Below are 54,948 nucleotides of genomic sequence, written 5' to 3'. Positions count from 1 at the left end.
TAGGCCTTGCACGTTGTTTCTCCGGTTCGACGGTGACTCGACGGTTGCTTGCGCGGCACGGTGCCACGACGTCCCGCAAGGCTACGTGCGTTGCGCGAGCGCTTCAATTCACCTAATCTCACCCGGATTGAATCGAATTCAACCCGGCCGGACCCGGCCCGCGAGGCCCCGTGTTCTCGAAAATTCCCCTGACCGCATTGCGTGTATTCGAGTCGTCGGCACGGCTCGGCTCGTTCAAGGCTGCGGCGGACGAGTTGTCCGTGACGCCCGCGGCCGTGTCGCATCAGATCAAGTCGCTCGAAAGCCGGATCGGCGTGCTGCTGTTCGAACGTGGCGCGAGCGGCGTGCGGCTCACGGAGGAGGGCGAGCGCCTGTTTCGCGCGAGTCACGATGCACTGCTTGCGCTGAGCCGCGGGCTCGACGCGGTGAGGCCCGAAGCGGCCGATGAGCGCACGCTCGTGCTGACGACTACGCCGGCGTTTGCAGCGATGTGGCTGATTCCGCGCCTCGGCCGGTTTCGGCAGGTCGATCCGCAATTGAACATCAAGGTCGAGACCGGCAACACGCTCGCCGATCTCGAACGCGACGCGCGAATCGATCTCGCGATTCGCGCGACGTCGCGCACGTTTCCGGCACTGCACGAGATTGCGCTGATCGACGAGTATTTTGGCGCGTATGCGGCTACCGGGTTCGATGCGCATCGTTCGGATGAGCGCCTCGATTTGATCGAGACCGTGTGGGATACGCCGCTGCCGGTGTCGATCGATTGGGCCTCGTGGTGTCGTGCGGCGGGCCGGGGCGTGTGGCTCGAACGCGCGGTGTTCCGTCACTACGACGACGAGCATTACGCGTTGCAGGCGGTATTGCACGGGCAGGGTGTCGGGCTGCTCAGTTCCGTGCTGGTTGCCGAGCACGTCGAGCGCGGGGCGTTGATGCCGATCGAGCCGTCGGTGCGGCTCGCCGGCGCACGCTTCGTCGCGCTATGCCGGCCCGGGCGGGAACGCGAGCCGCAGGTCAGGCGGTTTCTCGAGTGGCTCGAAGCGGAGATCGCGCGCACGCGTGGGGCGGTGGCCCGAATCGCGCCGCGAATGTGAAGCAACGGTCCGGCGCCTGCATTCCGCTGTGAGGCGTTCGGGTCCTTCGTTACCCGAAACGCACGCAATACACCGGCGGCAAATGCGCGGAGACCTGTCGCCAGTTTTCACCGCCGTCGCCGGACGTCCATAACCCTCCCGTCGTCGACGCCATCGCGAGACGCGTGCCGGAGTCGTCCACCGCAAGCCCGTGCCGATACACGAGGTCGTAGGCCGGCGCGGGCGGCAGCCCGTTCGACAGGCTCTCGAAGCTGCGGCCGCCGTCGCGCGTGCGCGTGACGACGAACCGGCCGTTCACCGGAATCCGGCACGCATCCTTCACCGCCGGTACGAACCATGCGGTGTCGGGATCTGCCGGATGCACGGCGACCGCGAAGCCGAAGCTCGACGGCTGCGCTTCGATCCGCTGCCAGTGCGCTGCGCCGTCGGTCGAGCGGAAGATCGCGCAGTGATGCTGAGTCCACAGCACATCGGGAGCGGCCGCGCACTGGACGACACGGTGCGGATCCTGCACGTTGGGTTCGCCGCGCCGCTCGGGCGGCATGTAGTCGGCCTCCATGCCGTCGGCGCTGACGCGCCAGGTCGCGCCGCCGTCGAAGGTCTGCCAGACGCCGCCGCACGAAATCCCGATCGTCACGTGCCGGCTGTCGCGCGGATCGACCATCACCGAATGAATGCCGGCTGCATCGTAGCCACCGCCGAACCACTCGGCACGCTCCGGGCGGTTCCATAGCGCGTGGTTGAGCACCCACGAATCGCCGCCGTCGTCGGAGCGGAACAGTCCGCCCGGTATCGTGCCTGCCCACAATACGCCCGGCTCGTCGGCGCCGCCTGCTTCGAGCGACCAGATCTGCTGAAGCGTCCAGGGTGGGCGCGGCGGGGCAGGCGCTTCGTCATCCGAATCGCCGGCGCCTGTGTGTGTGTCGGCGTTAACGCGAGGCGCGTCGGCGGGCTGCGGTGGATAGACGGGGACTGCACATTCTTCCCAGGCGGCGGCACCGGTGCGCCGGCGATGCAGCTTGACGCCAAAATGGCCGAGATTGAGCGCCGCATACAGCGTGCCGTCGCGCGGGTCGGCCAGCGCCATGCTGACGAGTTCGCCGATGAAGTGCGGCTCGCCGAGCGACCAGCCGCCTTTGCCGTCGGGGTGCAGCACGAACAGGCCCTTGCGGGTCGCGACGAGCAGTCGATCGTTCATGTCGGGTGTCTCCAGGAAGTCCGACCGGGCGCTTGTTTCGATGGAGATGCGTCCCTTTATCCGCCGGACAGCGCCTGCACGACATAGACGCGGCTGGCATCGCCGAGCGCATCGGACAAGTGTTGCCGGTCGCGTACCGGCTGGCCGTCGATGAACACCGACAGGTGCTTTCGCAGCGCACCCTGGTCGTCGACGATATAGCCGCGCAGCCGGGGTTGCTCGCCGAAGACGGTTTCAAGCGCTTCGCCGAGCGTCCGTGCGTCGATGTCGCGCTCGGGCGTCTCGATATGGCGCTGGATCGACGCCGCGAAGAAGAGGTGGGCCATGGCAGTGGCTGGCAGGAGCCGCGCGGGGGGACGGTCTGTAGTGTAGGCGATCGATCGGGCCAGCAGCGACATTTGCCGTACGGCCGGCGGCGCGACGACGTTGCTGCGTCGCGCCATGATCCGGCTATGCATATTTGTCGCCGACGGTACTTCGCACCGGATGCGTGTCGTAGATGATGACCATGCGCTCGATGCGCGCGTCGTCGTCGAATTCGAAGACGTCGACGCACTCGAACCGCACCTCGGAGCCGTCCTTCAGTCCCCAGTCGTAGACGAAATAGCCGGTGGCCCGACGTGCGCCCGTCGTGCTGACGCAGATGTCGAGCGGCGTGATCCGGCTTTGTCCGGATGCCGCCGCGACTTTTTCGAAGAAGGGCTGCGGCGCCATCCAGCCGAGAAACGGCGAGAATATCCGTGCATCCGGCGCGAACAGCGCGCAGATCTCGGCGACGTCGCCGCGTTCGAGTGCTTTCAGGTAGGTATCGACCTGCCGCGTGTATAGTGCGTCGGACGACGAGACCATGGTATTTCTCCGCTGATTGTTGACGAGCCTGCCGCGACAGCCGCCGCGAACCGGTTCAACCACGATAGCGATGCCGCGATGACCGAACAAACGAATAATCCGCAACCCGGGTATGTCGCCCGCGCATATCCGCTGGCGGATCTGACGCGTGCGCTGCCGCCGCTGACGGCGTTCCAGGCGTTCGTCGCCGCCGCCGAACTCGGCAGTTTCAACCGGGCCGCCGAGCATCTGTGCCGGACCCAGGGTGCGGTGAGCCGTCAGGTGCAGCAACTGGAAGCGCACTACCGATGTGCGTTGTTCGTCCGTCATCCGTCGGGATTGACGCTGACCGCGGAAGGCGGCGCGTTGCTGACGGTGGCCGTCAACGTGCTCGCGCAACTGGCGCAACACGCGCATGCCCATGCGGATTCCGCGTCGACCCTGACGTTGCGCTTGCCTTCCACGTTCGCGATCCGGTGGCTGCTGCCGCGGCTCTCGGCCCTCAATCACGCGTTGCCGCGAACCGAATTGCGTATTCACACGTCGGCAGACGACACACCGGATTTCACCGACGCCGATTTCGATGCCATCGTCGTGCGCGGTACCGGAAACTGGCCGGGAATGGTGGTCGTGCCTTTATTCGACGAGTGCCTTACGCCGATGTGCACGCGCGACGCAGGCACGTCGTTGAAGTCGTTCGCCGATCTCGCGCATGCGACGCTGCTGCATCCCGCGCGCAATCGCGACGAATGGCGATGCTGGCTCGACGCCGTCGGCGCAACGCAGATCGACCCGGGCACCGGGCTCGTATTCGATACGCTCGAACTGACGTTGACGGCCGCGGCTCACGCGCACGGCGTCGCGATCGGCGATCCGCGCATGGCGGCGGATCGGCTGGCTGCCGGCGCGCTGGTCACGCCGTTTCCGGACGTGGTGCGCAACGGTCTGGGTTACTACCTCGTCTACCCGGCGCAGCGCGCCGCGCAACCCGCGATTCAAGCGCTCGCGGAGGTTCTGACGCGTCTCGCGCGCGAGGATTGACCGCGAAGGGCGTGCGCCGTGCGGTTCGCTAAATCGGAATCGACCGCCCGCGAATCCTGATCCCGAGCCGCACGACGCCGATCACCGCATTCGACACCCACGTGAGCAAGCGCGGCATGCCACGCCGTCGGATATCGAGCAGCAGCACGATCCGCACTTCATCGCTGTCGTTCCATACCTCGTGCACGAACGTGTCGTCCCACAGAAGGAAACGGCCTTCCTCGAGCCGATATTCATGACCGTCGACCTTCAGCACCGCGGCCGGCGTGCCGTCGGCGCGCTTCGGCATCGACAGCACGAGATAGCCGCGCAGGATGCCGCGAAACGGCCCGCGATGCGGCGGGATGTGTTTGCCGGGCGCGAGGAACGACAGCGACACGGACAACACGTCCGGCGACGCCGCGACGATCGACGCGACGGTCGGGCAGCGCGACAGGTTGCGCGGGAACGGCTGGCCGTAAGCCTGCATGATGAACATCCGCCAGTCGCGCGCATCGTTGGCCGAGATGTCGTGCTGCTCGCGCATGATCTCGTGGAAACGCGGGATGCGCGGCAGGTCGCGCGCGACGGCCAGCGCTTCCGCGCGAATGGCCGGCCACGCGCGGACGAATCGCTCGGCGTCGGGGAACATGGCCGAGTCGAGCACGGCACCGCTGTCGATATGACGGTCGAACAGTGCGCGAAGCAGGCCGGCTGCATAGTCGTAAGCGACGGACATGATCGAGGCGCGATCCACAAGGTGTCGTCAGTCTGCCCCACGCGCGGTGGGGCTTGCGTTACGTCAGGTTACGCCGGCTGACGAAAGAATGACAGTTCGATGAACGTCCGGCACAAGCGGTTCGCCATTCCGGGAATAAACGGACACCCAGCGTCGTCATACGGGTGTAGCACGTCGTCTCGTTGACTTCTCAAGGAGTGGAACATGAACACGCATTGGCTGGTGGCCGCCGCCGTGGCGGCGATTTCTCTCGCGGGTATCGCGCCGCAAGCGTCGGCACAGGCACTGACGCGCGCGCAGGTCAGGCAGCAACTGATCGACGCCGAAAACAACGGGCTGCGCTTCGTGACCGATACGTCGTATCCGGACGTGAGCCCGCTGTTCCAGCAGCAAGCCGAACAGATGCCTCGGCATCAGGCCGAAACGGCGGTCGGCAGCGATCCGGCCGCGACTTCGGATGCGGGAAGGCCGACGGTACTGCCGTCGCGTCCGCGTTCGGCCGCGTGCGTGGGCCCCGAGAGCTTCTGCACGCCGTATTTCGGAAGCTGACGTAGCGGACTGCCGCGGCCGGCCCGAAATCCACGAAGGTTGATCGCCGCGCAAGATTGAAGGAGTTGATGATGAAAACATGTATCGCACTACTGATGATGATCGGCGTGATATCTGGTCAAGCTGCATTCGCGCAATCGAATGCGCCGCTCACACGCGCCCAGGTTCGCGAGGAACTGATTCGTCTGGAAGCGGCGGGCTACGATCCGTCGAAGGGGGACGACGGCGAATATCCCGCGGACATTCAGGCCGCGCTGGCGAAGCTCGCCGAGCAGGATCGGGCGAGGATGGCGGCTTTGCCCGCCGCGCCGGCGCCGGCTTCCGTCATGCCGGTGCAGACCGACAACTAGGTGTCGACATGTACGTGTGTGTCTTCAGGCCGACGTGTTCGCGGTACGGCGATACGCATGTCGTTCGCGGCACGCGGCCTGGCCGAATTGCACGGACGGCGAGGCCGTCGATCGCGCGCCGCTTCGCGCGGCGCCGCGATCAGCTCGTTGCCCGATTCCGATGGGCGCGCAGGTGGATTGCAGGATGAGCCGCGATGCAGGCGAGCGCGCGATCGGCCATTGCGGGGTATCTGCCCGTGACGGTGCGCAAGGGGGGGCGGCGGCGAAATTACCAGGGCATCATCCGTTGCATGACCCTGTCGCGCAGGACGAAACGATGCGCGACCGCGGCCGAGACGTGAAGGCAGATGCCGCCGAACAGTGCCCACGCGAGGATGCCGTGCACATCGCCCATCGCGTGCCCGAATCCCGAGCCGGCCGCCGACAGCGCCGGCAACGGGACGACGCCGAACAGCGTCACGGCCCATGCGCGCGACGACGCATTGATCCAGCCGAGCAACGGCACCGCGATCAGCAGTGCATAGAGCCCGAAGTGCGTCGCGCCGGACACCGCGCGCATCGCGGGCGACAGTTCGTCGGCGGGTGGGCGATGCGTCACGCGCCAGAGCACGCGGCAAGCCATTGCGGCAAGCAGCGCGGTGCCCACGATCAGGTGCGCGGCGATCAGGCCGACCGGTTGAGTATCGCGATGCACGTCGGGCATCGTCCAGCCGATTGCATACTGCGCGACGACCAACGCCACGATCAGCCAGTGAAGAAGGCGTGCGACTGCGTCGTATCGGGCGGTTGTAGACATAAAAGCTCCTGGCAAGCGGATGAGGACCGTATCTTCCGGCGGATTTTACGGCCGAATCCTTAACGAAACGTTAAGCGTGCTGCCGCGCAGCGGCTTCGCCCGCTAACGCCTGCGTGCCATCGATCCGAGCGGATTCAGCCGACGGCAACGCGATCGTGACGCCGAGGCCGCGGCCGCCGATGCCGGGCCCGAACTGCACGGTTCCGCCGAAGTATTGCGCGATGCGCTGGACGATCGACAGCCCGAGTCCGCTGCCGGGCAACTGCGTGCCGACGCCGCGATAGAAACGATCACCGAGCCGCTCGTGCTCGCCCGGGGCGACGCCGGGCCCGTCGTCGCGCACGACGATGCGCTGCGCAGCGCCGTCGTCGTGTACGTCGATCTCGATGCGGCCACCTTGCCGGCCGTACTTGACCGCGTTGTCGAGCAGATTGTCGAGCAGGATCCCGAGCAGGATCGGATCGGCCTGGATCGCTCGTCCGGGCGTGCCGGTGGCGACGATGTCGATGAAGTGATCCGACGCCTTCGCGAGATGCCGCTCGATGGCCGCGTCGACCAGTTCGCGGACGACGACGGCGCGCACCGGAATGCGTTCGTATTCGTCGAGTCGCGCGAGCAGCAGCAACTGTTCGGCGAGACGCGCGCTGCGATCGACGCCTTGCACCACGCGCTGCATGGCGAGCTGCTTGCGCACCGGATCGTCGGTCGCGAGCGCCACCTGGGCCTGCACCTTGATCGCGGCCAGCGGCGTCTTGAGTTCGTGCGCCGCGTCGGACGTGAATGCCCGCTCGCGCACGATGGATTGCCGCAGTCTGGCGAGCAGGCGGTCGATCGCGTCGACCAGCGTGCGGACTTCTTCCGGGACGGTCGTGATGGCGAGCGGTTCGAGCGAGCGCGCATCGCGCGCGCCGATCTGCGTCGACAGCGTTTTCAGTGGTGCGAGACTGCGCCCGATCAGGTACCAGAGCAGCAACGCCAGCACCGGGAGCGCGAGGATCAGCGGCCAGACGATGCCGCGCGCGATGCCCGTCGCGAGATCGCTGTGCGTGTTGGCCGGCTCCATCACCCGTATCCATCGCCCCGACACGTCGTTGCGCAGCGTGTGCGTGCGCCATTGCGTGCCGCGCACGACGATCGTTGAAGGGGTGTCGCTTCGGCCCGCTGCATCGGGCCGGCCGGGGGCGTCGACCGGAAGGCTCGACGCAACGACGTTGCCCCGAGCGTCCCGGACTTCGAACAGCACGTCGCGCGGCAGACGATCGCCGTCGTTGTCTCGGGTCGCGGCCGACGTGCCGTGCGCCAGTTCGATGCGCGCGTCGGGCGGGAAGCGGGCGAGGCGCTCGAGGTCGGCCGGTGCAAGATCGACGAGCAGCGACGCATATTCGACGAGACGGGCGTCTTCCCATTCGCCGATCTCGCGTGTCGCGTGCCGGAAGCTGCCGAACACGGCGACGATCCACACGACGGTCACGCAGCCGAGCGCCATCGACGAAACGCGGCGTCGTATCGAGCGCGAGGTCATGGTTTGTCGACGACGTAGCCGATGCCCCGCACCGTCCGGATCAGTTCCGCGCCGAGCTTCTTGCGCAGGTTCGAGATGTGAACCTCGATCGCATTGCTTTCGATGCCTTCCTGCCATCCATACAGGCCGTCCTCGAGACGCGCCCGCGACTGGGGCATGCCCGCACGACTGACGAGCTGAACGAGGATGGTCCATTCGCGTGACGTCAGCGCGATGCGCGCGGCATCGCGTGTCACCGTCTGGGTGGTCAGGTCGATCGTGATGTCGCGCCACACGATCTCGTCGCCGGCGCGGCCCTGCGAGCGCCGCACGAGCGCGCGACAGCGGGCGAGCACCTCGGATAGCTCGAACGGTTTGGCGAGATAGTCGTCGGCGCCATCGTCGAGGCCGCGGACCCGATCGGCCACGGTGCCGCGCGCGGTCAGGACGAGCACCGGCGTGGTATCGCCCGCGTCCCGCATCGCACGCAGCAGTTCCGTTCCCGATTTGCCGGGCAAGCCGAGATCGAGGACGACGAGCGCGAAGCGCGTCGTCGCGAGCGCGGCGGCGGCGGCATGACCGTCGCGCAGCCAGTCGACCTGGTAACCGGCCTGACTCAGGCTGATTTCGAGGCCGCTGCCGATCAGGTCGTCGTCTTCGACAAGGAGGAGTCGCATGGTCGATTCGTGTGCAGATACGTGCAATTGTACGAGCCCGACTGTGCGCGCCGTGCAACGGATTGTAATTGCGTTCCCTCAAATATCGCCCGATTCTGAAGAACGCTTAAGGTTCGGCACCGACATTCCCGCTACCATCGCCCACAACATTTCTCGGGACGATCTCCGCTTCCCCTGATCCCGAACCGGGTTCGGCGCGTCCGGCACGCGCTTGCCCGTCCACCCGCGACCATGTCGATCGACGCACGATCGATGCGGGCCGTCCGCACGGGAGGTTCATTCCTGATGGCACCCTCGACGATCGAGCGATGGCGCGCCTACCTGTTGATCGCCGCGCTCGCCGGTATGTTCATTCAGTGTTTCGTGCTGGTTTCGTTGTTTGCGCTGCGCGTACCCGAAGCGTTTTTCACGACGATGACATTCCGCATCTGGACCGTCGTCGCGGTCGCGACCGCGATCCTGTCAGCCCGTAAGGTGGCCGACGCGGCGTTCAGGGCCGCTGACGTGTGCGGCCATGTGCGCGTGTCCGGAATCGATCGCCGCACGGTAGTCGTGTCATCTGATTGCGCGTACCGTTGGTTGATCGTCCTGCATATCCGGCTCAACGGGAATCGATACGGCGGCGTGTAAGGGTGAGCGCGCGTTCGCGCGTTCCGGCCCCGGGCGTCGCGGTCACTGGGCCACCACTGGGGAGAAGCATGGTATTGCTGCATGTGCTGTACGCGCTGGCCGGCGCGATGTCGATCGCCTGCGGGTTGGGCGTGTTGCTCGGCATTGCCTACACTGTCACGGCCAGCGTGCTCGTCGGCCGGTTCTTTTCGCGCGCGCGGGCGATGCCGCGCGATTATCCGGGCGTCACCGTCGCGAAACCGCTGCACGGCGACGAATGGAATCTCGTACAGCATCTTGAAAGCTTCTTCGTCCAGGATTATCCGGGGCCGGTACAGCATCTGTTCGGGGTGCACGATGCGGGCGACGCGGCGCTCGCGGCCGTCGAGACGCTGCGCGCGCGCTATCCGGACGCGAACATCAAGGTCGTCGCCGATGCGCGGTTGTACGGGCCGAACCGCAAGATCGCGAATCTCGTCAACATGCTCGAACATGCGGAGCATTCGGTGCTGTGTCTCGCCGACAGCGATGTGCTGGTCGAGCGCGATTATCTGCGTGCCGTCGTCGGCGCGCTACAGCAGCCGGAAGTCGGCATCGTGACGAGCGTGTATCGCGGCATCGCGTCGCCGGGCTTCTGGCCCGGTGTCGCCGTCGCGATGACGAACTACCATTTCCTGCCGGGCGTCATTACCGGGCTTTTCATCGGGCGCGCCCGTCCGTGCTTTGGCCAGACGATTGCGATCACGCGCGCAACGCTCGAACGCATCGGCGGGCTCGCGCGTTTCGCGCATCACCTGGCCGAGGATCACGCGCTCGGCGAAGCGGTGCGGCAGGTCGGCGCGCAGGTCGTCGTCCCGTCGTTCGTCGTCGGACATGCCTGTGTCGAAGAGACCTTCGCCAGCCTGTACGCGCACGAATTGCGCTGGAGCTGCACGATTCGCGCGGCGGACCGGCTCGGTCACGCCGGGTCGGTGCTGATGCACCCGGTGCCGCTCGCGCTGCTGGCCGTGCTGTTCTCCGGCGGCACGCGCGCCGCCTGCTGGCTGACGGTCGCGGCGCTCGCCGCGCGGGCGCTGCTGATGCTGAAAACGAGCCGTGCGACCGGTGCCGGGCTGCGCGGCGCCCTCTGGCTGCCGTTCGTCGATCTGCTGCAGTTCCTGGTGTTCGTGTCGAGCTTCTTCTCGTCGCACGTCGTCTGGCGCGGCACGCGCTTTCGCGTCGATCGCGAGGGCTTGCTGTCGCCGGCAGGGAAATCATGATGCACGACACGCATTTCGATGTCGAAGGCGCGGACCGGCGGTCCGCGCGTCGCGACGCACGGTTGCGGCATGCGGGGCGCGCGGCGGCGCTGGCCGGGCTGGTGCTCGCGGTATGGCTGATCTGGCGCGAGCATCCGCTGGAGATCCTGCACCGGTTGCGGATCGCCGGCGCCGGTTTGCTGATCGCCGCGCTGGCCCACATCCTGCCGATGCTCGCGAATGCGTGGGACTGGCGGATGCTGATCCGTGGCCCGCGCCGGCCGTCGTTCGCGACGATGCTCAAGCTCGTGTGGATCCGCGAATCGATCAACGGGCTGTTGCCGGTCGCGCGGATCGGCGGCGAGATCGTGTCGTTCAGCCTGCTGCGGCAGGCGGGCGTGCGCCCGGCGACCGCCGTGGCGAGCCTCGTCGCGGACATGCAGCTGACGCTGATCAGCCAGCTGGTGTTCGCGCTGGTCGCGATCGGCTACGTGCTCGAACACGTGTCGTCCGACGCCGCGCAGGTGGCCGCGCGCCTCGCCATCGGCATGGCGGCGCTCGTGCCGGTGCTGCTGCTGTTCGCGCTGGTTCAGCACGCGCGGCCGTTCGAGCGCGCGATGCGCGTGGTCAACCGCGTCACGAGCGGCAAGGTGGTGGCGCTGGTCGGCGAATCGGCACGCACCGATCAGTCGATCCGGATGATCTGGAGAAAGACGGGTATCGTCGTCCGCTATCTGGCGATCTGGCAGACGCTGCAATTTGTCGGCTATGCGCTGGAAATCTGGCTCGCGCTGCGTTTCCTCGGCGCCGATCCTACATTCGCGCAGGCGCTCGCGATCGAAGCGCTGATCCAGCTCCTGAGCAGCATCGCGTTCCTGATGCCCGGCGGGTTGGGCGTGCAGGAGGGCGGGTTCGTGCTGATCGGCGGGCTGCTCGGGTTCGACGCGACGACTTGCCTGGCGCTCGCCGGCGCGCGGCGCGTGCGCGACTTGCTGTTCTATCTGCCGGGCTTGCTGGCATGGCAGCATGCGGCCGGCGCGGCGCGCTCGCCGTACGAGGCGAAGCGCGCATCGATGCCCGTCGGGGAGTCCGCCGGGCCGCGCTGATGCGGCCCGACGTTGCCTGCCAGCCGGGCGGGAAGCGGCTCGCCGACGCGGCCGCGTGCCCCGCCGGGCGGCGCGGCCATCAACGCCGCTCGTCGGCGATGTAGCTGCGGATCACGTCCGCGAACGACGTGTCGCCCTTCAGTCCGAGCGCTTCGGCGCGCGCCGTGTCCCAGCGGCCCGGCCAGCTGCCGACGATCTTCTCGATGCGTTCGTCCGGCGCATGGCGAATCAGCTTCACGACGTCGTCGCCCGCGACTTCGCGCAGCGCCGCAATCATTTCGTCGACCGATACCGACAGGCCGGGCAGGTTGATCACGCGCTTGTTGCCGAGCTTCTCGCTGTCGATTTCGCAACCCGCGACGAGCGCGTCGATCGCGCAGCGCGGCGACAGCAGCCACAGCCGCGTCGAACCGGGCACCGGGCATACGCTTTCCTCGCCGTTCAGCGGTTCGCGGATGATACCGCTCGCGAACGACGACGCGGCCGCGTTCGGGCGACCCGGCCGCACGCTGATGGTCGGCAGCCGCAGCACGCGGCCGTCGACGAAGCCGCGCCGTGCGTAGTCGCACAGCAACAGTTCGGCGATCGCCTTTTCCGCGCCGTACGACGATTGCGGATTCAGCGCGGTGTCGTCCTGCACGACGTCGGGCAACACGCCGCCGTAGACGGCCACCGAGCTCGTGAACACGACGCGCGGACGATGGCCACGCGCGCGGCACACTTCGAGCAGCGTGCGCGACGCGTCGAGATTGATCCGCATGCCGAGATCGAAATCGGCTTCGGCCTGCCCGCTGACGATTGCCGCGAGATGGAAGATCGCGCCCGTCTGCGCGTCGATCGCGCTTTCGAGCACCGTGCGATCGGCGATGTCGCCGACGATCGACGTCACGCGGGCGTCGCCGAAATCGCTGCCCTTCACGACGTCGAGCAGCACCAGCTCGTCGATCTTGCCGGTCCGGCCGTCGGGGCCGGTCAGTTCGCCGCGCTCGAGCAGCTTGCGCGCGAGACGCTGGCCGAGAAAGCCGGCGCCGCCGGTGATCAGTACTTTCATGTTGTGAGCCCTCTTCGAAATGCCTGGATTACAGATAAGGCTTGAGCCAGCCAAGCCCTTCGGACGTGCCGGCCTTCGGGCGATACTCGCAGCCGATCCAGCCGTCGTAGCCGAGCGCGTCGATCAGCGCGAACAGATACGGGTAGTTGAGTTCGCCGATGTCCGGCTCGTGACGCTCGGGCACGCCGGCGATCTGGATGTGGCCGATGCCCGCGAAATCGCGCTTGAGCTTCATCGCAAGGTCGCCCTCGACGATCTGGCAGTGATAGCAGTCGAACTGCACCTTCAGGTTCGGCGCGCCGACTTCCGCGCGGATGTCATGCGCATCGTCCTGGCGGCTCAGGAAATAGCCGGGCATGTCGCGCTGGTTGATCGGCTCGATCAGAATCGTCATGCCATGCGCGCCCGCCGCCTGCGCCGCATGCCGCAGGTTTGCCACGTAGGTATCGCGATGGCGCGCGCGGTCGGCGCCCGGCGCGACCATCCCGGCCATCACGTGCAGCTTCTTGTTGCCGAGTACGCGCGCATAGTCGAGCGCCTGGTCGATGCCGCGCCGGAACTCGTCCTCGCGGCCCGGCAGCGACGCGATCCCGCGTTCGCCGGCGGCCCAGTCGCCGGGCGGCGCGTTGAACAGCGCCTGCTCGAGGTTGTGCGCGTCGAGGCGTGCGCGGATGTCCTCGGCGGCGAAGTCGTACGGGAACAGGTACTCGACGGCCTTGAAGCCGTCGTACGAGGCAGCGGCGAAGCGTTCGAGGAACGCGTGCTCGGTGTACATCATCGAGAGGTTGGCGGCGAAGCGGGGCATGGCAGCGGTTCCTGTGAATGAATGGGGCAGGGCGCACGGCGCCCCGCGTCGAATGACGGATCAGCGGTTCACGAGTTTCGCGGGCGTGAGCCACACGGCGATCGCGCCGATCACCAGCATGGCGGCCAGCACGTACATGCCGGACGCCGTGCTGTGCGTGGCGTCCTTCAGGTAGCCGATCACGTACGGGCTCGCGAACCCGGCGAGGTTGCCGACCGAGTTGATGATCGCGATCCCGGCGGCCGCGGCGGAGCCGGCGAGAAACGCGGTCGGCAGCGACCAGAACAGCGGTGCGCAGGTCAGCACGCCGCCCGCCGCGAGCGACAGGAACACGATCGACACCGCCGTATTGTGCGAGTACGACGCGGCGACCGCAAACCCGACCGCGCCCATCAGCGCCGGCACGATCAGGTGCCAGCGGCGTTCGCGGCGCTTGTCCGCGCTGTGGCCGAACAGGTTCATCACGACGATCGCGACGACGAACGGAATCGCCGACAGCAGGCCGATCTGCAACGTATCGGTGATGCCGGTCGACTTGACGAGCGTCGGCATCCAGAACGTGAGACCGTACTGGCCGGTGACGAACGCGAAGTAGATCAGCGACATCCACCACATGCGCGGGTCGGAGAACACGGCCTTCAGCGAATGGCCGTGTTTCTGCTGTTCCTGCGGCTGCGCGGCGATTTCATCCTCGAGGATCTGCTTCTCGCGCTCGTCGAGCCATTTCGCACTGCGGATGCTGTTGTCGAGATACAGGATCGTCGCGATGCCGACCAGCACGGCCGGCACGGCCTCGATCATGAACATCCATTGCCAGCCGTGGAAGCCCGAGCCGCCGTGAAAGCGCTCCATGATCCAGCCCGACAGCGGGTTGCCGAAGATGCCCGACACCGGGATCGCCGACATGAACACCGCGATGATCTTCGCGCGGCGATGCGACGGGAACCAGTACGTGAGGTACAGGATCACGCCCGGATAGAAGCCGGCTTCGGCGAGACCGAGCAGGAAGCGCAGCACGTAGAACTGCGTCGGCGTCTTCACGAACGCGAACAGCGCGGACAGCAGGCCCCACGTGATCATGATCCGCGCGATCCAGATGCGCGCGCCGATGCGGTGCATCAGCATGTTGCTCGGCAGCTCGAACAGGAAGTAGCCGAGGAAGAAGATGCCGGCGCCGAGGCCGAACACGGTTTCGCTGAACGCGAGGTCCTGCGACATCTGCAGCTTCGCGAAGCCGACGTTGACGCGGTCGAGATACGCGACCACGTAGCAGAGCATCAGGAACGGCACGATGCGCCAGAACACTTTCTTGTAGGTGCGGTCGAGTTCGGCCGATTGGGCGGGCGCGGCGGGCGAGCGGCCTGCGGCCGCGTCGAGAGCAGTCATTGTCGTCTCCTGGGATGTCATGTGCCGGCGGCGCGCACGCCGCCGGATTGTGTCGTGTGTGCTGATGGAGGGGCCCGCGCACACGGCGGGCATGGTACTCGGTTCGTAGTCCTGCGTGATCCGGACGCGATGCGTTGCGTTACCAGCGTGCGCCGAAGGTCTGGCGCAGCTCGTCGAGCGCCGCGTCGGACAACGGCTTGGGCTTCGGGTTCGTCATCAGCCAGAGCCGCGCGGTTTCCTCGAGCTCCTCGAGCGCGTACGACGCGTGCGACACCGACTGCCCCCACATCACCGGGCCGAGGCGGTCGAGCAGCACGCCGCGCACCTGGTCGGCGAGCGCCGCGACTTCGGCCGCGACCGCCGGGTCGCCGGGGCGGCGATAGCGGATCAGCGGAATGTGGCCGACCTTCATCACGTAGTACGGCGTGATCGGCGGCAGCACGTCGGTGTCGCGCCACACGCCCGCGAGCGTCAGCGCAACCAGGTGCGTCGAATGCGTGTGGACGATGCCGTTTGCTTCCGCGTTGCGCGCGTAGATGCCGCGATGCAGCGCGAGCGTCTTCGACGGCTTGCCGCCCGATACGGGCTGGCCGTCCAGGCCGACCTTCGCGATGTCGTTCGGGTCGAGCCGGCCGAGGCAGGCGTCGGTCGGTGTGATCAGCCAGCCGTCATCCAGACGCGCGCTGATGTTGCCGGCGCTGCCGACCGCGTGGCCGCGTGCGTACAGGCTCGCGCCGACGACGCAGATCTCCTCGCGCAGTTTCGTTTCGTGGCTCATCATGCGGCTCCGTCGAGCGCGCGCAGCGCCTTGTCGAAAAAGTCCACCGTGCCGAAGTTGCCGGATTTCAGCGCGAGGCCGAGCGGCTGCGCGTCGATGGTGGCCGTCGCCGGCACGCCCGGATCGATTTGCGCACCGATCTGCAGCGACTTCACGTCGAGCGCTTGCACGACCGCGCCGGACGTCTCGCCGCCGGCAACGACGAACTTGCGCACGCCGAGGTCGCGCAAGCCCCTCGCGATCGCCGCGAGCGTGCTCTCGACGAGTTGGCCGGCCGCCTCGACGCCGAGCGCCTGCTGGACGGCCTTCACTTCGTCGGGCGTCGCGGTCGCGTAGATCAGCACGGGTTGGGGCAGGTGCGAGCGCGCGAATGCCAGTGCCGCGTCGACGACGGGTTCGCCGCGCGAGGCCGCGAGCGGGTCGATCCGGAAGCTCGGGCGGCTTTCGCGCCACGCGGCGACCTGGGCGTTGGTCGCCTTCGAAGCGCTGCCGGCGAGCACGGCGGACAACCCGTCGATGCGCGGCAGCGAGGCTGCGTTGTCGCGCTCGGGCAGTTGATCAGCGCGGCGGAAATTCGCGGGCAGGCCGAGGGCGACGCCCGAGCCGCCGGTGACGAGCGGCAGGTCCGTGCACGCTTCGCCGAGCACGTAGAGGTCGCGATCCGACAACGCGTCGGCGATCGCGAAGCGCGCGCCTTCCGCGCGCAGCTGCTCGATCCGCGCGCGCACGGCGGCTGCGCCCAGGGCGATCGTGTCGTAGCGGATCAGGCCGACATGCGACTTCGTTTGCCGCTGCAGCACGCGCACGAGGTTCGCGTCCTTCATCGGCGTGAGCGGGTGGTTCTCCATGCCGGATTCGTTCAGCAGCACGTCGCCGACGAACAGATGGCCGCGGAAGATCGTGCGCCCGTTCTCCGGGAACGCCGGACACGCGATCGCGAAGCCGCCGCCAACCGCATCGAGCAGCGCATCGGCGACGGGCCCGATGTTGCCCGCGTCGGTCGAGTCGAACGTTGAGCAGTACTTGAAGAAGAATTGCCGGCAGCCCTGTGCGCGCAGCCATTCATGGGCGGCGAGCGATTGCGCGACGGCGTCGGCGGCGGGAATCGTGCGCGACTTCAGCGCGACGACGATCGCGTCGGCGTCGATTGCGGCGTCGCCGGCGGGCACGCCGATCGTCTGCACGGTACGCATGCCGCTCTTGACGAGCATGTTCGCGAGATCGGTCGCGCCGGTGAAATCGTCGGCGATGCAGCCGAGCAGGGGACGGGAAGCGGAAGCGGTCATGGCAGGAACGTCGTTCGAATCAGCGGGCGGGCGGCAGCGTGATGCCGGGGAAAGTCTTGATCACGGCGGAATCGTCCTCGCCGCCGTGGCCGGCGCTCGACGCGCTCATGAACATCTGGTGCGCGGTGGCCGACAGCGGCAGCGGGAACTTGCTGCGCCGCGCGGTATCGAGCACGAGGCCGAGATCCTTCACGAAGATGTCGACGGCGGACAGCGGCGTGTAGTCGCCGTTCAGGATGTGCGGCACGCGGTTCTCGAACATCCACGAGTTGCCGGCGCTGTGCGTGATCACGTCGTACAGCGCGTCGGCATCGACGCCTTCGCGCAGGCCGAGCGCCATCGCCTCGGCGGCCGCCGCGATGTGCACGCCGGCCAGCAGTTGATTGATGATCTTCACCTTCGAGCCGATGCCGTGCGCGTCGCCGAGGCGATACACCTTGCCGGCGATCGCGTCGAGCACGTCGTCGCAGGCCGCGTAGGCGGCGGCGGGGCCCGACGTCATCATCGTCATCTCGCCGGAGGCCGCGCGCGCGGCGCCGCCGGACACCGGCGCGTCGAGCATTTGCAGGCTCGCGGCCTCGATGCGCGCGCCGAGCGCGACGGCGAAATCGGGTGCGACGGTCGCGCTCGCGATCACGACGCCGCCGGGCTTCATCGCCGCGACCGCGCCGTGCTCGCCGAACAGCACCGTTTCGGTCTGCGCGGCATTGACGACGAGTGTGACGACGACATCGCACCGCGCGCCGAGTTCGGCCGGGCTCGCACAGGGCACGCCGCCTTCGGCCGCGAACGCCTGCAGCACGGTGTCGCGCACGTCGCATGCATGCACGCGGAACCCCGCGCGCAGCAGCGAGCGGGCGACGCCGAGGCCCATCGCTCCGAGGCCGATGACTCCAACATTTCGTGACATGGTCAACCTTGATCGATTCGGGAAGAGGTTCGGGACAACGACGGCACCGGATTGGCCCGGGCCGCCGCATTCAGCAATCGTTCATCAGCAGATGCCGGCTTCCGCGAGACGGCGGGCGGCGTTGTACATGTGCGTGCGCGCCGCGTTGCGTGCCGCCATCGGGTCGCGCGCGCGGATCGCGTCGGCGATCGCCGCGTGTTCCTCGCGCACCTGCCGCGAGAAATCCTCGCGCGTCGCCTCGTTGCGCCGCGTGACCTTCACGCCGGCCTCGAGGTACTGGTTCAGGAACTGCAGTGTCTTCAGGAAATACGGGTTGCCGGTGACGGCCGCGATCGTGCGGTGGAACGCGACGTCTTCTGCGACGCCGTCGCGCCCTTCGGCCACCGCATCGTCGATCTTGCGCAGCGCGTCGTCGATGTCGGCCATGTCGTCGGCCGTGTGGTGCAGCGCGGCTTCGGCCGCGACTTCAGCCTCGATCGCGCGGCGCACCGCGAGAAGGTGCGGCAGCGAGCTGGCCTCGACGGCCTCCGCGTAGTCGATCCGCAGCGGCCGGATTGCGCCGTGCTGGTTCACGTACACGCCGCTGCCCTGGCGCGGCTCGACCACGCCTTCGTTCTTCAGCCGCGAGATCGCTTCGCGGATCACGGTGCGGCTCACGCCGAATTCCTGCGCGAGGACGGCTTCCGTCGGCAGCTTGCCGGTGGCCGAGAAACTGCCGACTTCGATCTGCTTCAGCAGCTGCTGCGCGACGTGGTCGCTCATCGCACGGGCGGGAATTTTCTCGAACATGGCGCTCAGGTTTGTAAGGTGATGTGGTCATCATACAAATTTGAAGGTGCGTCAGCATCCGGGATAACCCTCGGTCAATGGGCTGTAACGTCGGTGAAATTGACTGGAACCGGTTCCAATTGACCTGAAACTGCCGCGATCGTGTGTGGCGTCGAGGCGTGGGCAGGGGAAGGAAAGGGGACGCGCGCCGGCGGCGCGCGCGACCGTCAGTCGGCGATGTCTTCGACGGGATCGGGATCAGCCGCCATCGGTGCGCCGGCCTCCGCGCTGTCCCCGCCGCGCTCGCGATAGGTCGCCGGCGGCACGCCGAATTGCTTGCGGAACTCCCGGCCGAGGTGCGACGCGTCGGCGAACCCGCAACTCGACGCGATATCGGCGACGGTGCGGTCGGAGCTGGTCAGCAGCCAGGCGGCCGTGCGCAATCGCACCTGCTTCGCGAACGCCTGCGGGCTCTTGCCCGTTTCGGCCTTGAACAGCCGCTCGAGCTGGCGCGTCGACATGTCGAGCTTGCACGCGAGTTCCTCGAGCGGCAGCGCGCGGCCGACATGCTGTTCCATCAGGAGAATCGCGCGCTTGACCTTCGGGTGCGTGGCCGGCTCGAGGCCCGGCGGATGCGGCTGCGGCGCATTGCCCTTCTGCATCTCGCCGACGAGCAGGATGCGCAGTGCCTTCTGCACGGTCGCATGATCGAAATGGCGCAGCAGGACCGCGGCGGCGACGTCGATCGACGCACGCCCGCCCGAGCAGGTGATCCGTCGCCGGTCGATCACGAACAGGCGATCGGCGATCAGCATGTCGGGATCGGCGTGCGGGAAGCGCTCGATGAAATCCCAGTAGTGGAACCAGCTCACGCAGGTGCGGTAGCCGTCGAGCACGTTCGCGCGCATCAGCGTGAACACGCCCGTGCAGATCCCGACGAGCGTCGCGCCGCCCGTCGCCGCGCGGCGGATGAAGTCGAGCGTTTCGGGGCCGGCTTGCGGCCCCGAATGCAGCAGGCCGCCGACCACGACGACGTAGTCGAACGGCTCGGCGCTCTCGAAGGTTTCCCACGGCGTGATCTGGATCCCGCAACTCGCGCGCACCGGCGCCAGCGTCTCGCCGATCACGCTCCACGCGCAGCGCACCGGCTTGCTGTAGTCGCCGTCGTCGGCCGACAGCCGCAGCATGTCGACGAAACCCGAGAAGGCCGTGAGCGTGAAGTTCGGCAGCAGCACGATGCCGAAACGGATGCGCTGCGGCGCGGGTTCGGCGAGGGGGGAAGCGGGTACGTCGGGTGTCATCGCGGTCAATCTCGTCACGCCGGGAAGGCGGGTCTCACTCGTTGCAATCTGTTCGCGGGCACGGTTGCCGGCTGGCGCGGACCCCGGCCGACTTGTGGTTTTTCGTCGCCAACCATCGTCAAAACGCACTTTCCGGCCGTCCTGCGCGGGGCTTGGCGGCGGTATCCCACGCCGATGCCGTTTTTGTTCTATCGGCCAATTTTACGCTTTGATGTACTGATGCCAACGACATTTCACGTACGCCCACCCAGAGGAAGTCAGATGAACGTCAGCGCGTTCGACCTGTTCAAGATCGGTATCGGCCCGTCCAGCTCGCATACGGTTGGCCCGATGATCGCCGCGTGCCGCTTCGCGTCGCACATCGAGGACGCGAACCTGCTCGGCTTCGTGCGCCGCGTGCGGGTCGAACTATACGGCTCGCTCGGTGCAACGGGCAAGGGCCACGGCACGGACAAGGCGGTGCTGCTCGGCCTCGAGGGCCATCTGCCCGACACGATCGATCCGGACCTGATCGAGCCGCGGCTCGCGGCGATCCGCGCGGAGAAGTCGCTGGCGCTGCTCGGCAAGCAGACGATTCGCTTCGACGAGAAGGAGAACATCGGCTTCTATCGCAAGCTGATGAGCGGCACCAGCATCGTGCATCCGAACGGGATGCGCTTCCAGGCGTTCGACGAGCACGGCCAGTTGCTCGTCGAGAAGGAGTATTACTCGATCGGCGGCGGCTTCGTCGTGAACCGCGACGGCGATCGCGTGAACGGCGTACGTGCTGCGGCCGAAGTGCCGTATCCGTTCCGCACGGGCGACGACCTGATGCGCCAGTGCCGCGAACACGGGCTGTCGATCGCCGAGCTGATGCTGCGCAACGAATCCACGCTGCGTCCGGAAGACGAAGTGCGCGCCGGGCTGCTCGCGATCTGGCGCACGATGGCCGCATGCGTCGAGCGCGGCTGCAAGGTCGAGGGCGAACTGCCGGGCCCGATGCGCGTGAAGCGCCGCGCGGCCGAACTGAACGGGCGCCTGCGGGCGCGTTCGGAGGAGTCGCTGCGCGATCCGCTGTCGATGCTCGACTGGGTCAACCTGTATGCGATGGCCGTCAACGAGGAGAACGCGGCGGGCGGCCGGGTCGTCACCGCGCCCACGAACGGCGCGGCCGGCGTGATCCCCGCGGTGCTGCACTACTACGTGAAGTTCGTGCCGGGCTCGAACGAAGCCGGCATCGTCGAATTCCTGCTGACGGCCGCGGCGATCGGGATCATCTACAAGGAAACGGCGTCGATCTCGGGCGCGGAAGTCGGCTGCCAGGGCGAAGTGGGCGTCGCGTGCTCGATGGCCGCGGCCGCGCTCGCCGCGGTGATGGGCGGCACGCCCGACCAGGTCGAGAACGCGGCCGAGATCGGGATGGAGCACAACCTCGGCATGACCTGCGATCCGGTCGGCGGGCTCGTGCAGATTCCGTGCATCGAACGCAACGCGATGGGCGCGATCAAGGCGCTGAACGCATCGCGGATGGCGCTCAAGGGTAACGGCCAGCACTACGTATCGCTCGATTCGGTGATCAAGACGATGCGCGAGACGGGTGCCGACATGAAGACGAAATACAAGGAAACGTCGCGCGGCGGTCTTGCCGTGAACGTCATCGAATGCTAACGAAGGATCACTAACATGAGCCGCTACTCGATATTCAGCCTGTTCCGCAACGGCCTCTCGTATCACGAGAACTGGGAAAAGCAGTGGAAGAGCCCGGAACCGAAGAAGGAATACGACGTCGTGATCGTCGGCGGCGGCGGCCACGGCCTCGCGACCGCCTACTACCTCGCGAAGGAGCACGGCATCACGAACGTCGCGATCCTCGAGAAGGGCTGGATCGGCGGCGGCAACACCGCGCGCAACACGACGATCGTGCGCTCGAACTATCTGTGGGACGAATCGGCCGCGCTGTACGAGAAGGCGATGAAGCTGTGGGAAGGGCTGTCGCAGGACCTCAACTACAACGTGATGTTCAGCCAGCGCGGCGTGATGAACCTCGCGCACACGCTGCAGGACGTGCGTGACACCGAGCGTCGCGTGAACGCGAACCGCCTGAACGGCGTCGACGCCGAATTCCTGACGCCCGCGCAGATCAAGGAAATCGAGCCGACGATCAACCTGAACAGCCGCTACCCGGTGCTCGGCGCATCGATCCAGCGCCGTGCGGGCGTCGCGCGTCACGACGCGGTGGCCTGGGGCTTCGCCCGCGGCGCCGACCGCGCCGGCGTCGACATCATCCAGAACTGCCAGGTGACGGGCATTCGTCGCGAAGGCGGCGCGGTGGTCGGCGTCGATACGGTGAAGGGTTTCATCAAGGCGAAGAAGGTCGCGGTGGTCGCAGCCGGCAACACGACGACGCTCGCCGACATGGCCGGCGTGCGCCTGCCGATCGAGAGCCACCCGCTGCAGGCGCTGGTGTCCGAGCCGATCAAGCCGGTGGTCAACTCGGTGATCATGTCGAACGCGGTGCACGCGTACATCAGCCAGTCCGACAAGGGCGACCTCGTGATCGGCGCGGGTATCGACCAGTACACGGGCTTCGGCCAGCGCGGCAGCTTCCACATCATCGAAAGCACGCTGCAGGCGATCGTCGAGATGTTCCCGGTGTTCTCGCGCGTGCGGATGAACCGCCAGTGGGGCGGCATCGTCGACGTGTCGCCGGACGCGTGCCCGATCATCACCAAGACCGACGTGAAGGGCCTCTACTTCAACTGCGGCTGGGGCACCGGCGGCTTCAAGGCGACGCCGGGCTCGGGCTGGGTGTTCGCGCACACGATCGCCCGCGACGAACCGCATCCGCTGAACGCGCCGTTCGCGCTCGACCGCTTCTACACGGGCCACCTGATCGACGAGCACGGCGCAGCCGCCGTCGCGCACTGACCCCCGCACTGAACGAGGAGAAAGAAACATGTTGCTGATCGAATGTCCGTGGTGCGGGCCGCGCGCCGAATCCGAGTTCACGTGCGGCGGTGAAGCCGACATCGTGCGCCCGGTTGCGAACGAGAACATGACCGACCGCGAATGGGGCGAATACGTGTTCATGCGCGAGAACAAGCGCGGTATCCACCGCGAGCAGTGGCTGCACACGCAGGGCTGCCGCCGCTGGTTCAAGGTCACGCGCGACACGGTGACCTACGATATCAAGGGCTACGAAAAGTTCGGCGGCGCAGCCGCCGGCAACGCACACGAAGAGGGCACGAGCAAATGAGCCAGAAAGACCGCCTCGGCACCGGTGGCCGCATCAATCGCGCGATTCCGCTGACGTTCACGTTCAACGGCCGCACGTATCAGGGCTTCCAGGGCGACACGCTCGCGTCCGCGCTGCTCGCGAACGGCGTGCACTTCGTCGCGCGCAGCTTCAAGTACCACCGTCCGCGCGGGATCGTGACGGCGGACGTCGCGGAACCGAATGCCGTCGTGCAGCTCGAGACCGGCCCGTACACGGTGCCGAACGCGCGCGCGACCGAGATCGAGCTGTACCAGGGCCTCGTCGCGACGAGCGTGAACGCCGAGCCGTCGCTCGAGAACGACAAGTACGCGATCAACCAGAAGTTCTCGCGTTTCATGCCGGCCGGGTTCTACTACAAGACCTTCATGTGGCCGCGCAACATGTGGCCGAAGTACGAGGAGAAGATCCGCGAGGCCGCCGGCCTCGGCAAGGCGCCCGAGGTGCTCGACGCCGATCGCTACGACAAATGCTACGCGCACTGCGACGTGCTCGTGGTCGGCGGTGGCCCGTCGGGCCTCGCCGCCGCGCATGCGGCCGCGACGGCCGGCGCGCGCGTGATCCTCGTCGACGACCAGCGCGAGCTCGGCGGCAGCCTGCTGTCGTGCCGCGCGGAAATCGACGCGAAGCCGGCACTGCAGTGGGTCGAGAAGATCGAGGCCGAACTGCGCAAGCTGCCCGACGTGACGATCCTGTCGCGCAGCACCGCGTTCGGTTATCAGGACCACAACCTCGTGACGGTCACGCAGCGCCTGACCGATCACCAGCCGGTGTCGATGCGCAAGGGCACGCGCGAGCTGCTGTGGAAGGTCCGCGCGAAGCGCGTGATCCTCGCGACCGGCGCGCACGAGCGTCCGATCGTGTTCGGCAACAACGACCTGCCGGGCGTGATGCTCGCCGGCGCGGTGTCCACCTACGTGCATCGCTACGGCGTGCTGCCGGGCCGCAACGTGGTCGTGTTCACGAACAACGACCGTGCGTACCAGACCGCGCTCGACCTGAAGGCGTGCGGCGCGAAGGTGACGGTCGTCGATTCGCGTGCGTCGTCGAACGGCGCGCTGCCCGCGGCCGCGAAGCGGCAGGGCGTGACGGTGATGAGCGGTGCAGTCGTGACGGCTGCTTCGGGTAAGTGGCGCGTATCGTCGGTCGACGTCGCGTCCTACACGAACGGCCAGACCGGCGGCAAGCTGCAGTCGCTGCCGTGCGACCTCGTCGCGATGTCGGGCGGCTTCAGCCCGGTGCTGCACCTGTTCGCGCAGTCGGGCGGCAAGGCGTGCTGGAACGACGAGAAGGCCTGCTTCCTGCCGGGCAAGCCCGTGCAGGCTGAAGCGAGCATCGGTGCGGCCGCTGGCGAGTTCGGTCTCGCCCGTGCGCTGCGGCTCGCGGTCGACGCGGGCGCCGAAGCGGCGAAGGCAGCGGGCTTCACGGCCGCGCAGCGCCCCGTCGCGCCGCAGGTCGCGGAAGCCGTCGAAGGCGCGCTGCAGCCGTTGTGGCTCGTCGGCAGCCGCGAGGCCGCCGCACGCGGGCCGAAGCAGTTCGTCGACTTCCAGAACGACGTGGCGGCCGCCGACATCCTGCTGGCCGCGCGCGAAGGTTTCGAGTCGGTCGAGCACGTGAAGCGCTACACCGCGATGGGCTTCGGCACCGACCAGGGCAAGCTCGGCAACATCAACGGGATGGCGATCCTCGCGCAGGCGCTGGGCAAGACGATTCCGGAAACGGGCACGACGACGTTCCGCCCGAACTACACGCCCGTGTCGTTCGGTACGTTCGCGGGCCGCGAGACCGGCGACTTCCTCGACCCGATCCGCAAGACGGCCGTGCACGAATGGCACGTCGAGCACGGTGCGATGTTCGAAGACGTCGGCAACTGGAAGCGGCCGTGGTATTTCCCGAAGAACGGCGAGGACCTGCATGCGGCCGTGAAGCGCGAATGCCTGGCGGTGCGCAACAGCGTCGGCATCCTCGACGCGTCGACGCTCGGCAAGATCGACATCCAGGGTCCGGATGCAGTGAAGCTGCTGAACTGGATGTACACGAACCCCTGGAACAAGCTCGAGATCGGCAAGTGCCGCTACGGGCTGATGCTCGACGAAAACGGGATGGTGTTCGACGACGGCGTGACGGTGCGCCTCGCCGACCAGCATTTCATGATGACGACCACCACCGGCGGCGCGGCGCGCGTGCTCACGTGGCTGGAGCGCTGGCTGCAGACCGAGTGGCCCGACATGAAGGTGCGGCTCGCGTCCGTCACCGATCACTGGGCGACGTTCGCGGTGGTCGGCCCGAAGAGCCGCAAGGTCGTGCAGAAGGTGTGCCAGGACATCGACTTCGGCAACGACGCGTTCCCGTTCATGAGCTACCGGAACGGCACCGTCGCGGGCGTGAAGGCGCGCGTGATGCGGATCAGCTTCTCCGGCGAACTTGCGTATGAAGTGAACGTGCCGGCCAATGCGGGCCGCGCGGTGTGGGAAGCGCTGATGGCGGCCGGTGCCGAGTTCGACATCACGCCGTACGGCACCGAGACGATGCACGTGCTGCGCGCGGAGAAGGGCTACATCATCGTCGGCCAGGATACCGACGGCTCGGTCACGCCGTATGACCTCGGGATGGGCGGGCTCGTCGCGAAGTCGAAGGACTTCCTCGGCAAGCGTTCGCTGTCGCGCTCCGATACGTCGAAGGAAGGCCGCAAGCAGTTCGTCGGCCTGCTGACCGAGGACGAACAGTTCGTGCTGCCCGAAGGCGCGCAGATCATCGCGAAGGACACGCAGGTGTCGGCGGTCGATCCGACGCCGATGATCGGCCACGTGACGTCGAGTTATTACAGCCCGATCCTGAAGCGCTCGATCGCGCTGGCGGTGGTGAAGGGCGGCCTGAACAAGATGGGCGAGAGCGTCGTGATTCCGCTGGCCAACGGCAAGCGCGTCACCGCGAAGATCTCGAGCCCGGTTTTCTACGATACCGAAGGGGTGCGCCAGCATGTGGAATGAAACGAGAAACCAGTCGCAAGTGGCGGGCGCGGGCGTGAGGCTTGAATCGCCGTTCGTCGGCGCGGCGGATGTGCTGAAGGCGCATCAGGCGCGCGCATCGAAGAAGTTCATGCTGCGCGAGCGGGCCTTCCTCGATCTCGTGAACGTGCGCGGCGAGCTGAGCGACCCGGCATTCGTCAGCGCGTTCGAGCGCGTGGTCGGTTGCCGGCCGCCGTCGGCACCGAACACGGTGGCGCGCGGCGCCGAGTACGACGTGTTGTGGCTCGGTCCCGACGAGTGGCTCGTGCGCTCGAACGGGCCCGTGCAGGCGGGCGTGCTCGAGGCGCAACTCGCGGAGGCCGTGCAGGGTTCGTATGCGGCGGCGGTCGACGTCGGCAGCGGCTACACGGTCGTCGAAGTCAGCGGCGAACGCGTGCGCGACGTGATCGCGCGCGGCTGCCCGCTCGATCTGCATCCGCGCGTGCTCAAGCCGGGCCAGTGTGCGCAGTCGCACTACTTCAAGTCGCCGATCACGCTGATCCCGACCGGCGACGATACGTTCGAGATCGTCCTGCGTCGCAGCTTCGCCGACTATTTCGTGCGCATCATGCTCGACGCCGCGGCGCCGCTCGCGTCATGAAGCCGTTCGACGAACCGTTCGTGGCGATCGACGCGCCGCGCCTGCGCGGGCGCGGCTGGAGCGTGTTCGTCGACGAACTGAAGGTGCCCGCGCGGATCGGCATCCACGCGCACGAGCACGAGGCGCCGCAGCCGATCGTGATCGATGCGCGGCTCGGGTATCGCTGCGAGCCGAGCGAGCAGGGCGAGTGGATCGACTACGACGGTTACTGTGCACGCGTCGCGTCGTTCCTGTCGCACAAGCCGCATACGCGGCTGCTCGAAACGCTCGTCGCCGATCTCGCGGTGATGTCGTTCCGCGAATGGCCCGCGCTGGAGTCGCTGACGCTGTCGATGTACAAGCCGAAGATCCGTCCGGGGACGAAGCGCGTCGGCGTGTCGCTCGACTGGACGCGTGGGGATTACCTGCGGTGGACGGGGGCGGCGGGGCAGCTGTAACGGGCTGAGCGGCCCGTATCGTTCCAGGGCGGCGCGTCATGACGAAGTCACGACGCGCCGTTTCTCTTTGCAGCGCCTATGCCGCGCCGCTCAGCGCCGGATAGTCGACATACCCGCGTGCATCGCCGCCGAAGAACGTCTCGCGCTGCGCGTCGTTCATCGGCGCGCCCGTCTTCACGCGCGTCACGAAATCCGGATTGGCGAGCACCATCTGGCCATACGCTTCGAGATCGGCGAGACCCGATGCCACATCGGCACCGATCGCGTCGCGCGTGCGCCCCGGGCGGTTCAGGATCAGCGTGCCGCGCCAGCGCGCACGCAGGTCCGCGAGCAGCGATTCATCGCCCTGATGCATCACGTGCAAATAGGCGAGGCCGAGCGCGTCGAGCTGCGTCGCCAGGTAGCGGTAAAGCTCGGCGCTTTCCGGACCTTCGTCGATCCCCCACAGCGTGGTGCCGGGCGACAGGCGGATCGCCGTGCGATCCGCGCCGATCTCGTCGGCGATCGCGGCAGCGACTTCGATCGCGAAGCGCGCGCGATTCGCGATCGATCCGCCGTATTCGTCGGTGCGCGTGTTGGCGTTCGGCGCGAAGAACTGCTGGACCAGATACCCGTTCGCACCGTGAATCTCGACGCCGTCGGCGCCGGCCTCGATCGCGCGTCGCGCGGCGAAGCGGAAGTCGTTCACGGTGTCGCGCACCTCGGCCGTCGTCAGTGCGCGCGGCGCCGGAATCTCCTGCATGCCCGTCGCCGTGAACATCGGCACGCCCGGCGCGATCGCCGACGGCGCGACGCCTTGTCGGTGGTGCGGCGTGTTGTCGGGATGCGACATGCGGCCCACGTGCATCAGCTGGATGAACAGGCGGCCGCCGCGCGCATGCACGTCGTCGCTGATCCTCTTCCAGCCGGCGACGTGTGCGTCGGTATAAATACCCGGCGTCGTCAGGTAGCCCTGGCCGTCGGCCGACGGTTGCGTGCCCTCGGTGACGATCAGCCTGAGGCCCGCGCGCTGCGCGTAGTACTCGGCGGCCCACGCGCCGGGCGTACCGTCGAACGCGGCGCGGCTGCGCGTCATCGGCGCCATCACGAGGCGGTTGTCGAGCGTGTACCGGCCGACGCGCACCGGGGTGAACAGTTGCGGCGTGTCCTGGTCGGTCGGGGCCGGAACGAACAGTTGTTTCATCGCGTTTTCCTCATCGAAGTTCGGGATGCGCCACCGGGGCGATGCCGCATCGGGCGGCGGCCGCGCGCGTTGCGCCGGCCTCGCCGCCACGTCAGCATCATCCATTGCTTCCTTTTCGAGATAAACCGGGTATCGTGGAGATCATTGATCCATTGATGGAGCAGTCGACATGGAACTGCTGAACGACATGGCGCTGTTCGTGGAGGTCGTGAAGGCGCACGGCTTTCGTAGTGCCGCCCAGACGCTGGGGATGCCGAATTCGACGTTGTCGCGGCGGATCGGCGCGCTGGAAAAGGCGATCGGCCTGCGATTGCTGCATCGCACGACGCGCCGGATCGAGCTCACGGAGGCCGGGCAGCTGTACTTCGAGCGCTGCAAGCGCATCGTCGACGAGGCGCGGCTCGCGCACGAGCAGCTCGGCGGGCTGCTGGCCGAACCGTCCGGGGTGCTGCGCGCGTCGTTTCCGGTCGATTTCGCGGTGATCTACCTGACGCCGCTGGTCGTCGAATTCGCGGAACGATATCCGAAGCTGACGTTCGATTTCGAGCTGACGTCGAGGCGCGTCGACCTGGTGAGCGAGCCGTTCGACGTCGCGATCCGCATCGGCGAATCCGCGGATTCGCAGCTCGTCGCGCGGCGGCTCGCGACGTTGCGCAGCAACCTGTATGCGTCGCCACGCTATCTCGAACGTTCGGGCGAGCCGCTCGAACCAGGCGACCTGACGCGCCATCAGTGTCTGAGCGTGCAACGCGTCACCGCGTGGACGCTGCGTCGCGGCGAGCGCACGGTCGACGTGCCGGTGGGCGGGCGGTTCGTCGTCAACAGCGTCGGCATGAACCGGCAACTGGCCGTGCACGACGCGGGGATCATCCAGTTGCCGGAGGAAGTGGTGGCCGACGACGTGGTCGCCGGCCGGCTGCGCCGCGTGCTACCGGAATGGGAGGGCACCCCGGTGCCCATCTATGCGATGACCGAAACGCGTTTGCTGCCCGCGAAAACGCAGCATTTCATCGAATTTCTGCGCGCGCATTTCGCACGCGAGTGAGCGGCGGTACGTGCCGTCGTGCGTCCCGCCGCTGGCGGATACGCAGGTACGCGCGGTGCGTAGCGTGAGGTGCGCTTACTTCGCGTTGCGGTTCGCGGCGGGCGCCGCGGTCGACAGATCGCTGACCGGCATCATGCGCGCGTTCGTATCGTTCGCGCCTTTCGCGCCGTCTTCGGGTTCGAGCACGAAGCGGAACGTGTCGACCCGCTGCATCACCTTCGCCGCATACGCATTCGATCCGCCGTAGCTTTTCAACCCGGCCTGCACGTTGCCGCCGGCCGCCCGCACATAGCCCGACAGAATCTTCGAGCCGGCTTCGACGTTCGCATTCGGTTCGGTCAGGTCTTTCACGTTGCGCAGCATGCCGCGGTGCGCGGAAGGCACGACCTGCATCAGTCCGGTCGCGCCACGCTGGCCGCGCGCCTTTTCCTGGAAGCGCGATTCGATCGAGATAATGGCGTAAACGAGTGCCGGAGGCAGCGAATATTTCGTCGCAGTCATGTTCACGATATCGGCGAGTTTCGCGGCGCGCTCTCTCGCGACGCCGAATTTCTTCGTCAGGTAGGACGTGATGCGACGGTTTGCTTCGTTGGGCTGATCGTTCGCGAGCGGGACGGAGGCCTCGGTCGGCGCGGATGCGGCGGCTTCGGGCGCGGAGGCAGGCAATGCGGGCGCCTGCTGCGCCGAGGCCTGGTGCGCGATGCCGAGCGAAAACACGATCAGCCAGAGAAACCGTCGTCGCATGGTGAAGTGAGGGGAAATGGGAGGCGCATAGTATATCGGCCAATCATCTGGCGTGTGCGAGCGCGGGCTCGAATGAAAGCGCGATGTAGGCTTTTGTCGGCGGGTGCCTCGCACCGACTCGATCGTTGCACGAACACGTATCGGAGTCCGGATGAAGAACGGCCGGATTTTCCCTCGCGTCCCCCATTTCATACGCGTATCGCGATCGCGGATGCGTGCTACGCCCGCCGCGCGCTTGCCGCCCGTGCAAGCGCGCCGATCGCATCACTGACCAGCACCGCGAGCAGCCCGACGATCACGCCGCCCTGCAGCACGAACGCCGTGTTCGACGTCTGCAGGCCCGCGATGATCACATCGCCGAGCCCGCGCGCGGCGACCGTCGACCCGATCGTCGCGGTGCCGAGATTGATCACGACCGCGAGCCGGATCCCGTTCACGATCACCGGAAACGCGAGCGGCAGCTCGACCGACACCAATTGCTGCCAGCCGCTCATCCCCATCCCGCGCGCGGCGTCGACGACATCGCGCGGCACGTCTTCGAGCCCCGCGATCGTGCTCTCGAAAATCGGCAGGAGACCGTACAACACGAGTGCGATCAGCACGGGTTTCAGCCCGAAGCCGACCGCCGGCACCGCGAGCGCAAGCACTGCCACCGGCGGAAAGGTCTGGCCGATGTCGACGACGCTGCGCGCGACCGGCAGGAAATCCGCGCCGGCCGGACGCGTGACCGCGATGCCGGCCGCGACCGCGACCAGCGTGCCGATCAGGCTCGACAGCGCGACGGTGCCGAGATGCGCGAGCGTGAGGTCGAGCAGGCTCGCACGATCGTAGATGACCGGCGCGCCGTTGTCCGCGAATGGCGCGAACACGCCCTGCAGCAATGCGGGGCGCAGCAGCAGCACGAGCAGCAGCGCAAGGGCGGCCGCACGCGCGACATACGCAGGAAACCGCCGCGGCAGGGTCGAACGCGCGGGCTTCATCGTCATGCGGGCTTCCTCGCATGCGCGCGGATCGCATCGAGGGTGATGCGGCGCGCAGCGTGCCCGTTGCCGTCGTCGACCGGCAATGCGTCCGCTCCGCGCCACAGCAGCTCGGACACCGCGTCGCGCAGCGTGCGCGTCGCGGCGATCGGTTCGCCGTCGGCATGGCCGGGTTCGGCCACCGCGTCGATCGGCGTCAGCGCGAGCAGGCGCAGCGGCCGGTCGACGCCGGCGACCAGCTGCTCGACGACACCCGCGGCCGGCTTGCCGAGAATCTCGGCCGGCGGCGCGACCTGCAGCAGCCGTCCGCCGTCCATCACCGCGATCGTGTCGCCGAGCTTCAGCGCTTCCTCGATATCGTGCGTGACGATCACGACCGTGATGCCGAGGCGGCGCTGCAGCGCGTACAGGTCGTCCTGCGCCTTGTTGCGGATGATCGGATCGAGCGCGCCGAACGGCTCGTCCATCAGCAGCATCGCGGGCTCGGCCGCGAGCGCACGCGCGACGCCGACGCGCTGTTGCTGGCCGCCCGACAGTTCATGCGGCAGCTTGTCCGCGAACTCGGACGGAGCAAGATGAAACAGGTCGAGCAGTTCGCGCACGCGCGCGTCGATGCGCTCGGCCGGCCAGCCGAGCAGGCGCGGCACGGTCGCGATGTTGCGCGCGACGCTCCAGTGCGGAAACAGGCCGTGCCCCTGGATCACGTAGCCAATGCGCCGCCGCAGCTGCTCGGGCGGCACGCTCGCGGTGTCGACGCCATCGATGCGGATCGTGCCGGCGGTCGGCGCGATCAGCCGGTTGATCATCCGCAGCAGCGTCGACTTGCCGCTGCCCGATGCGCCGACGAGCGCGGTGATCGTGCCTTGCTTCATCGTCAGCGATACGTCGTCGACGGCGACGACGTCGCCGAAGCGTTTGCCGATGCGTTCGATCTCGATCATGCGGTACGTCCCTTCGCAAGCGTGGTCGCGGCTTCGAACACGACGGCGGCCGCCAGTGCGAGCGCGATCGTCGGGATCGCGCCGAGCAGTACGAGATCGGCGGCCGATTGCCCGATCCCCTGGAAGATGAAGGTACCGAAACCGCCGCCGCCGATCAGCGCGGCGACCGCGGTCAGCCCGATGTTCTGCACGAGCACGATGCGCACGCCGCTCAGAATCACCGGCAATGCGAGCACGAGATCGACGCGCAGCAGCCGCTGCGCGCGCGTCATGCCCATCGCGCGAGCCGCTTCGGTCACATGCGGCGGCACCTGCTCGAGCCCGACCACGACGCTCGACGCGATCGGCAGCAGCGAGTAGAGAAACAGCGCGAGCACGGCCGGCGCGACGCCGATCCCGCGGATGCCGAGCGCGGCCGCGAGCGGCACGTGCGCGGCGAGCAGGCCGAGCGGTGCCATCATCAGCCCGTACATCGCGATACTCGGGATCGTCTGCACGATATTGAGCACCGGCATCACGACGGTGCGCACCGGTGCGACCCGCGCACACGCGATGCCGAGCGGCAGGCCCGCGACAAGCGCGGCCGCGACCGATCCGCCCGCGAGCGACACGTGCCGGATTGCTTCGCGCCAGAAGTCGTCGCTGCGCACCGCGTATTCGCGCATCACGGACAGGCCGTCCCACCAGCCGGTCGCAAGCGGTACCGATATCGCCGCGATAGCGACGACGAGTGCGACGAGGCGGCGCCACGGGCCGAATGCGAGCCGCGCGAGTGCGTCGGCGACCAGCACCGCCCAGGCGAACAGCAACAGCCAGACGCCTGCCGCGGGCGACACGCGCGCGAGCACGTCGTCGGGTGCGACGACGTGCGTCGCCGCGGCGCCGACCGCGTAGGCGAGGGTCGCGAGCCACGTGCAGCCCGCCGCGAGCCGCCATGCGGGGCGGCTCGCCGTCATCGCCCACAACGCGCCGACGACCCACAATGCGGCGAGCGCGGCCCCCTGCATCGCGGGCAGCGCGGCGAACGCCGACAGCCCGGTGCCGGCCGCGATCCGGTTCGGCCGAAGCACCATGAACGGCATGCCGAACACCGCGACGATCGTCAGGACACCGATCAGGATGCCGACTTTATCCAGCGCGATGCGTCGCGCGGACGCCACCGCGCGACCCGTCACTTGACGAAGCCTTTCGACTTCAGGTAGCTCTTTGCCACGCCGGCGGCCGGCTCGCCGTTGATCTGGATGCGCGCGTTTAGCATTTGCAGCGTCTTCAGGTCGAGGCTTTCGAACACCGGCTTCAGGTACTCGGCGATTTGCGGATGCGCTTTGAGCACGACTTCGCGAATCACCGGCGTCGGCGCGTAGACGGGCTGCACGTGCTTGTCGTCGTCGAGCACGACGAGGCCGCTCGATGCGATTCCGCCGTCGGTGCCGTACACCATCGCCGCGTTCACGCCGTCGGTCTGGTTCGCGGCGGCCTTGATCGTCGCGGCCGTGTCGCCGCCCGACAGCACGACGAGCTGATCCGGTTTCAGCTTGAAGCCGTAGGCCTTCTCGAACGACGGCAGCGCGGACGCGCTGTTCACGAATTCGGCCGACGCCGCGAGCTTCAGCTTGCCGCCGCCCGCGATCCACTTGCCGAAATCCGAGAAAGTCTTCAGGTGCTGCGCTTGCGCGACCGGCGCGAGCACGGCGACGCCCCACGTGTTGTTCGCGGGCGCCGGTGCGAGCCAGACGAGATGGTTGGCGGCATAGTCGAGCTTCTTCGCGGTGTCGTAGCCCTGGCTCGCGTTCTTCCAGAGGGGATCGTCGGCCTTGTTGAAGAAGAACGCCGCGTTGCCCGTGTATTCGGGGTAGATGTCGATCTCGCCGCTCGTGAGCGCCTTGCGCACGATCGGCGTCGTGCCGAGCGCGATCTTTTCGGTGACGGGGATGCCATGGGACTTCAGCACCTGTGCGATGACGTTGCCGAGCAAGTTGCCTTCGGTGTCGATCTTCGACGACACCACGACGGGCGTGTCGGCGTGCGCGCCGGGTGCCACGACAGCGGCGGCGAACGCGAGGCCCAGGATTCGGGCGGGCAGGGCGAGCTTCATCGGGGCCATTCTCCAGAACGGGGACGTACGCCGAAAGTTACTTGACTGAGTCGGCTTTGGCAAACCATGTGCGGCGGCACGTCCACAGCGCGCGTGGGGATAACCCGCGCGCGTCACGCGCCGTTGTTAAACTGGAACGCATTCCCCCACCTGCGGACATTTGCTGACATGAAGCCTGAGCTGCTGGTCCTTATCGCGCTGCGCGGCGACGCGCACCGCCAGATCGCCGCGTCATACGACGTCCATCATGCACCGGTCGCCGATGAACGCGAGCGCGCGATCGCCGAACACGGCAGCACGATCCGCGCGGTGTTGACCAACGGCAGCACGGGCCTGACTGCCGCCGAAATCGATCGCCTGCCGCAGCTCACGTTCGTCAGCGCGCTCGGCGCGGGCTACGAGCACATCGATGTCGCGCATGCGAAGGCGCGCGGCATCACCGTGGTGACGGGCGCGGGCACCAACGACGATTGTGTCGCCGATCATGCGTTCGCGCTGCTGTTGGCGGCCGTGCGCAACGTCGTGCAACTCGACGCGAACACCCGCGCCGGCGTATGGCGCGACGCGCTGCCGATGCCGCCGAACGTGTCGGGCAAGAAGCTCGGTATCGTCGGGCTCGGCAAGATCGGCGAGAAGTGTGCGCGGCGCGCGGCCGGCTTCGACATCGAGATCGGTTATCACAACCGTTCCGCGAAGGATGTTCCGTATCGCTATTTCGATCGTGTCGAGGCGCTCGCGCAATGGGCCGATTTCCTGATCGTCGCGACGCCGGGCGGCGCGGGCACGCATCATCTGATCGATCGCACGGTGCTCGACGCGCTCGGCCCGGGCGGGTTTCTCGTCAACGTGTCGCGCGGCAGCGTTGTCGATACCGCTGCGTTGGCAGATGCGCTGCGCGAACGGCGCATCTCGGGCGCCGGGCTCGACGTGTACGAAGGCGAGCCGGAGCCGCCGCGCGCGCTCACGGCGCTCGACAATATCGTGCTGACGCCGCACATGGGCGGCTGGTCGCCGGAGGCGCTCGATCGTTCGGTCCAGCAGTTTCTCGACAACGCCGCGCGGCATTTCGCGGGGGAGCCGGTGCTGACGCCGGTGTGAGCGGCGCCGCCGCCGCGTGCGGAAGGGATGAAGGACGCACCGGCACGAAGATGAACCGGCCCGCCAGGACGAGAGAACCTTGCGTCGTGGCCGCGAATTCAGCGCCGAAATATCGATCCTGCTGAAATGGCATTTCACTCCATCAAGTCCGGCTATCGGCTTGACGCGCATCGCGCTGACGGACGACGAGCGGGCCGGGCGCGAGCTCGTCGTCGAATGGATGCGCGAGCTTGACCTCGACGTTCAGGTCGATCGGATCGGCAACATTTTGGGCACGTTGCGTTCCGCCTCCGGCGACGGCAGCGAGCGGCCGCTGATGATGGGCTCGCACATCGACACTGTGACCAACGCTGGCGCACTCGACGGCTGCTACGGCGTGCTCGCCGGCCTCGCCGTCGAGCGAGCCTTTCGTCGTGCGGGGCGTCGCATGGCTGACGCGATCGCGTGGCCGACGAAGAACGGCGCCGTGCGACGGTGAAGCATCGTCGCGCGGCGCCTTCGATACGTGTCACCCGGCGTCATGCGCATGCGATCGGGCGCGATTGCACGCGCGTGGCGGTCAGTCGTGCCAGACCGCGCCGGCTCAGGACGAAACCAGCGGCACCGTCACGGACGTGCCTGCCGGATCGAGCGCGAGACCCGTGCCGGGCGTCGGCCGCAGTGTCGCCTCGTTGTCGCTCGACAGCACGACGAGGCCGAGCTTGTGACCCGCTGCGAGCATGTAGTCGCGCGGCATGAACGTCAGCTTCAGGTCATACGGCATCCCCGGCAGTACGGGCTGCGAGAACCAGTCCGACACGCGATTGCGCGGATCGGTCCATGCCCGCGTGACGATCGTGGCCGACCCATCCGGTGCGCGGTCGACCAGCAGTGCCGTCACGTTCGCGACGCCGGTGAAGGTCAGCCGCACGCGTGCGGTCGCGGTGCCGGACAGGCGCGTCGCAGCCGCGAACGGCGCCGTCTCGAAGCGGCTGCGATGCTCGCCGGTCGCGGCGTTCGCCAGCGTGAGCGCGGGGATCGACGCATCGTCGGTGAAGCGCGCGAGCGGACCGCCGCTCGGCAGCCGCAACAGCGTGCCGGTGCCCGTGCCGTCGCCGCCCGCGAAGTACGCGACCGGCGTGGCGTGCCGCGCGGCCCAGTCGGCTTCCTTCAGCAGCGTGCCGTCGGCCTGCTCGACCACCGCGCGCGGATCGCGTTCGACGCCGTTGTCGACGCCGATCAGGTAGCGCGTGAACCAGCGGTTCACCTCGGCAGTCCACGCATCGGCCATCGCCGGCACGCGGGTCGGGTCGGTGTGCTTCAGGCGATGCAGCCACAGTTGCGTCGGCACGCCCTGGCGCCGCATCGCCAGATACCATGACGTCGACTGGTCGACGCGCACGTTGTCGTCGGTCAGCCCCTGTGCGACGAGTGCCGGCGCGACCGCGTGCGCGGTCGGAATGTCGCGCGCGGCCCAGAACGGCGAATAGTCACCCGTCTTGCGGTCTTCCTGCTGCAATGCCTCGTCGATCAGGTGCGTGCAGCGCTCCGGATGCGCGTTCGTCAGCAGTGCCTTGATATAGACGTCGACGTCCTCGCCCTGATAGCCCTCCGGCGCGCGCACGAGCCCGCCCGAGCGGTAGTAGCCATACATGTTCGACAGGCCGGCGATCGGCACGATCGCGTCGAGCCCGCGCGTGCGCAGGCTCGCGACCATCTTCGGCAGCGTGCCGTCGTACGACACGCCGTACATGCCGACGTGGCCCGTCGACCAGTTCGCGACGACCGGCTTGCCGCTCGCATCCTTCGCGGTGGCATCGCGGCCGAGCCAGCGGATCACCGACGCCATCGCGACGGATTCGTCGCGCGTGAGGATCGTCGGGCAGCCGTCGGAACCGGCGGTGCCGAGCGAATCCGCATAGACGATCGTGAAGCCGCGCGGAATGAAGTAGCCCTCGATCCACGAACGGCCGGCCGCGGCTGCCTCGAGCTGCTGCAGCATGCGCGTCTGCGGCACCGCGGCCATGATGCGCGCCGAGGCGCCGGTGGCTGCCGAGGCCGCAGTGGCGGCCGGATGCGGGGTGCCGTCGAGTTCGACGTCGACGTCGTGGTTCGGGCTGTCGGCGAGCCCTGCATAGTACGGGCTTGCGAGCACGATGACCGGCGTGCGGGCGCCGCTGGCGGTTTCCGACGGACGCACGATGCGCACGTGAATGCGGTCGCGCGTGCCGTCGCCGTCGGAGTCGACGGACGTGTCGACCCACGCGTTTTCCTCGATCGTGCCGCCGGATAGCGACGGCTGTACCTGACCGTCGGTGATCACCGGCTTGTAGCGCCCGCCGCTGGCCGGATTCGCGTACGGGACGCCGGACGGCGACACGCGCCCTGGTGCATTGTCACCCTGCTGATCCTGGTTTTGCCCTTGACCTTGTGCGAGCGCGGACACGCCCGCCACGCTGCCGCCGTCATCTCCGCCGCACGCGGCGAGCGTCGCGGCTGCAACGAGCGCGGGTATCCATGCGCGGCGCGATCCTCTGAAATGAAATTGCATTGCCGACCTCGTTCTTTTGATTGTGTGGATACGACCGTTCCGCGATACGCCCCCTGCGGGCCGGGCCGATTACTGCATGCAACGAAAAGGAAACCGCACCATTGGGACATCGCCGGCGACATGCGCCGGCCGGAAAGCCGTGGCTTCGGCCTGCATGTCATGCAGGACTGCAAAGTAAATGTGCGCATGCCGCGCGTCCTTCCAGGTGAGGCGGAACGACATCATTCGATGAAACGGGGATGTTGCGAGCTGCGGTGCTGCGCTGCGGAAAAACACGACGCGATGCGCGTGCGGCGACGGAATGAAACGGATTGGCGGTTTCGGCCGCGCCGCGCATCGTGATGGCTTGCCGGTTCGCGTTTGCTTTCCGGAAGCTTGCGCAAAAGTTATCTCAGTGAAAACGGCGTGTCAAACTTTTTTAACTGTGAGTAAAAAATATTTGAGACGTCGTCGATGCGGGGCGCGTGGTGTGCTGGCGGCGCGTCTGCCGCCGCTTCGCGCCGCGTCGTCCGATGCAAAACGGGCGATGACGAATCGTGTTCGCCATCGCCCGCTCGCCGGATGCTTTCAGTCTTGCATCCATTCATGAACGCCTGTGAGGGTCAGCCGTCGTCGGCCTTCGCCTGCAGATCCTTCAACCCCTGAATCACGACCAGCAGCGCCCGCCCGTGCTCGTCGGAGCCGTCCCACGCGTCGACGATCGCGTCGCGCAGCAGGTCGTTGTACCGGCGGCGCGCCGGGCCGGTATCGACGCCGTAGAAACTGCATAGCTTATTGAATGGTGCGCTACGTCGCAGCCGATGCCCGTTTGACAGCCGAAGGCGCGACACGGTTGGCTGGCTGACGCCGGAAAGCCTCGCAATTTCGCTGGACGAGCGCGTGTCCGCCATCAGACGGCGCAACAGGTCTTGTACAGGAAAATCATGGTCCGGGGCTTCCATGCGATGCATTATACCTATACAGTTACGGTTGTTGAATGGGCTTGCTGTCACCAGCGAGGCTGTATCCCGAGAAAGTTGATGACACTGAAACACCTCCCTCCCACGTTCTGCTGGACGAAGATCGGTACCGAGTCCGGCGAGGAACTGCCGACCGTCGTGCTCCGCAAGGAATGGGAGCGCCGGCTCGGGGGCGGGCGTTTTCTGTGGGGGATCAACCAGCCGCTCGGCAGCAGCGCGCAAGTCGCCGCGCATCGCACGGGCTCGCTGCTCGCACTGTTTTCGCCGGTCGCGTCGCGCACGCGGCCCGGCGAGCGCAGGCGCGAGGACGCGCTGCTGTGGAATGCATGGGTCGACGCAAGCGGCCAGGTGCGGCCGCTGCCGGCGCACACCTTCATCGCGAGCCGCTCGACGCTGCCGTCGGGCCGGCGCCGCGAACAGCACTACGCACTCGTCTGCGCATCGTCCACCGCACTGACGGTCGGCACGCAACTGCGCGTGTTCCCCGACCACCTGCGCAGCGTGAGCACGGGCAAGCCGCTCGGCGTCGCGCAGGGCGCGGCCGTGGTCGATTGCATCGGGCGCGCGAAGGAGCAAACTGGCAAGAGCTATCCGCTTGCGCTGTCGGTCGAACTCGAAGCACCGTATTTCGTGCGACTCGCGCAGCCGTGCGTGCTGAAGGCGCGCGATCTCGCCGAGGTGAACAAGGCGACGCGCGCCGGCGATTTCGATCGCTTCGTCGAACTGGTCGCGCGCTTGCGCGGCCGTTCGCCGACGGATGCCGTGCGTGGCGTCACGCGCGACCTGTTCGACGTGCCGCCGATCGAAACGGCGGCCGCCTACGTCGCGCCCACGCATGTCGCGCGACTGCGCAGCCGGCCCACGGCCGAGCATCCGAGCGGGCTCACCGGCGATCTGTTCGATCTGTCTCCCGGCGAAGCGGCCGCGTTCGGCGGTATCGCACATCCGCGTATCGGGCGCGCATGACGTTCGCGCCGCGCAGGTGCGGTGCGTGACGTGAAGCAGGACCGCTGAATGCGCGTGCAACGACACGCATGCGTGTGGCCGCCATCGCGGCGCGCGCAAGAATGTGTTGCAAATTCGCCGTGGCAGATCGGCAAGCGTCGCGAGACAATCGCCACGAAGCGTGCTGCGCGGTGGCTCGTGCGTCGACAGGCTGCTCGCCGTCGTTCACGCCGCTGACATGCGCACCACGCACGCTGGGCGTCGGCTTGCTTCACACTGCAATCCTGAGGGAGACGTGTCGATGTCGATCCACATCTGTTCGCGGGAAGCTCAAGCGGCGCAACGCTTCGTCGAAGCGACGCGCAACGTCGATCAGGCGTTTCGCGCGGTGCGCGGCGAAAGCGACGACGACGTCTCGTCGGCCGAATATGCACGTGCGATGTCGCGCCTCGATCGCGCGCTCGACGAACTGGCGCGTGCGCAGGAGTTCTTCGATCGCGTGGTGGGGGCCGACGCGGCGCACGGCAACTGAACTCGATTCGCGGCTTCTACCTTCACTTGCGCGTATGGCTGAGTGAGAAATGCGACACGCCCGTGTCGCGCCTGCCGGATGCTACGCGTAGCCGCCGTGCTGGAACGACGTCGCGAAGAACTGCATCTGGTAGCGGATCGCGTGTGCCCAGTAGTCCCATGTATGTCCGCCCGGACGCTCCGCATAGTCGTGCGGCACGCCGAGCGCGACGAGTCGTTGATGCAGCGTGCGGTTCGAGCCGACGAACGAGTCGTCGCGGCCGCAGTCGATCGTCAGGTCCAGATGTGCGCGGACGAACGCGCGCGCGTTTTCGACGATCGCGTTGCGGTTCCAGAATGACGGATGGCGGCCGGGGTCGCCGAATACGTGGTCGATGCCCGGTTCGTCCTCGCAGCAGCGCGGATCGACCGCGCCGCTGATGCTGCCGACCGCGCCGAACGTGTCGGACCGGTCGAGCGCGATGCGCAGCGCGCCGAAGCCGCCCATGCTGAGCCCGGTGATGGCGCGCGCGCCCTTGGTCGCGATCGTTCTGAAGTGCATGTCGACATACGACACGACTTCGTCGCCGACGAAGGTTTCGTAGCGGCTGCCCGAGTCGAACGGACTGTCGATGTACCAGCTTTCGTGTCCGCCGTCGGGCATCACGAGGATCACGCGGTAGCGATCGGCCAGTGCCGCGATGTGCGTATTCGCGGTCCAGTCGGTGTGGTCGCCGCCGGAGCCGTGCAACAGGTAGACGACCGGAAAGCGCTCGACGCCGCGTTCCGGGCCGTGGCGCAGGCGTGCGTAGTCGTCGGGCAGCACGACGGTCGCCTTCAGCGTCTGGTTCATCGCGGCACTCGGAATCGCGACGACCCGCGCCTGATAGGCGAGGGCCGGGCCCGCGGCGGCGAGCAGCAGTAGTAGCCAGAACGCGCGTACCAGATTCATGGAGCCCTCGCATCGGGAAAACCCTGTTCGGCGACTCTAGCAACCGTCCCTTTCAGCCATATTTCGGCGAAACCTACGGATTGTCAGGTGGCGGGGCCGGGGCCGTTCGCGTCAGCCGAGGCAGCGTGCGAGCGCCTCCAGGAACGCGCCAGGCTGCTCGGCCGGCATCAGGTGCCCGCAGCCGGCGATCGTTTCGAAGCCTGCACAGCGCACGAGCGCCCAGTCCGGCACGTGCCAGCCCGCACGCGAGCGTTCGCCCGCGACGAGCCACACCGGATGGCGCTCGAATACTTCGGCGAGCGCCTGCAGATAATCGGGGTCGCCCGTCGTCGCGACGACCGAGCGTCCCGTCGCGCGCAGCGTCGACGCCGGCTGATGCGCGAGCCAGCGGCGCGCGTCGTCGAGCTGGCGTGGCGACGGATCGTCGATTGAGCCGCGCAGCCAGCCGAACGGATCGCCGCGCAGGCCGTCGAGCATCGCGTCGGCTTGCGCGGCCGACATGCGGCCGACCGACGCCGACCAGAACGCATCGTCGAGCGTGAAGTTGCCTTCGACGTTGACGATCCGGCGCACGCGCGCTGGATGCGCGTGGGCGAACAGCATCGCGATCGCGCCGCCGACGGAGTGACCGACGATATCGACCGGCTGCGTGCCGAAGTGCGTGTCGATTGCCTGCCGGACATGCTCGACTTGCGCGGCGAGCGTGATCGCGTCGGACGGCGCGTCGCGATGGATGCCGTAACCGAGCAGGTCGGGGGCGAGATGCGGGCCTGGCCATCCGGGCACGTCGAATGTGCCGATGAAACCGTGAACGAAGACGACGGGCGGAGCGGGCTGGCTCATTGGGCGTTCGGCAACGGAAGGGGCGGCAATTCGAATTCGGCGAGCAGTTCGTCGAGTTCGAGCGCGTGCGTGCGATCGTGGTCGAGCAGCTCGCGCACGAGTTCGTCGAGCGACATCCGGCGGATGCCGTCGCGCAGCCCGCAGCGCTGGCGTTCGGACGGTTGCAGCGCCGCGGCCGACGCGCACAGCGCGGCGCGGCCGGCGCGGAATGCGGCGAGCGCGTCGTCGAGCGGCTGTGCGAGGTAGTCGCGCTGCGCGGCGAGCGCGGTCCCGTCGACGGACGCGATCACCGGCAGTTCGTGCGTGCGCACGACATCGATGCGTTCGGCGAACACCGCGTCGAGGTCGCGCAGGTGGCACGCATGTTCGACGAGCGAGAAGCCCGTGCCGGCAGGGCGGCGCGTGGCCAGCGCGGCGGGAACGCGAGCGGCATACGCGGCGAACCGGTCGGGCATCGCGGCCAGCGCGGCGACGACGTCGGCGAACGGCAGCACCAGCGGAAACGCGCTGAATACCGCGCCGTAGCTGAACAGCGCGCCGCCGATCCGGCCGCGCGCCTGCACGACGTCGTGCCCGTGGCGGCGCATCACGTCGGCGACCATCGCGCCGCAGAACTGCCGGGCGGTCGTATCGGCTTCGATTTCGGGGAATTTGTGCGCGATCTCGTGCTGGATCGCGCCGATCGCCGCGACGCCGACGCGCGACAGCGCCGCGAATTCGAGATAGCGCGCGGGCTGCGTAATCAGGGCTTCGAGCTGCGCGCCGAGTGGCGTCGCGCGAAAACGGTCAAAACGGGAATGCATGACGACAAGGCCTCGCCGTGTAACGTATCAAAATGCTACGTTATACGGCGAGGCGCCGTCAATCCGTTTATGCAGAGGATTCGGCCGGGGCACCCGCTTCGATTGCGCTGCTGCGCCCCGGCCGGGCCAGCCTTATGCGTCCCGCTTGCCTTCCATCTCCGCGCGCAGCCGTGCTTCCTGTTCCTGCAGCTCCGGCGTGAACGCCTCGCCGAAATCCTCGGGCGAGAAGACCTGGCGGATCTCGATGTCCGATTCGGTAGGCATCGGATTCGGGCAGCGCTTGACCCATTCGACGGCTTCTTCCATCGAATTCACCTGCCACAGCCAGTAGCCGGCGATCAGTTCCTTGGTCTCGGCGAACGGGCCGTCGATGACGGTCCGGTCCTTGCCGGAGAAGTGCACGCGCTTGCCGCGCGAACTCGGGTGCAGCCCTTCGCCGGCCAGCATCACGCCGGCCTTCACGAGTGCCTCGTTGTACTGGCCCATTGCGGCCAGCAGTTCGGTATCGGGCATGGTGCCCGATTCGGAAAAGGCCGTTGCCTTGACGATCACCATGACGCGCATTGTCGCTACTCCTTGAACGGGAAAGGGAAAATCCGTAATCGGCCTGCCGTGCGGACGGCAAAACGATCGGTTACGACACTACGACGCATAACATGCGCGCGAATCGACATCGCGCGCAAACAATTCTGATGACCGGTGACGGGGAGGCGGCAGCCGTGGGCAGCATCGCGTAACGGACGAGGCGCGCGGAGTGGAGGATTCGCCCGCGTGAAACCGGAGGCGGACGGCACCGGCACCGGCACCGGCACCGGCACCGGCACCGGCACCGGCACCGGCACTGGCACTGGCACTGGCACTGGCACTGGCACTGGCACTGGCACTGGCACTGGCACCGGCCGCGGCCCAGCGTGGCGAGTCGCGCAACCCGGTCGATTCCAGCACGGGTCGATCGTGCGGCGACGCGCCGGAGCCCCCGGTCAAAACTGGTATGCTGGTCAGCATTACGTTCATGTGGAGGGCGCCATGGCGACGAAGGAAGTCTCGAAGAAAAAGTACCTGAAGATTCTGAACAAACGCCTGCGTGCCGAGCCGGAAGCGCCGGCCGGCGCGTCGTTCGTGTTCTTCCCGCTCGGCGCGAAGGCCAAGCATGCGACGGGCGTCGTATCCGGCGAGCCGCGCAGCAAGCGCGAACTCGCAGTGATGGCCGCGATCCAGAGCAAGGCCGCTGCGGAATTCGTCGTGACCGGCGCCTGACCGGCGACGGACGACGGGCGGCCGCACACGGCAGCGCGTGCGTTACGCCGCGGCCGCCTCGCAATATGCAATCACACCGGCGATCACGCGCGCGATGTCATGCGTGATCGCCGGGCCGTGCATCGGCAGAATGATGTCGAGATCGAGCGCCTGGATGCGGCGCAGCGCGCTCGCCAGGTGCGCGAGCGACGGGAGGTAGTCCGAGCGCGTGATCGCGTCGAGGATTGCCGGCAGCGGGTCGTCGGTCTCCTCCCTGCCGAAGCGCATCAGGATGTCCGACGACAGCAGTGCCTTGTACGCCGGCAGATACACGACGAGCGCGTCCCACTGATGCACGTGCTTCGTGAAGACCGGCACGACGTCGATGCCCGAGAGCGTCGTCGGCTCGCCGTCCTTCAACGGAATCGCGCGTACGCCGAACACGTCGGCAAGCCCCCATGTACACATCGGATGTCCGTACGCGACGAGCGCCGGATTGGCCGCGAGGAAGTCGGGCAGCGCGCCCATTTCGTCGGCCTCGAAGTGCGGGACGATCACGTTGCTGACCATCGACGGCGCGATGCCGACGGTGTCGAGCGCCGCACTCAGTTGCGTGAAGTTGGAACGCGTGCCCGTTTCGACGCACAGCACGTCACCGTGCGACGATCGTACGAAGAACTGACTGAAGCTCAGGTTCAGCGTGTCGACGTAGGACGTGGCGCGAAACAGGCCGTCGCGGACGGCGTCGATTCGGGAGGCGCTCATCGGTGATCCTCGCGCAGGGAAGGGGGCGGGCGCCGCGCCGCCCGCGCACCGCGGGTTGCGGTGCGGCAGACGGCGGCAGTCGATCTTCCGATCCAGTCTAGCAGCGCCGCCCCGGATCCGCGAACCGGGGCAACCCGCGGCGCGTCAGTTCTTCAGCTTGTAGCCGGTGCGGAACATCCACGCGACGATCGCGAGCAGGATCGCGAGGAACAGCGAGGTGGCCGCGAGGCTGATCCCCACGTGCACGTCGGCCAGCCCGTAGAACGACCAGCGGAAGCCGCTGATCAGATAGACGATCGGGTTGAACAGCGTGACGATGCGCCACGCGGGCGGCAGCATGTCGACCGAATAGAAGCTGCCGCCGAGGAACGTGAGCGGCGTAATGATCAGGAGCGGCACGAGCTGCAGCTTCTCGAAGCTGTCGGCCCAGATGCCGATCACGAAGCCGAACAGGCTGAAGGTGATCGACGTCAGCACGAGGAACAGCACCATCCAGAACGGATGCAGGATGTGCAGCGGCACGAACAGGCCTGCCGTCGCGAGGATGATCAACCCGAGCAGCAACGACTTCGACGCGGCCGCACCCACATACGCGATCACGATCTCCCAATACGATACGGGCGCGGACAATATCTCGTAGATCGTGCCCGTGAAGCGCGGGAAGTAGATGCCGAACGACGCGTTCGAGATGCTCTGCGACAGCAGCGACAGCATCACGAGGCCCGGCACGATGAACGACCCGTAGCCGATCCCGTTCACGTCGCTGATGCGCGAGCCGATCGCGGAGCCGAACACGACGAAATACAGCGACGTCGAGATCACCGGCGCGATGATGCTTTGCATCAGCGTGCGGCGCGTGCGGGCCATTTCGGCGCGGTAGATCGCGCGGATGCCGTGAAGATTCCAGTTCGCCATGTGCGTCAGGCCCCTTGTGTGCCGTTGCGGCGGTTGTCGATCAGGCTGACGAAAATGTCCTCGAGCGAGCTCTGCGTCGTGTGCAGGTCGCGAAAGCCGATGCCGGCCGAGCCGAGGGCGTTGATCAGCTTCGCGATGCTCGCGTCGTCGCGCTGCGAGTCGTACGTGTAGACGAGCGCGGTGCCGTCGTCCGCGCGTTCGAGCCCGAACGCGGCGAGTTCGCCCGGCACGGTCGCGAGCGGATGCTCGAGCTGCACTGTCAGCTGTTTCTTGCCGAGCTTGCGCATCAGCTCGCGCTTCTCTTCGACGAGCACGAGCTCGCCGCCGAGGATGATGCCGATCCGGTCGGCCATTTCCTCGGCTTCCTCGATGTAGTGCGTGGTCAGCAGGATCGTCACGCCGCTTTCGCGCAGCGAGTCGACCAGCTTCCACATGTCGCGGCGCAGCTCGACGTCGACGCCGGCCGTCGGCTCGTCGAGGAACAGGATGCGCGGCTCGTGCGACAGCGCCTTCGCGATCATCACGCGGCGCTTCATGCCGCCCGACAGCGTCATCAGCTTGTTGTCGCGCTTGTCCCACAGCGACAGCGCCTTCAGCGTTTTCTCGATGTAAGCGGGATCGGGGGCCTTGCCGAACAGGCCGCGGCTGAACGACACGGTCGCCCAGACGGTTTCGAACGCGTCGGTCGTCAGCTCCTGCGGCACGAGGCCGATCATTTCGCGGGCGGCGCGGTATTGATCGCGGATGTCGTGCCCGCCGACCGTCACGCGGCCTTCGGTCGGCGTGACGATGCCGCAGATCGAGCCGATCAGCGTGGTCTTGCCAGCGCCGTTCGGTCCGAGCAGCGCGAAGATCTCGCCCGGGCGGATGTCGAGGGTCACGTGCTTCAGCGCCTGGAAGCCGGACGCGTAAGTCTTGGAGAGGTCGGAGACGGAAAGGATCGGTTGCATGCTCACGGATGGCACGGCCGGTCGGTCCGACGCTGCGCGCCGCGCGTGCCCGGTGCCGCCGCTGCGAGGCGGCCGGTGTCGGGTGCGGCATGGCGAACGGGCGTCATGTCGAACGGCGTTGTGGTGCGGGATCGCAGGACCGCCATATTAGCAATCGGAAGATGGAAATGCATTTCGACGCAAAGGTCATGCGATTCCGGTGTCGGATTTGCGGAAAATGTGTGTGCGTCTTTCAATAAAGCGGCGCTTTATTCGAATCGGACGAACAATGCGCGCGGTTTTCGGGCAACGGGATGGCGATCGCGCTTGCGCGCGGCAGCGGGGCGGGCACCAGGCCGACTGTGCCGCTCGAACGCCGTCGGGCCGTACCGGGACGGTATGCGCCGCGCTCGCGATAATGCATTCCTCTCACGTCCCGGAGCGAAGCACATGTCCTTGATCGATTTCAAGTCCGTCGCGGCCGCGCAGGCCGTTGCATGGAAATCCACGATCGTCGGCGAAGTCGGGCCGGCCCGGATCAAGGTGCTGCGCATGGACGCGCAGCCGTACGAAGCGGAAGTGCACGACTACGACGAAGGGCTGCTGGTGCTCGACGGCAGGTTGATGCTCGAGGTCGACGCGGAGACGGTCGTCGTCGAAGCCGGGCAGATGTACCTTGCTGCCGCGGGCTTGCGCCACGCGGTGCTGCCGGGCAGTCACGGCACGCTCGCGATCATCGACGTGTGAGGTTGCGCCGCGGCATGCGCGCGGGCCGCCGGAGGTCCGCACGCCGGGCCTTGCGCGAGGTGGACCGCCGACATTCAAACGCGCGTTATACAGCCCGGGTATTTGTCTGAGCAAATAAATTGAAGGCTGTTTGAAAAACTGTCAAACACCCTGCTCGCACCGAGGATCGCGCGGTTCGGCACGTTTGGAACTCTGCATCCATTTACTTGTGCGGATCGTCCGATCATAGTCTCGACAAACGACGCATCACGATAACGAATCAAGCGTACGTACGGAGACCAATACATGACATGCCTATCCGAGGGCCTTGCCGCACTGCCGTTTCCCTGCTTTTCGCCGGATGCGGGCGCGCCGCGCATTGCGCGCTGCCTGCGTCATCGCATCGCGTTGCCGCGGTAGCGACGCACCCCATTCCATTTCGATTTCCCCGATGGCGCCGTGCCGCATGACGGTGGCGCCGGATTGCGCTTGTCTGCCACGTCGATCCTGATCGCATTTGCGTGACCGGCAACGCGGCGCACATCGTGCGCATCGTCATGTGCCGCGCATCGTCGCGTCGGCGCGATACCAACCGGTGGGCCACGCAGCTCAACCGGGCGAGACCTGTCGTACCTCAAAAGGAGGGGTTGATGATTTGCATTCCTGATTGGCGGAAGGCGATCCTGTCGTGCGCCGTGCTGGCGCTGCCGTTCGTTGCCGGTTGCGGCGGCGGCGACGATCCGGGCCCGATCAACGTGCCGCAGTGCTCAGGCAGCGCATGCGGGCCGAGCGGCGCGGAAACGACGCCGCCCGTCGTGACGAAGCTGTGTCCGGATTCGCTCGACTACACGACGACCTACACGGGCGGCGCCGGCAGCGGCGAATACGTGAAGGTGAAGTTCGACACGACGAAGCTCACCTACCAGATGCAGTTCATCGAATCGTCGGTGCCGACCTCGGCGGGGCAGGTCAACAACACGCGCGCGGGCCTGACGATCAGCGGTGCATTCCATCATCCGACCAATCTGCCGACCGCCGAGCAGAACCGCTGTGCGTTCGTGCTCGACAGCGGCGCGACGAGCGACGGCGCGTATGCGGTGACGATCAATCGCGCGGATCCGCCGATGCTGTTCGTCGGCAACGGGGTGGTTGGCGGCGGGATTCCGGGCGCAACGATCGCGTTCGCCGGTCTCGAGCCGTTCCCGGGCATCGTGCTTGGCACCGTGCCGTCGCGCACCTTCGATTTCTATCCGTTCATCGGCTTCACCGATACCGAAACCGACTTCTCGAAGGTCGCGGGCAACTACAACGAACTCGGCATCCACCTGTCGCCGGTCGGCGGCAGCGCGCAGAGCAGCACGGGGGCGGTCGGCTGGCAACCCGACGTCGTCAACTGGAACCAGACGTTCAATGCCGACGGCTCGTGCACCATCACGGCAGGCAGCGATTACTCGTGCCAGACCACCGGAACGCCGTGGGCGCTGCGCAAGAACGCGGACGGCTCGTCCGACAACGTGTTCGTGAGCCACGCGGTGGCGAACGCGGGCGGCACCCTCATCTACCCGTTCGCGGGGCAGGGATCGGCAATCGTCATCGTCGCGCCGAGTCAGGCGAAGGGCATCATGATCGTCGGCAAGCTGAACGGCGTTCTGGTGCCGGTCGTGATTCGCGTGGGCTACACGCATATCGACGCGAGCAACCTGCTGGCGTCGGTCGCCGATGCCGAGGTGGGGATTTCGATGCTGTCGCGGACGACGGCCGTCTCGGCCAATTCGTTGAAGGGCGGTTTCATCGGCGCAACGAGCGCATCCGCGTGCGGTGTCGTGGCACCCAGCACCGCGACGTTCGCGATCGCGACGGCGGGGCCGAGCTTCAACAACAACGTCCCGCATCCGGATCTGCCCGGCACCTTCGACGGCACCTTCTTCCTGGCGCAGGCCGGCAGTTGCAACGACGGTACCGCCGTATCGACAATGGCCGCGAACTACACGTCGACGCTGTTCCAGGGCGCCACCGCGGCGTTCATCGACCCGCAGACGTCGTCGGTCACGTCGCAGTTCGCACTCGACTACACGCAGGCCACACCCGGCAAGATCAAGGTCACGGCGTCGCAAGACTTCAACGCGAAGGGGGCGAACGGCAACGTGGCGATCTTCAGCAAGGGCGACACCGGCTGGCTCGTGACGGCCGGGAACATCTACGCGATGGTCGTCAACAACAACAAGGTCAACCCGTTCTTCACGGTCGGCGCGTTCGTCCAGTAACGGCGGACTGAACACGGAACACCGGCGGCGCACGCGTCGCCGCCGGCGAATAAAAATTCTAGAGGATTCCTATGAATGTGAAGAATTGGATGGCCGCGGCGTCGCTCGCGCCCGTGCTGGTCGCCTGCGGTGGCGATGGCGACCCGCCGCCCGCGCCGGTGGTCAGGCTGTGTCCGCAGACGATCGACTACAACACTGTGTTCATCGGCGGTTCCGGCTCGGGCGAACTCGTGAAGGTGCAGCTCGACACGACGAAGATGACGTACCGGATGACCTACCTCGCATCGCCGGTGCCGACGGCCACCGGCACGGTGCAGCCGACGCGCGACACGGCGCCGGCCAACGTTGTCGACGGCACGCTGGCCGACGAAACGGGCCTGCCGACCGTGAAGCTGAACCAGTGCACGTTCCGGATGCAGAACGCGAGCCTCGACCCGAGCCGGCCGGCGCGCCTGTTCCTCGGTGAAGGCGTGCTGGGCGGTGCGATTCCGGGCGCGACGATCCAGTTCGACGGTGTGATCGGCGTGGGCAAGATTCCGAAGACGACGTTCCCGTACTACCCGTTCATCAGCTTCTCGTCGCTCGAAACCGACCTGACGAAGATCGCGGGCACGTACAACCAGCTCGGCTACCACCAGGTGCCGTCGCAGAACTTCCAGCCGGTGGCGCTCGACCAGCAGGTGACGATCAACGCGGACGGCAGCTACGTCGAGACTGACAACTTCGGCAAGAAGAACGGCGGGCAGCCGCTCGCATCGAGCGCGACCGTGAACCAGCCGTTCACGCTGCGCCCGGATGCACCGGCGCTCCAGTCGTTGAACTACCAGCCGCAGATTCCGCCGACGCTCGCCGCACTCGATCCGGCGAAGGGCGGCAAGGGAATCCTGATCGTCGGCAAGCTGCGCAATCAGCTCGTGCCGGTCTTCATCCGCACGGGTGCCGCGAACGCGGACCTCACGCAGGGGCCGCCGAGCGCGGACGACGAATCGGGCATCTCGTTCCTGAGCCCGCAGACGGCCATCACCCAAGGCTCGGAGAACGGCGAGTACACGGGCGTCGACAGCGCGTTCAACTACCGCGCGACCGCGCTCGTCGGTGCGCAGGCGACGCTGCTCGATCCGTTCAACGCGTCCCAGGCCGCGCTCACGCGTGCGCTGAACCTCGACTACACGCAGAAGGTGCCGGGTGTCGTGACGACCGTGCACGCGGACGCGGCGTCCGGGCCGGCGACCGGCAAGTTCGTGTTCACGGGCGGCGTGTTCGGGTTCCTCGACATGGCCGATACGAGCAATCCGTACTTCACGGTCGGCGCGTTCGTGCAGTGATCACACGCGGATGGAGACACGGCGGCGTCGCGCATGGCTGCGCGGCGCCCGGATGGAATGAGGGGGAGACTTCATGAAGAAGCTGATTGTCGCGAGTGTCGTCGCAGGCGTGTCGACGTTCGCATCGGCCCAACAGGCGGGCGACAATGTCGCGACGCTGGGGTGGCTGCACATCATGCCGCAGGATTCGACCAACGGGCTGACGACGAATCTCGCGAGCATGCCGATCAACGGGCCGCTGCGGCTGCCCGGGTCGTTCACGTCGCCGGGCACCAGCCTGACGGTCAACAACGCCGACACGGTCGGCCTCACGCTCACGCACTTCTTCACCGACCATATCGCGGTGACGTCGGTGCTCGGCGTGCCACCCGAGTTCACGCTGACCGGGCACGGCGTGATCCGGCCGCCGGGCCCGGCCGGGTCGCTCGGCAGCGTCAACATGGACAATCCGTCGAACCAGCCGGCCGTGAAGAATGCGCGGCAATGGAGCCCGACGATCATTCTGCAGTACTACTTCAATGCACCGACGGCGAAGTTCCGTCCGTTCGTCGGGATCGGCGTGGCCTACAGCTGGTTCAGCAACATCGAACTGAACGGCAACTTCGCGAAGGACATCAACGAGAACCTCGGCAGCGTGCTCGCGGCCGGCGCCGGCAAGCCGGGGCCGACGTCGGTGGAGGGCAAGGCGTCGTCGTCGTTCACGCCGGTCTACAACGTCGGCGCGAGCTATGCGATCGACAAGCACTGGGGGCTGACGGCGACGCTGACCTACATGCCGCTGAAGACCTACTCGTCGCTTGTGATCAAGGCCGCCGACGGTTCGACGCTCGCGACCACGCGCACGCGGCTGAAGGCCGATCCGCTGATCACCTTCGTCGGGATTTCCTACAAGTTCTGAGCCGTCCGGCGTGCATTGCGTACGCCGGCGGTTTCCTGCGACCGAGCGGCCGATCCGATCCGGCCGGGGCGTCGCGTTCCTGGCGGCATGCCGCCATTTGTGAAGAGAGAGGGGGCAGTTCAAATGAGCATTCGCAAAATCGTATCGCTTGTTGCTGCAGTGGCATTCACCGCGGTTTCGGCCGCGCCTGCTTTCGCCGTCACCGTCTCGCGTGCCGACGGGCAGGCCATGAACCCGAACGGGGAGCCGTTCTCCGCGACGGGCCTCACTGTCCTGGCCAAGGGGTCGATCAACGCAACCTGCAACGCGACGTTCAACGGCACGATCTCCTCGACGGGCATCGTCAACATCACGTCGACGACGTTTACGGGCGCCGCGACGTGCGGCCTGATCAGCGGCAGCGCGACCAGCGCATCGCCGTGGACGGGCCAGGCCGACAGTACGACGCAGCTGTCGATCAACAACGCGAAGGTGACCGTTTCGCTGCTCGGCGCCTGCGGGCCGAGCAAGGTCGTGACGACGTGGAGCGATCCGAACTCGTCACTGACGTTCAACAACGCGGTGTTGACACCGGACTGCACGGTCAGCGGCACGGTCGCCACGTCGCCGAAGTTCCACGTGCAGTAAGCGTCGCGCGATCGGAACCGGGCGCCCGCCAGGGACGAGGGCCGTGCAACGATGCGCGGCGGGCGTGCCGGTTTCGCGATGGATTCGCGTCGTCGCGTGGTTCCGCGTGACGACCGGCAGGCCGCCTGCTTCGCGATCCGATGCGGGCGGCCATGCGGCGGGCCGGTGCGACGCACCGTGCCGCCTGCGTCGACGGACATAGAACAATCATTTCGATTTGCCAGAACCATTCCGGACTACCCATGCTCACCGACCCAGCGAAGTATGGCGATGCCCGCGCTGCGACGCCCGACCGGCTGCGCACGGCTGCGTGGCTGCAGTACCTGATCGAATATCTGAACAAAGCGGCTTGCGTGGCGACGGACGACGCTGGCGCAACGACCGCGCGGTCGTCGCGTACGGCCAGCGTGCGCACGGGCGTGCCGCTGCCGCACGAAGCGCTTGCCGTCCTCCACGAACTCGCACCGTGGACGGCAATGGACGGCGGCGGTTGCGCGTGCGACGCGACCGAGCCGCTCGGCGCGTGCATCCACGTGCCGAATGCGCGGCAACTTGCGCACGCGGAACGATGCTGCCCGGGATCGCGCGCAGTATTCGAAGCAGCGCACGGTGTCGTCGATGCGTGGGCCTTCGACGATCCCGCCGACGGCTGGGCCGCGCTGGAGCGCATTGCCGGCGGCGTCGAACCTGGCGGTGTCGACGGCGCCGACGGGCACGACGGCCGAAAACAACCCGCGAGCGGCGAAGCACAGCCCGCGAAGAACCTGAGAGAACGACGGGCGGCAGTCGTGGCCGCGTGCGTGGACCCGTCCGCGCGGCCCGGCGCGATCATCGACGCTATCGTGCTGCGCATCTGCGGGCCGCGCGACGATGCCGCCCGCATCGACGAGATGGCCGCGCTCGCGATGTTCTGCGCGGAGCTGGCTGCCGGAAAAGGGGCTTCCTTTGCCGCGTATGGTGGTCGGCACAATCTCGTCGCGCGCGCGATTCGCGAACGACGTGCCGATCTCGCGTCGGTCGACGGCCTGCTTGCGGCGGTGTTCGTGTGCCGGCTCGACCGGCTCGTCGGCGCGGGCAGTTTCTGGGCGTATTACCTGCTGGCGGGCATCGTGATCGCGGCGCCGGGCATGGTGCGCGAGTTCGCGCGGCGCTTTCATGGCGACGCGTGGCAGGCGTGGCTCGATGAAGTGCTCGCGTGGCCGGCGGTCGGTCGCTTCGGGATGAAGGAGGATGTCGCGTTCGAGCGTCTGAGCGGCGCGATGAGCCTGACGTCGCGATCGAATCCGATCGTGCGCGCGAAACGCGTGCGGCCGAGGGTGGCTGCCATCAAGCGCTTCAGTACGGGCGGCGAGAGCGCCCGATGAAATGAAAAACGGCTCGCGGCGAGACCGCGGCGAGCCGTGCATGTTGCTGCTGCGCCCCGGGGAAGGGCGCTCGCGCGGTTACGCCGTTTCCGGCTGCCGCACCGCCTTCGCGATATTGCGCGCCATCGCACCGTTCGCGACGAAGTAAGGCACGTCCACGCGCGCCAGCGGCGTGCGGCCGCGGATCTTGTCGGCGATCTTCTCCGCGATCATGATCGTCGGCGCGTTCAGGTTGCCGGTCGTGATGATCGGCATGATCGACGCATCGACCACACGCAGCCCTTCGAGCCCGTGCACGCGGCCTTCCTCGTCGACCACGGCCATGTCGTCGTAACCCATCTTGCACGAGCACGACGGATGGAACGCGGTTTCCGCGCGGGCCCGCACGAACGCGTCGAGTTCCTTGTCGCTCTTGCAGTCGGCACCCGGGTTCAGCTCGCGGCCGCGATAGCGGTCGAGCGCGGGCTGCCGCATGATCTCGCGTGTCGCGCGGATCGCATCGCGGAACTCGCGCCAGTCGAGCGATTCGGCCATGTAGTTGAACAGGATGCTCGGATGATCGTTCGGATCGCGCGAGCGCAGTTTCACGCGGCCGCGGCTCGGCGAACGCATCGAGCCGACGTGCGCCTGGAAGCCGTGCATCTCGATCGCGTTCGAGCCGTTGTAGTTGATCGCGACGGGCAGGAAGTGATACTGGATGTTCGGCCACGGATCGTCGTCGCGCGTGCGGATGAAGCCGCCCGCCTCGAAGTGGTTGGTCGCGCCGAGGCCGGTGCCGTTCAGCATCCACTCGAGGCCGATCTTCGGCTGGTTCCACCACTTGAGCGCCGGATACAGCGACACCGGCTCCTTGCACTCGTACTGGATGTACATCTCCAGGTGATCCTGCAGGTTCTGGCCGACGCCGGGCAGATCGAGCACGACGGGGATGTCGAGTTCCTTCAGCCACGCGCCGGGGCCGACGCCCGAGCGCTGCAGCAGT

56 protein-coding genes and 1 pseudogene (2 of these 57 cut by a window edge) are annotated in these 54,948 nt (G+C 67.2%); 25 read left to right on the top strand and 32 right to left on the bottom strand.

The window, feature by feature from the left end; all coding sequences use genetic code 11:
- A protein-coding gene (locus LGM71_RS10025) for a PACE efflux transporter (RefSeq protein ID WP_226114756.1) crosses the window boundary here: on the bottom strand, positions 1-12 show its beginning. 414 nt of this gene lie to the left of the window's left edge; only the first 12 of its 426 coding nucleotides appear in the window; the start codon lies at positions 10-12; its stop codon lies off the left edge, out of view.
- Between the two features lie 158 nt (positions 13-170).
- Here LGM71_RS10025 and LGM71_RS10020 point away from each other — a divergent pair, with 158 nt between their 5' ends.
- Positions 171-1,094, top strand: coding sequence for a LysR substrate-binding domain-containing protein (locus tag LGM71_RS10020; protein ID WP_151051178.1), 924 nt, complete (start codon positions 171-173; stop codon positions 1,092-1,094).
- Positions 1,095-1,143: 49 nt separating this feature from the next.
- Here LGM71_RS10020 and LGM71_RS10015 read toward each other — a convergent pair whose 3' ends face one another.
- The 3 genes from LGM71_RS10015 to LGM71_RS10005 form a co-directional block, all read right to left on the bottom strand.
- Entirely contained in the window at positions 1,144-2,292 is a 1,149-nt protein-coding gene (locus LGM71_RS10015; protein WP_226114755.1) for a WD40/YVTN/BNR-like repeat-containing protein, read from the bottom strand.
- 56 nt (positions 2,293-2,348) lie between these two features.
- A complete protein-coding gene (locus LGM71_RS10010; protein WP_014898460.1) occupies positions 2,349-2,618 on the bottom strand; it encodes a MoaD/ThiS family protein in 270 nt (89 codons plus the stop codon).
- A 124-nt stretch (positions 2,619-2,742) separates the two neighbouring features.
- The gene (locus LGM71_RS10005) at positions 2,743-3,141 is read right to left on the bottom strand and encodes a nuclear transport factor 2 family protein (protein ID WP_124622221.1); all 399 of its coding nucleotides are present in this window, start codon (positions 3,139-3,141) and stop codon (positions 2,743-2,745) included.
- A gap of 78 nt (positions 3,142-3,219) precedes the next feature.
- Between LGM71_RS10005 and LGM71_RS10000 the strand changes: the two genes are divergently transcribed.
- Positions 3,220-4,161 carry a LysR substrate-binding domain-containing protein gene (locus LGM71_RS10000; protein ID WP_226114754.1) on the top strand — a complete coding sequence of 314 codons (942 nt, stop codon included), beginning with the start codon at positions 3,220-3,222 and terminating at the stop codon, positions 4,159-4,161.
- A gap of 28 nt (positions 4,162-4,189) precedes the next feature.
- Here the strand turns inward: LGM71_RS10000 and LGM71_RS09995 are convergent, their stop codons facing one another.
- The gene (locus tag LGM71_RS09995; protein WP_226114753.1) at positions 4,190-4,879 is read right to left on the bottom strand and encodes an aspartyl/asparaginyl beta-hydroxylase domain-containing protein; all 690 of its coding nucleotides are present in this window, start codon (positions 4,877-4,879) and stop codon (positions 4,190-4,192) included.
- A 204-nt stretch (positions 4,880-5,083) separates the two neighbouring features.
- Here LGM71_RS09995 and LGM71_RS09990 point away from each other — a divergent pair, with 204 nt between their 5' ends.
- Both LGM71_RS09990 and LGM71_RS09985 read left to right on the top strand, forming a co-directional pair.
- On the top strand, positions 5,084-5,428 hold the full coding sequence (locus LGM71_RS09990) for a DUF4148 domain-containing protein (RefSeq protein WP_059600302.1): 345 nt from the start codon (positions 5,084-5,086) through the stop codon (positions 5,426-5,428).
- A 71-nt stretch (positions 5,429-5,499) separates the two neighbouring features.
- Positions 5,500-5,778 (top strand): DUF4148 domain-containing protein, encoded by a 279-nt coding sequence (locus LGM71_RS09985; RefSeq protein ID WP_226114770.1) that lies wholly within the window; start codon positions 5,500-5,502, stop codon positions 5,776-5,778.
- 268 nt (positions 5,779-6,046) lie between these two features.
- Here LGM71_RS09985 and LGM71_RS09980 read toward each other — a convergent pair whose 3' ends face one another.
- The 3 genes from LGM71_RS09980 to LGM71_RS09970 form a co-directional block, all read right to left on the bottom strand.
- On the bottom strand, positions 6,047-6,574 hold the full coding sequence (locus LGM71_RS09980) for a cytochrome b (RefSeq protein WP_124901073.1): 528 nt from the start codon (positions 6,572-6,574) through the stop codon (positions 6,047-6,049).
- 70 nt (positions 6,575-6,644) lie between these two features.
- The gene (locus LGM71_RS09975; protein WP_226114752.1) at positions 6,645-8,096 is read right to left on the bottom strand and encodes an ATP-binding protein; all 1,452 of its coding nucleotides are present in this window, start codon (positions 8,094-8,096) and stop codon (positions 6,645-6,647) included.
- Positions 8,093-8,752, bottom strand: coding sequence for a response regulator (locus tag LGM71_RS09970; protein ID WP_059600300.1), 660 nt, complete (start codon positions 8,750-8,752; stop codon positions 8,093-8,095). The genes LGM71_RS09975 and LGM71_RS09970 overlap by 4 nt, the downstream gene beginning before the upstream one ends.
- Positions 8,753-8,983: 231 nt before the next feature.
- On the opposite strand from LGM71_RS09970, the gene LGM71_RS09965 reads away from it, so the two are divergent.
- The 3 genes from LGM71_RS09965 to LGM71_RS09955 all read left to right on the top strand — a co-directional run bounded on the left by LGM71_RS09965 (position 8,984) and on the right by LGM71_RS09955 (position 11,705).
- On the top strand, positions 8,984-9,382 hold the full coding sequence (locus LGM71_RS09965) for a hypothetical protein (RefSeq protein ID WP_124622207.1): 399 nt from the start codon (positions 8,984-8,986) through the stop codon (positions 9,380-9,382).
- A 68-nt stretch (positions 9,383-9,450) separates the two neighbouring features.
- A complete protein-coding gene (gene hpnI, locus LGM71_RS09960; protein WP_124901077.1) occupies positions 9,451-10,620 on the top strand; it encodes a bacteriohopanetetrol glucosamine biosynthesis glycosyltransferase HpnI in 1,170 nt (389 codons plus the stop codon).
- Entirely contained in the window at positions 10,617-11,705 is a 1,089-nt protein-coding gene (locus tag LGM71_RS09955) for a lysylphosphatidylglycerol synthase domain-containing protein (RefSeq protein WP_226114751.1), read from the top strand. The genes hpnI and LGM71_RS09955 overlap by 4 nt, the downstream gene beginning before the upstream one ends.
- Positions 11,706-11,784: 79 nt before the next feature.
- Here the strand turns inward: LGM71_RS09955 and denD are convergent, their stop codons facing one another.
- The 8 genes from denD to LGM71_RS09915 all read right to left on the bottom strand — a co-directional run bounded on the left by denD (position 11,785) and on the right by LGM71_RS09915 (position 19,990).
- Positions 11,785-12,756: a D-erythronate dehydrogenase gene (gene denD / locus LGM71_RS09950; protein ID WP_226114750.1), complete on the bottom strand. Its 972-nt coding sequence runs from the start codon at positions 12,754-12,756 to the stop codon at positions 11,785-11,787.
- A gap of 28 nt (positions 12,757-12,784) precedes the next feature.
- Positions 12,785-13,561 (bottom strand): 2-oxo-tetronate isomerase, encoded by a 777-nt coding sequence (gene otnI / locus LGM71_RS09945; RefSeq protein WP_226114749.1) that lies wholly within the window; start codon positions 13,559-13,561, stop codon positions 12,785-12,787.
- A gap of 60 nt (positions 13,562-13,621) precedes the next feature.
- Positions 13,622-14,947: an MFS transporter gene (locus LGM71_RS09940; protein ID WP_170296397.1), complete on the bottom strand. Its 1,326-nt coding sequence runs from the start codon at positions 14,945-14,947 to the stop codon at positions 13,622-13,624.
- 139 nt (positions 14,948-15,086) lie between these two features.
- Positions 15,087-15,728 (bottom strand): aldolase, encoded by a 642-nt coding sequence (locus LGM71_RS09935; protein ID WP_226114748.1) that lies wholly within the window; start codon positions 15,726-15,728, stop codon positions 15,087-15,089.
- Positions 15,725-17,011, bottom strand: a complete 1,287-nt coding sequence (gene otnK, locus LGM71_RS09930; protein ID WP_226114747.1) for a 3-oxo-tetronate kinase — start codon at positions 17,009-17,011, stop codon at positions 15,725-15,727. Before otnK ends, LGM71_RS09935 begins: the two co-directional genes overlap by 4 nt.
- A gap of 19 nt (positions 17,012-17,030) precedes the next feature.
- Positions 17,031-17,921 carry an L-threonate dehydrogenase gene (gene ltnD, locus LGM71_RS09925; protein ID WP_226114746.1) on the bottom strand — a complete coding sequence of 297 codons (891 nt, stop codon included), beginning with the start codon at positions 17,919-17,921 and terminating at the stop codon, positions 17,031-17,033.
- Positions 17,922-18,005: 84 nt separating this feature from the next.
- Positions 18,006-18,710 (bottom strand): FadR/GntR family transcriptional regulator, encoded by a 705-nt coding sequence (locus LGM71_RS09920; RefSeq protein ID WP_059452152.1) that lies wholly within the window; start codon positions 18,708-18,710, stop codon positions 18,006-18,008.
- 206 nt (positions 18,711-18,916) lie between these two features.
- Positions 18,917-19,990, bottom strand: coding sequence for a GlxA family transcriptional regulator (locus LGM71_RS09915; RefSeq protein WP_226114745.1), 1,074 nt, complete (start codon positions 19,988-19,990; stop codon positions 18,917-18,919).
- Between the two features lie 261 nt (positions 19,991-20,251).
- Between LGM71_RS09915 and LGM71_RS09910 the strand changes: the two genes are divergently transcribed.
- Genes LGM71_RS09910 through LGM71_RS09885 form a run of 6 tightly spaced genes read left to right on the top strand, consistent with a single transcriptional unit; the run spans position 20,252 to position 27,289 of the window.
- Positions 20,252-21,637, top strand: a complete 1,386-nt coding sequence (locus LGM71_RS09910) for an L-serine ammonia-lyase (RefSeq protein WP_059600290.1) — start codon at positions 20,252-20,254, stop codon at positions 21,635-21,637.
- A gap of 15 nt (positions 21,638-21,652) precedes the next feature.
- On the top strand, positions 21,653-22,897 hold the full coding sequence (locus tag LGM71_RS09905; protein ID WP_006480591.1) for a sarcosine oxidase subunit beta family protein: 1,245 nt from the start codon (positions 21,653-21,655) through the stop codon (positions 22,895-22,897).
- A gap of 28 nt (positions 22,898-22,925) precedes the next feature.
- On the top strand, positions 22,926-23,225 hold the full coding sequence (locus LGM71_RS09900) for a sarcosine oxidase subunit delta (protein WP_059534095.1): 300 nt from the start codon (positions 22,926-22,928) through the stop codon (positions 23,223-23,225).
- Positions 23,222-26,233 carry a sarcosine oxidase subunit alpha family protein gene (locus tag LGM71_RS09895; protein WP_226114744.1) on the top strand — a complete coding sequence of 1,004 codons (3,012 nt, stop codon included), beginning with the start codon at positions 23,222-23,224 and terminating at the stop codon, positions 26,231-26,233. The genes LGM71_RS09900 and LGM71_RS09895 overlap by 4 nt, the downstream gene beginning before the upstream one ends.
- The gene (locus LGM71_RS09890) at positions 26,223-26,852 is read left to right on the top strand and encodes a sarcosine oxidase subunit gamma (RefSeq protein WP_124901085.1); all 630 of its coding nucleotides are present in this window, start codon (positions 26,223-26,225) and stop codon (positions 26,850-26,852) included. The genes LGM71_RS09895 and LGM71_RS09890 overlap by 11 nt, the downstream gene beginning before the upstream one ends.
- Complete coding sequence (locus LGM71_RS09885) at positions 26,849-27,289, top strand: dihydroneopterin aldolase (RefSeq protein ID WP_059452158.1); 441 nt, start codon at positions 26,849-26,851, stop codon at positions 27,287-27,289. The genes LGM71_RS09890 and LGM71_RS09885 overlap by 4 nt, the downstream gene beginning before the upstream one ends.
- A gap of 76 nt (positions 27,290-27,365) precedes the next feature.
- Here LGM71_RS09885 and LGM71_RS09880 read toward each other — a convergent pair whose 3' ends face one another.
- Positions 27,366-28,472, bottom strand: coding sequence for an alkene reductase (locus tag LGM71_RS09880; protein ID WP_226114743.1), 1,107 nt, complete (start codon positions 28,470-28,472; stop codon positions 27,366-27,368).
- A gap of 169 nt (positions 28,473-28,641) precedes the next feature.
- Between LGM71_RS09880 and LGM71_RS09875 the strand changes: the two genes are divergently transcribed.
- Positions 28,642-29,517 carry a LysR family transcriptional regulator gene (locus LGM71_RS09875; RefSeq protein WP_226114742.1) on the top strand — a complete coding sequence of 292 codons (876 nt, stop codon included), beginning with the start codon at positions 28,642-28,644 and terminating at the stop codon, positions 29,515-29,517.
- Between the two features lie 75 nt (positions 29,518-29,592).
- Here the strand turns inward: LGM71_RS09875 and LGM71_RS09870 are convergent, their stop codons facing one another.
- The 5 genes from LGM71_RS09870 to LGM71_RS09850 form a co-directional block, all read right to left on the bottom strand.
- On the bottom strand, positions 29,593-30,261 hold the full coding sequence (locus tag LGM71_RS09870) for a lytic transglycosylase domain-containing protein (protein ID WP_124901088.1): 669 nt from the start codon (positions 30,259-30,261) through the stop codon (positions 29,593-29,595).
- 218 nt (positions 30,262-30,479) lie between these two features.
- A complete protein-coding gene (locus LGM71_RS09865; RefSeq protein ID WP_226114741.1) occupies positions 30,480-31,247 on the bottom strand; it encodes an ABC transporter permease in 768 nt (255 codons plus the stop codon).
- Positions 31,244-32,182 carry an ABC transporter ATP-binding protein gene (locus LGM71_RS09860; RefSeq protein ID WP_059600285.1) on the bottom strand — a complete coding sequence of 313 codons (939 nt, stop codon included), beginning with the start codon at positions 32,180-32,182 and terminating at the stop codon, positions 31,244-31,246. Before LGM71_RS09860 ends, LGM71_RS09865 begins: the two co-directional genes overlap by 4 nt.
- Positions 32,179-33,357: an ABC transporter permease gene (locus LGM71_RS09855; protein WP_226114740.1), complete on the bottom strand. Its 1,179-nt coding sequence runs from the start codon at positions 33,355-33,357 to the stop codon at positions 32,179-32,181. The genes LGM71_RS09860 and LGM71_RS09855 overlap by 4 nt, the downstream gene beginning before the upstream one ends.
- Positions 33,354-34,277 carry an ABC transporter substrate-binding protein gene (locus LGM71_RS09850; protein ID WP_124622181.1) on the bottom strand — a complete coding sequence of 308 codons (924 nt, stop codon included), beginning with the start codon at positions 34,275-34,277 and terminating at the stop codon, positions 33,354-33,356. Before LGM71_RS09850 ends, LGM71_RS09855 begins: the two co-directional genes overlap by 4 nt.
- Before the next feature lie 168 nt (positions 34,278-34,445).
- Between LGM71_RS09850 and LGM71_RS09845 the strand changes: the two genes are divergently transcribed.
- Entirely contained in the window at positions 34,446-35,375 is a 930-nt protein-coding gene (locus LGM71_RS09845; RefSeq protein ID WP_226114739.1) for a 2-hydroxyacid dehydrogenase, read from the top strand.
- A gap of 157 nt (positions 35,376-35,532) precedes the next feature.
- Positions 35,533-35,802, top strand: a pseudogene (locus LGM71_RS09840) (M28 family peptidase); the annotation flags it as partial.
- A gap of 156 nt (positions 35,803-35,958) precedes the next feature.
- Here LGM71_RS09840 and LGM71_RS09835 read toward each other — a convergent pair.
- Together LGM71_RS09835 and LGM71_RS09830 are read right to left on the bottom strand one after the other, a co-directional pair.
- Entirely contained in the window at positions 35,959-37,905 is a 1,947-nt protein-coding gene (locus LGM71_RS09835; RefSeq protein WP_226114738.1) for a Xaa-Pro dipeptidyl-peptidase, read from the bottom strand.
- Between the two features lie 602 nt (positions 37,906-38,507).
- On the bottom strand, positions 38,508-38,846 hold the full coding sequence (locus LGM71_RS09830; protein WP_044844401.1) for a helix-turn-helix domain-containing protein: 339 nt from the start codon (positions 38,844-38,846) through the stop codon (positions 38,508-38,510).
- A 78-nt stretch (positions 38,847-38,924) separates the two neighbouring features.
- Here LGM71_RS09830 and LGM71_RS09825 point away from each other — a divergent pair, with 78 nt between their 5' ends.
- On the top strand, positions 38,925-39,830 hold the full coding sequence (locus LGM71_RS09825; protein WP_124901095.1) for a hypothetical protein: 906 nt from the start codon (positions 38,925-38,927) through the stop codon (positions 39,828-39,830).
- 280 nt (positions 39,831-40,110) lie between these two features.
- Positions 40,111-40,341 (top strand): hypothetical protein, encoded by a 231-nt coding sequence (locus tag LGM71_RS09820; RefSeq protein WP_059600278.1) that lies wholly within the window; start codon positions 40,111-40,113, stop codon positions 40,339-40,341.
- 81 nt (positions 40,342-40,422) lie between these two features.
- Here LGM71_RS09820 and LGM71_RS09815 read toward each other — a convergent pair whose 3' ends face one another.
- The 4 genes from LGM71_RS09815 to LGM71_RS09800 all read right to left on the bottom strand — a co-directional run bounded on the left by LGM71_RS09815 (position 40,423) and on the right by LGM71_RS09800 (position 43,481).
- Positions 40,423-41,271 carry an alpha/beta hydrolase gene (locus LGM71_RS09815; protein WP_124622175.1) on the bottom strand — a complete coding sequence of 283 codons (849 nt, stop codon included), beginning with the start codon at positions 41,269-41,271 and terminating at the stop codon, positions 40,423-40,425.
- Positions 41,272-41,382: 111 nt separating this feature from the next.
- The gene (locus LGM71_RS09810; RefSeq protein WP_226114737.1) at positions 41,383-42,114 is read right to left on the bottom strand and encodes an alpha/beta fold hydrolase; all 732 of its coding nucleotides are present in this window, start codon (positions 42,112-42,114) and stop codon (positions 41,383-41,385) included.
- Positions 42,111-42,917: a DinB family protein gene (locus LGM71_RS09805; RefSeq protein WP_226114736.1), complete on the bottom strand. Its 807-nt coding sequence runs from the start codon at positions 42,915-42,917 to the stop codon at positions 42,111-42,113. The genes LGM71_RS09810 and LGM71_RS09805 overlap by 4 nt, the downstream gene beginning before the upstream one ends.
- A gap of 132 nt (positions 42,918-43,049) precedes the next feature.
- Positions 43,050-43,481 (bottom strand): YciI family protein, encoded by a 432-nt coding sequence (locus LGM71_RS09800; protein WP_059600274.1) that lies wholly within the window; start codon positions 43,479-43,481, stop codon positions 43,050-43,052.
- 462 nt (positions 43,482-43,943) lie between these two features.
- Here LGM71_RS09800 and LGM71_RS09795 point away from each other — a divergent pair, with 462 nt between their 5' ends.
- Complete coding sequence (locus LGM71_RS09795) at positions 43,944-44,174, top strand: hypothetical protein (protein WP_059600273.1); 231 nt, start codon at positions 43,944-43,946, stop codon at positions 44,172-44,174.
- Between the two features lie 42 nt (positions 44,175-44,216).
- Here LGM71_RS09795 and LGM71_RS09790 read toward each other — a convergent pair whose 3' ends face one another.
- From LGM71_RS09790 to LGM71_RS09780, 3 genes are all read right to left on the bottom strand, one after another.
- Positions 44,217-44,918 carry an MBL fold metallo-hydrolase gene (locus tag LGM71_RS09790; protein WP_059600272.1) on the bottom strand — a complete coding sequence of 234 codons (702 nt, stop codon included), beginning with the start codon at positions 44,916-44,918 and terminating at the stop codon, positions 44,217-44,219.
- Positions 44,919-45,062: 144 nt separating this feature from the next.
- Positions 45,063-45,833, bottom strand: coding sequence for an ABC transporter permease (locus LGM71_RS09785; RefSeq protein WP_121856849.1), 771 nt, complete (start codon positions 45,831-45,833; stop codon positions 45,063-45,065).
- Positions 45,834-45,838: 5 nt separating this feature from the next.
- Entirely contained in the window at positions 45,839-46,783 is a 945-nt protein-coding gene (locus LGM71_RS09780) for an ABC transporter ATP-binding protein (protein WP_059600271.1), read from the bottom strand.
- 429 nt (positions 46,784-47,212) lie between these two features.
- Between LGM71_RS09780 and LGM71_RS09775 the strand changes: the two genes are divergently transcribed.
- From LGM71_RS09775 to LGM71_RS09750, 6 genes are all read left to right on the top strand, one after another.
- Positions 47,213-47,509, top strand: coding sequence for a cupin domain-containing protein (locus LGM71_RS09775; RefSeq protein WP_059600270.1), 297 nt, complete (start codon positions 47,213-47,215; stop codon positions 47,507-47,509).
- A 629-nt stretch (positions 47,510-48,138) separates the two neighbouring features.
- The gene (locus LGM71_RS09770; protein ID WP_124622168.1) at positions 48,139-49,752 is read left to right on the top strand and encodes a DUF2957 domain-containing protein; all 1,614 of its coding nucleotides are present in this window, start codon (positions 48,139-48,141) and stop codon (positions 49,750-49,752) included.
- A 71-nt stretch (positions 49,753-49,823) separates the two neighbouring features.
- Positions 49,824-51,077, top strand: a complete 1,254-nt coding sequence (locus LGM71_RS09765; protein ID WP_226114735.1) for a DUF2957 domain-containing protein — start codon at positions 49,824-49,826, stop codon at positions 51,075-51,077.
- Between the two features lie 73 nt (positions 51,078-51,150).
- Positions 51,151-51,975 carry an OmpW/AlkL family protein gene (locus LGM71_RS09760; RefSeq protein ID WP_151048190.1) on the top strand — a complete coding sequence of 275 codons (825 nt, stop codon included), beginning with the start codon at positions 51,151-51,153 and terminating at the stop codon, positions 51,973-51,975.
- 123 nt (positions 51,976-52,098) lie between these two features.
- Positions 52,099-52,602, top strand: a complete 504-nt coding sequence (locus LGM71_RS09755; RefSeq protein ID WP_059534146.1) for a hypothetical protein — start codon at positions 52,099-52,101, stop codon at positions 52,600-52,602.
- A gap of 242 nt (positions 52,603-52,844) precedes the next feature.
- Positions 52,845-53,966: a hypothetical protein gene (locus LGM71_RS09750; RefSeq protein ID WP_226114734.1), complete on the top strand. Its 1,122-nt coding sequence runs from the start codon at positions 52,845-52,847 to the stop codon at positions 53,964-53,966.
- A gap of 78 nt (positions 53,967-54,044) precedes the next feature.
- On the opposite strand, the gene betA is transcribed toward LGM71_RS09750, so the two are convergent.
- Positions 54,045-54,948: the 3' portion of a choline dehydrogenase gene (gene betA, locus LGM71_RS09745; protein ID WP_059600265.1), read on the bottom strand. It continues 797 nt past the right edge of the window; only the last 904 of its 1,701 coding nucleotides appear in the window; its start codon lies off the right edge, out of view; the stop codon is at positions 54,045-54,047.

The organism is Burkholderia sp. AU33545, assembly GCF_020419685.1.
Lineage (GTDB): Bacteria > Pseudomonadota > Gammaproteobacteria > Burkholderiales > Burkholderiaceae > Burkholderia > Burkholderia diffusa.
The sequence above is the reverse complement of the archived record's forward strand: the minus strand, read 5'-3'. Positions and strand labels throughout refer to the sequence as shown.

Excerpts from the sequence above, each read along its gene's own strand:
- LGM71_RS09985 (WP_226114770.1), top strand. The coding sequence starts at position 5,500 with ATGAAAACATGTATCGCACTACTGATGATGATCGGCGTGATATCTGGT.
- hpnI (WP_124901077.1), top strand. The coding sequence starts at position 9,451 with ATGGTATTGCTGCATGTGCTGTACGCGCTGGCCGGCGCGATGTCGATC.
- LGM71_RS09875 (WP_226114742.1), top strand. The coding sequence starts at position 28,642 with ATGGAACTGCTGAACGACATGGCGCTGTTCGTGGAGGTCGTGAAGGCG.
- LGM71_RS10010 (WP_014898460.1), bottom strand. The coding sequence starts at position 2,618 with ATGGCCCACCTCTTCTTCGCGGCGTCGATCCAGCGCCATATCGAGACG.
- LGM71_RS09900 (WP_059534095.1), top strand. The coding sequence starts at position 22,926 with ATGTTGCTGATCGAATGTCCGTGGTGCGGGCCGCGCGCCGAATCCGAG.
- LGM71_RS09820 (WP_059600278.1), top strand. The coding sequence starts at position 40,111 with ATGTCGATCCACATCTGTTCGCGGGAAGCTCAAGCGGCGCAACGCTTC.
- LGM71_RS09915 (WP_226114745.1), bottom strand. The coding sequence starts at position 19,990 with ATGACACCCGACGTACCCGCTTCCCCCCTCGCCGAACCCGCGCCGCAG.
- LGM71_RS09765 (WP_226114735.1), top strand. The coding sequence starts at position 49,824 with ATGAATGTGAAGAATTGGATGGCCGCGGCGTCGCTCGCGCCCGTGCTG.
- LGM71_RS09805 (WP_226114736.1), bottom strand. The coding sequence starts at position 42,917 with ATGCATTCCCGTTTTGACCGTTTTCGCGCGACGCCACTCGGCGCGCAG.
- LGM71_RS09795 (WP_059600273.1), top strand. The coding sequence starts at position 43,944 with ATGGCGACGAAGGAAGTCTCGAAGAAAAAGTACCTGAAGATTCTGAAC.
- LGM71_RS10015 (WP_226114755.1), bottom strand. The coding sequence starts at position 2,292 with ATGAACGATCGACTGCTCGTCGCGACCCGCAAGGGCCTGTTCGTGCTG.
- denD (WP_226114750.1), bottom strand. The coding sequence starts at position 12,756 with ATGAAAGTACTGATCACCGGCGGCGCCGGCTTTCTCGGCCAGCGTCTC.
- LGM71_RS09800 (WP_059600274.1), bottom strand. The coding sequence starts at position 43,481 with ATGCGCGTCATGGTGATCGTCAAGGCAACGGCCTTTTCCGAATCGGGC.
- LGM71_RS09940 (WP_170296397.1), bottom strand. The coding sequence starts at position 14,947 with ATGACTGCTCTCGACGCGGCCGCAGGCCGCTCGCCCGCCGCGCCCGCC.
- LGM71_RS09770 (WP_124622168.1), top strand. The coding sequence starts at position 48,139 with ATGATTTGCATTCCTGATTGGCGGAAGGCGATCCTGTCGTGCGCCGTG.
- otnK (WP_226114747.1), bottom strand. The coding sequence starts at position 17,011 with ATGACCGCTTCCGCTTCCCGTCCCCTGCTCGGCTGCATCGCCGACGAT.
- LGM71_RS09850 (WP_124622181.1), bottom strand. The coding sequence starts at position 34,277 with ATGAAGCTCGCCCTGCCCGCCCGAATCCTGGGCCTCGCGTTCGCCGCC.
- LGM71_RS09895 (WP_226114744.1), top strand. The coding sequence starts at position 23,222 with ATGAGCCAGAAAGACCGCCTCGGCACCGGTGGCCGCATCAATCGCGCG.
- LGM71_RS09750 (WP_226114734.1), top strand. The coding sequence starts at position 52,845 with ATGCTCACCGACCCAGCGAAGTATGGCGATGCCCGCGCTGCGACGCCC.
- LGM71_RS09905 (WP_006480591.1), top strand. The coding sequence starts at position 21,653 with ATGAGCCGCTACTCGATATTCAGCCTGTTCCGCAACGGCCTCTCGTAT.
- LGM71_RS09785 (WP_121856849.1), bottom strand. The coding sequence starts at position 45,833 with ATGGCGAACTGGAATCTTCACGGCATCCGCGCGATCTACCGCGCCGAA.
- LGM71_RS09865 (WP_226114741.1), bottom strand. The coding sequence starts at position 31,247 with ATGACGATGAAGCCCGCGCGTTCGACCCTGCCGCGGCGGTTTCCTGCG.
- LGM71_RS09885 (WP_059452158.1), top strand. The coding sequence starts at position 26,849 with ATGAAGCCGTTCGACGAACCGTTCGTGGCGATCGACGCGCCGCGCCTG.
- LGM71_RS09970 (WP_059600300.1), bottom strand. The coding sequence starts at position 8,752 with ATGCGACTCCTCCTTGTCGAAGACGACGACCTGATCGGCAGCGGCCTC.
- LGM71_RS09760 (WP_151048190.1), top strand. The coding sequence starts at position 51,151 with ATGAAGAAGCTGATTGTCGCGAGTGTCGTCGCAGGCGTGTCGACGTTC.
- LGM71_RS10005 (WP_124622221.1), bottom strand. The coding sequence starts at position 3,141 with ATGGTCTCGTCGTCCGACGCACTATACACGCGGCAGGTCGATACCTAC.
- LGM71_RS09790 (WP_059600272.1), bottom strand. The coding sequence starts at position 44,918 with ATGAGCGCCTCCCGAATCGACGCCGTCCGCGACGGCCTGTTTCGCGCC.
- LGM71_RS09825 (WP_124901095.1), top strand. The coding sequence starts at position 38,925 with ATGACACTGAAACACCTCCCTCCCACGTTCTGCTGGACGAAGATCGGT.
- LGM71_RS09880 (WP_226114743.1), bottom strand. The coding sequence starts at position 28,472 with ATGAAACAACTGTTCGTTCCGGCCCCGACCGACCAGGACACGCCGCAA.
- LGM71_RS09830 (WP_044844401.1), bottom strand. The coding sequence starts at position 38,846 with ATGGAAGCCCCGGACCATGATTTTCCTGTACAAGACCTGTTGCGCCGT.
- LGM71_RS09815 (WP_124622175.1), bottom strand. The coding sequence starts at position 41,271 with ATGAATCTGGTACGCGCGTTCTGGCTACTACTGCTGCTCGCCGCCGCG.
- LGM71_RS09870 (WP_124901088.1), bottom strand. The coding sequence starts at position 30,261 with ATGCGACGACGGTTTCTCTGGCTGATCGTGTTTTCGCTCGGCATCGCG.
- LGM71_RS09890 (WP_124901085.1), top strand. The coding sequence starts at position 26,223 with ATGTGGAATGAAACGAGAAACCAGTCGCAAGTGGCGGGCGCGGGCGTG.
- LGM71_RS09980 (WP_124901073.1), bottom strand. The coding sequence starts at position 6,574 with ATGTCTACAACCGCCCGATACGACGCAGTCGCACGCCTTCTTCACTGG.
- LGM71_RS09910 (WP_059600290.1), top strand. The coding sequence starts at position 20,252 with ATGAACGTCAGCGCGTTCGACCTGTTCAAGATCGGTATCGGCCCGTCC.
- LGM71_RS09995 (WP_226114753.1), bottom strand. The coding sequence starts at position 4,879 with ATGTCCGTCGCTTACGACTATGCAGCCGGCCTGCTTCGCGCACTGTTC.
- LGM71_RS09755 (WP_059534146.1), top strand. The coding sequence starts at position 52,099 with ATGAGCATTCGCAAAATCGTATCGCTTGTTGCTGCAGTGGCATTCACC.
- otnI (WP_226114749.1), bottom strand. The coding sequence starts at position 13,561 with ATGCCCCGCTTCGCCGCCAACCTCTCGATGATGTACACCGAGCACGCG.
- LGM71_RS09920 (WP_059452152.1), bottom strand. The coding sequence starts at position 18,710 with ATGTTCGAGAAAATTCCCGCCCGTGCGATGAGCGACCACGTCGCGCAG.
- LGM71_RS09860 (WP_059600285.1), bottom strand. The coding sequence starts at position 32,182 with ATGATCGAGATCGAACGCATCGGCAAACGCTTCGGCGACGTCGTCGCC.
- ltnD (WP_226114746.1), bottom strand. The coding sequence starts at position 17,921 with ATGTCACGAAATGTTGGAGTCATCGGCCTCGGAGCGATGGGCCTCGGC.
- LGM71_RS09965 (WP_124622207.1), top strand. The coding sequence starts at position 8,984 with ATGTCGATCGACGCACGATCGATGCGGGCCGTCCGCACGGGAGGTTCA.
- LGM71_RS09835 (WP_226114738.1), bottom strand. The coding sequence starts at position 37,905 with ATGCAATTTCATTTCAGAGGATCGCGCCGCGCATGGATACCCGCGCTC.
- LGM71_RS09845 (WP_226114739.1), top strand. The coding sequence starts at position 34,446 with ATGAAGCCTGAGCTGCTGGTCCTTATCGCGCTGCGCGGCGACGCGCAC.
- LGM71_RS09935 (WP_226114748.1), bottom strand. The coding sequence starts at position 15,728 with ATGATGAGCCACGAAACGAAACTGCGCGAGGAGATCTGCGTCGTCGGC.
- LGM71_RS10000 (WP_226114754.1), top strand. The coding sequence starts at position 3,220 with ATGACCGAACAAACGAATAATCCGCAACCCGGGTATGTCGCCCGCGCA.
- LGM71_RS09810 (WP_226114737.1), bottom strand. The coding sequence starts at position 42,114 with ATGAGCCAGCCCGCTCCGCCCGTCGTCTTCGTTCACGGTTTCATCGGC.
- LGM71_RS09955 (WP_226114751.1), top strand. The coding sequence starts at position 10,617 with ATGATGCACGACACGCATTTCGATGTCGAAGGCGCGGACCGGCGGTCC.
- LGM71_RS09775 (WP_059600270.1), top strand. The coding sequence starts at position 47,213 with ATGTCCTTGATCGATTTCAAGTCCGTCGCGGCCGCGCAGGCCGTTGCA.
- LGM71_RS09990 (WP_059600302.1), top strand. The coding sequence starts at position 5,084 with ATGAACACGCATTGGCTGGTGGCCGCCGCCGTGGCGGCGATTTCTCTC.
- LGM71_RS09780 (WP_059600271.1), bottom strand. The coding sequence starts at position 46,783 with ATGCAACCGATCCTTTCCGTCTCCGACCTCTCCAAGACTTACGCGTCC.
- LGM71_RS09975 (WP_226114752.1), bottom strand. The coding sequence starts at position 8,096 with ATGACCTCGCGCTCGATACGACGCCGCGTTTCGTCGATGGCGCTCGGC.